This window comes from Fructobacillus cardui (assembly GCF_963580785.1).
Lineage (GTDB): Bacteria > Bacillota > Bacilli > Lactobacillales > Lactobacillaceae > Fructobacillus > Fructobacillus cardui.
Genome location: NZ_CAUZLS010000007.1, coordinates 1 through 57,443, shown reverse-complemented (window position 1 = coordinate 57,443; position 57,443 = coordinate 1). Strand labels below are relative to the sequence as shown.

The window sequence follows — 57,443 nt, the reverse complement described above, 5'->3', positions numbered from 1 at the left end:
TCTCGAACAAACGGTCAATCTTCGCTCCCGGAATTCCAAAAACGAGATCAACCCCGTGATTCACCAGGGAATCTGTGACGATGTCAGCACCATGTTTTTTCATTTTAAATTTTCCTTCTTTTTTATTAATATTACAATTTTTAGTCTATGCTTTAAAACAATAAAAGTCAATTTAGTTCAAAAATTATCAAATTTTTATTTAAATATTAAAAATAAACAGGTATCTGGGCCTTTTTTTACGAATATCTCGCTTATTTTCGCATCTCAATTCTAAAGAAAAATTATAATTTAGTATAAAAGCCCCAACGCAAGCTGCGCTGGGGCTGATTTTTAATTATTTTAGTGAAAGTAAGGCATTAAAAACGGCTTGCGGTAATTCAATATCAGACTGAGCCGCCTGACGCTTGTTCGCACTTTGACGGCGGAGCAGCGCCTGCTTCTTGGAGATACTTTTAGCCTGACCATTGACCGCAGCATTTTTACGCAGAGGTGGCACATCAACCCGGGCAACTACCCGCCCCTCCACCAACGCCTGAACCGGCATCGGATAAAGGCGCCTTGGAATCGTCATTTTCAATTCGTGGACCAATTGTTGCGTTTGTTCGGCCACCCGTGAGCGATGCGTCACAAAAGCCAATGCATCGACCTGGACATAGTTAACCTGCAAGTCGACCTTGACCAAATCAGCTTCCTGATAACCAATGGCTTCCGTACTAAACGAAGCGTAGCCGTGCGACAATGATTTTAATTGGTTAAAGAAATCGTAGGCAATTTCGGATAAAGGCATTTGATAGACCAAGCGGACATAATCACCCTGGTTGCCCATATCCATAAACACACCACGATAATCATCCGCTAATTTCATTAACTGGTTAACCGAATCACTTGGCGTCATGATGGTCGCCTTGACCACCAGCTCCTCGACCGCTAAAATTTGATCAAAATCAGGAAACTTGGTTGGATTGGTCACTGTCACCGTCTGAATGTCCTGGCCCTTTTGTGCCACTTGTACCCGGTAAGAAACGTTTGGGGCTGTCACCACAACCTGGATTCCAAACTCGGTTTCAAGGCGTTCTTTAATGATTTGCAGGTGAAAAATCCCCAAGAAACCTGCTCGAAAGCCTGGTCCCATCGCTTCGGATTGCTCATTCGTTAATACAAGGGAGGTATCATTCAAAGCTAATTTTTGCAATGCTTCCTGCAAAACATTGTAGTCGTCGACTGGGTAAATGCCGGCATAAACAACCGGCTGACTCTGCTGGTAACCAGGCAAAGCCGTTTCAGTTGGCTGGCTTTGGCTCGTCAACGTATCCCCAACTGTTACCTGCTTGGGATTTTTAATCCCGGTCACGACATAGCCGACTTCACCAACGGTCAATTCGTTGACAGGCACTCGGTTTGGTTGGTAAATACCAACTTCTTTGGCTAGCAGTTTTTGCCCATTAGCCATTAATTGAAGTGCGGTGCCCTTTTTTAGGGTGCCATCGATTACCCGAATTTGGGCAATCACCCCTTGAAAGGCATCATATTCAGAATCAAAGACGAGGGCCTTGAGAGGACTGCTTTCATCACCGACCGGGGCCGGCAATTCATGAACAATCGCCTCCAAAAGGTCCGCTATTCCCAAGCCAGTCTTGGCTGAAATGTGATAAATCTGACGATTAGCCAAGGTCGGGTCCAGTTGTCTAATTTGTTCTTCTCTCTCGTCAATCTGAGCACTCGCGGCATCAATTTTATTTAAGACCGGTAAAATCGGCAGCCCCAATTCATGGGCTAACCGCCAATTCGCAACCGTTTGTGCTTGCACACCCTGGGTCGCATCAACCAAAAGGATGACGCCATCGGTTGCTGAAAGGCTTTTCGTAACTTCATAGTTAAAGTCAACGTGACCCGGTGTATCAATCAGATTTAACTGATAGTCTTGGCCGTCATTTGCCCGATAAGTATTTTGCACCGTCCGTGACTTGACTGTCACGCCGTGTGCTTGCTCCACCCCCATGCTGTCTAACAACTGGGGTGTCATTTCCCGGTCAGAAACCGTCTTGGTTTCCTCCATGAGTCGGTCTGATAGTGTTGACTTACCATGATCAATGTGGGAAATAATTGCAAAATTACGAATTGATTTAAGGTTCATTGTTCAGTTTCTCCATTCGAATGCAGTGCGCGTTGAATGGGGCTGAAAAAGACTTCAATCCCATTCTGTTATCAGAATGAGAAGCCAACAAGTTGAATTGTCATAGTGCTTTTCTCCTTTTACTTTGATTAATAGCTATTCATTAGCCAAACGGTAATAAACATTCATATCGTGATATGTGCCCGCCCGATATGAGTAATCCGGATGAGATATCAGATAAGTAAAGCCAGCAGCACGAATCACACCGTTTGATCCAGGATTCTCAACGTCGGCCAAAACAATAATTTGGTGCAGACCCGCCACCCGAAAAGCATAGTCGCAAAGCGCTTTAGCTGCCGCCGTCATAATTCCCTGCTTTGTATAAGCCTTGGTCAGCCAATAGCCCATCTCAGCCCGCCGGTCCATTGCTGAATAGTGATGCAACTCAATCATTCCAATGATTTTACCATCTTTTTGAATAGTAAAAATCAGCTCCTTACCCGGTTCGCTGATTTTTAATTGTGACTCAAGATAGGTCAGCGTATCTTGGACAGCCTCCGTTTGATCAACAAAAGGTAAAAACTGGCCAATATGCTCGCGGTCTTGGTCCACAACCGTATAAATTTCTTCCGCCATCTCAACTCGAGCGGAAACCAATGTCACCCCAGGGTGTTTTTGCAGCTGAATCTCTGTCATGGTGCCCCCCCTTTCAGTTAAGTTAAGATAGAAGGCATTTTTTCTTATTGGTATTTTAACACAGTCACGCTGCCTTTGTCGGGATTGACTGGAGGAAAATCGTTGAAAGAACAAACAGGCCGCCAAGAACTTGAATAGCCGTCAAGCTCGTCCCCAAGAAAGCAACTGCTAAGAACGTCGCTGTCAGGGGCTCAAAGGAACTTAACATCCCGGTTGTGGCTGGCTGAAGGTCCTGAAGGCTATTAATATAGAACAAATAAGCCAACATAGTTCCAAAAATAACGATAAAAGTAATCTGCCCACCACCGACTAGCGAAATTGACTTCAACGAATGGCTGAACAAAATTGGAAAAAATGGAATCGAGCCGAGCGTCATCGCCCAGCCAACGACCAGACGACCATCAAAGTTTACTAAGAGTTCTTTGGGCAACAGTGTGTAAGAAGCCTGACTCAAGCCAGCTGCCAAACCCCAAAATAGGGCTAGAGGTGCCAGTGAAAGTTTAATCAGGTTACCACTCGTTACTAGTAAGAAGGTTCCAACCAAGGCAACGATGACCGAAATCAAATCCAACCGCCGTGGCAAGGCATGGCTACAAACCGTGAGATACAAAATAATAAAAATTGGCTCCAAAAATTGTAAGACTGTCGCCGTTGGTGCATTGCCATAATGAATAGCCATAAAATAAGACAATTGCGATGGCAACATTCCTAAGAAGGCAAAGAGCAAAAGAAAGGTCGCTGATCGCTGATTTTTCCAAATGGAAAACAAAGATTGCTTACTTGCCAAGCCATACCACGCTAGCAATAAAAGGCCAGCCAACAACAAACGAACACCTACTAACCATAATGGCGAAATTTGGCTGTTAGCAAAGAGGGCTTGTGCCGCCGTGCCGGACGCTCCCCAGAAAACACTACCGGTAACCGCATACAAAATTCCCCGTCCTGTTTTCTTCTCCGCCATGGCAAACCCTTCTCTTTCTAAATTAGTAAAATTAGTTTGATTATACATGAAAAAAGGTAAATCAAACAGATTTACCTTCTACCAAGATTAATTAAGCGTTTTTGTTAAGTGCACTTATAAGTGAACATTATTTGTAATTAATTGATAAAAATACTTTTATCTATCACCTTCTTTCTGATGACCAGCATCAATACTCACTCATCCAGGCACGGCCACCCCAGTTAATTTGATGAAAATTTGGGTGCCAAGCATGGATTGATTGCGAAAATAGATACTTTTTCCAGTTTTTCCAACCTCTGTTTTGGTTAAAATTGCCCCAGCCCATCTTTGGTCCAAAGCCATCCCAACAATGGTGGCTCATACCACCAGAAGAAAAATAAGGTGAATGGTGGCTCCGATAATGATTTCGTTGGTCTTGGAACCTGTGGCGGATAGAGGCCGGCCACGAAACTTTATTAATTAGCCTTGACGGTTGATGACTGGCAACCGCTATTTGTTCCTTTTGAGCTGGTGAAAACTCATGCACAGCCACTGTCACCACCTGCGACTGATTCCCATACGCATCGACCGTTTTGAACTGAACCGTTTTATTTTCTCGAATTGACAGATCACCCTGATATTTTTGCCATTGCTGACCTTGATTCAAAGAATACATAACCGTCAATTCGTTATCGCTCGGGTTGTCCGCCGGCAGATTCGCTTTTGCTGTTAGTAACAGTGGAAAGCGCTGAATAACGCCGCTACCATCTTTTGTAACGGTTGGTGCTGGCAAATTTGTTTGATAATAGCGGACATTTAATTTCTTTTTAGTCTGATTACCAACAGCATCACGAATAACTAAAATCGACCGATTATCCCCTTTAGTTAGGTAAAGAGGCACCGAAAACTTCGTCAACCCACCCGTAGTTTTTTGGTTAAAAATCAGACTAAACGGCTTAGTGGCAACCATATCGCCATTAATCGTTAGTTGATAACCATCATAGTTATCGCCTGCTTGCCCGCTAAGTTGGTAGGTCTCCTGATTGGTTTTAACCTGGTAAGTCCCATCATCTAGTCGCGCCAGCGTTCTTTCTTGAAATTTATTTACTCTAATTTCCACGTTTGATACCTCCGGGAAATGTTTGATATTATTTGCAAACATTATTATAATAAAAAATACAAAACATCGCAATAGTATTACACTGTTTTTTAGAATAGATTTTATTAATTTTCTAATTCTCATTATATGTTTATAACTTAGAAGATAATCGGATAATCCCCTTTAAATAGGTATCTTATACCAAAAATTTTCTAATTGCAGAACGTAAAGTATTCGTTATTCTAGACACCTCACAATGATATATCTAATATTTTTCTCAAACTATTCTAAAAAACAGCTCGTTCTGTAATATTAAGGTCACACTTATTTTCGTAACAATGTAATACTTTTTAGAATAAATAATCACGTAACATTTCATTTTTAAAACTGATTTTGCACTGGGGTCCATTGATCGACAAAAAAAGGAAGTAAAACTCGCAGCTAAGAATCCTGCGAAATTTTACTTCCTATATACGGTTAAGATTAATTTTTTAGTCAGTCAAACCAAGGCGCTTGAAGATCGTATCAACTTGGCTCAAGTGATAGTGATAATCGAAGGCGTCGTCGATTTCTGCCTGTGATAAGTGGGCAGTAATCGTCTTGTCCCCTTCAACCAAGTCCTTGAATGAACGACCTTCATCCCATGACTTGGCTGTCAAAGGTTGAACCAAGTCATAGGCCGTTTCACGAGCCATTCCCGTTTCAATCAACTTCAACAACACACGCTGGCTGTAAATCAGACCGTGCGTCAAGTTCATGTTTGACTTCATGCGTTCAGGGAAGACCGTCAGCGTGTCGATGATCTTCATGAAACGGTTTAACATGTAGTCCAACAATGACGTACTGTCTGGCAAAATCATCCGTTCGGCTGATGAATGTGAAATATCACGTTCGTGCCACAAAGGAATGTTTTCGTAAGCAGTCACCATTTGGCCACGAACCACGCGAGCCAAGCCACAGATGTTTTCTGAACCGATTGGGTTACGCTTGTGCGGCATTGCGGAAGAACCCTTTTGGCCCTTAGCAAACTTTTCTTCGACTTCGTGGATTTCAGAACGTTGCAATGAACGAATTTCCACAGCGAAACCTTCCATGCTTGAAGCAATCAAGGCCAAAGTAGCCATATAGTCGGCATGCAAGTCACGTGGCAAAACTTGTGATGAAATTTCCTGAGCGTGCAAACCTAAGCGTTCACAAACATACTGTTCAATTTCAGGTGGAATGTTGGCAAACGTACCCACGGCACCAGAAATCTTACCAGCTTCAACACCACGGGCGGCCTTCTTAAAGCGTTCCAAGTTGCGTTCCATTTCAGAATAGAAACGAGCAATCTTCAAACCAAAGGTCGTTGGTTCGGCTTGAACACCGTGTGTCCGGCCAATCATGACCGTATCCTTATACTCGATTGCCTTCTTCTTCAAAACGGCAATAAAGTTTTCCAAGTCTTCTTCCAAGATGGCGTTAGCTTGCTTCAAACGAACACCATATGAAGTATCGACAACATCTGTACTCGTGATTCCGAAGTGAACCCACTTCTTTTCTTCACCCAATGATTCTGAAACTGTCCGGGTAAAAGCAACAATATCATGGTGTGTGACCGCTTCAATTTCTTCGATGCGCGCAACATCAAAGGTGGCATTCTGACGAATCTTTTCAACATCCTCAGCTGGGATTTCGCCCAACTTTGACCAAGCTTCATCAATGGCAATTTCAACATCCAACCAAGTTTGGTACTGGTTTTGCAGTGACCAAATATCACGCATGGCTGGTCGACTATAACGGTCTAACATTATGACTCTCCTTTTTTATCAAACGTGCAAGAGTATTATAGCAAGAATTTGGGTATAAATACGAACTATTTATTAAATAAATCAGTTTTATGCAGAATCCGAACATTAAAACCGAACCAATCCCTGATTTTCCCTTGATTTTCTGAACGTTTCCCCGTATACTAACCTTTGGTCAAAAATGGCCAATAAATGATAAAAGAGGTAAACCATGTCTTCAATCGTGATTGCCGGCGCCCAATGGGGTGACGAAGGAAAAGGTAAAATTACAGACTTTCTGAGTCAGAAGGCCGACTTCGTTGTCCGCTATGCGGGGGGCGACAACGCTGGCCATACATTGGTCATCGATGGTAAGAAACTCCACGTGCAGCTGATTCCTTCTGGAATCTTCCTGCCACAGGTTACCAACGTGATTGGTACCGGTGTTGTGGTCAACCCAGAAACACTATTTAATGAAATTAACTATTTAAAGGAAAACGGTGTCACCGTTCATAACTTAAAGGTCTCTTCAAGAGCCCAAGTCATTATGCCTTATCATCCCCTTTTTGATGCCTTGCAAGAAGGTTTAAAGAAAGAAAAGATTGGAACGACCCACAAAGGAATTGGACCTGCCTACCAGGACAAGTTGGATCGAATTGGGATTCGCATTGCTGATTTGCTTGAACCAAAGGTTTTGGAAAAGCGTTTAAAGCAGGCCTTGAAAGTGAAGAACCTGTTCTTGACCAAGGTTTTTGACCGCGAACCCCTTGATTTTGATGAAATCTTCAACCAATACAAGGAATATGGCGAAAAGTTGCGTCCCTTTGTGGCCGACACTTCCTATTTAATTAACGAAGCTTTAGACAATGACAAGCGCGTTTTGTTCGAAGGTGCCCAGGGAATCATGTTGGACATCGACCATGGAACTTATCCATTCGTCACATCGTCTAACCCAATTGCCGGTGGCGCTGCCGTCGGTGCTGGAATCGGTCCAAATCGCATTGACCAAGTTGTCGGTGTGGCCAAGGTATATTGCTCCCGTGTCGGTGAAGGTCCTTTCCCAACCGAATTGTTCGATGAAGTTGGCAATACTATTCGCGACGTCGCCCACGAATACGGCGTTGTCACAGGTCGTCCCCGCCGAATCGGCTGGTTGGACACTGTCGCTTTGCGTCATGCCAAGCGCGTTTCCGGCTTAACACAGCTTTCCTTGAACTGCTTGGATGTCTTGTCTGGCTTTGAAACCGTTAAGGTTGCCACACACTACAAGTTGGATGGCCAGGTCATTGACCACTACCCTGCTTCCGAAGCTGATTTGGAACGCTGCGAACCAGTTTATGAGGAATTACCTGGTTGGTCAGAAGACATCACCAAGGCCAAGTCACTTGAGGCCTTGCCCGAAAACGCCCGCAACTACTTGAAGCGCGTGTGCGAAATCGTTGATTTGCCTTTGGCAACCTTTGCCGTTGGCCCTGACCGCGATGCCACAAACGTCTTAACTGATTTGTGGGAAAACAACTAAAGAACTACTCGGCGACAGTGTCCTGCCGGCCTGACCGGTATGGTCGGACTGCAAGCTCTGTCGCTCTTTTCTTTGCTGATATTGCTTTAATCTAGTCTTGCTAGACTAAAGTACCAGCAGAAACGGAGATTATGTTATGAAAACCTTTGATTACGATGCTATTCGCCTTTTACCTAAAAAATCAGTCTTGAAGTCTCGCCGCGAAGCCGACACTTCTGTGACTTTAGGAAAGCACACTTTCAAGTTGCCTGTTATGCCAGCCAACATGGCCACGGTTATCGATGAAAACTTGGCCGAATGGTTAGCTTCCAATGGCTACTTCTACGTGATGCACCGCTTCCAACCCGAAACACGCTTTGACTTCGTTCAAAACATCCAATCTAAGGGCTTGATTGCTTCCATTAGTCTTGGGATTACGGATGGCGAATACGCCTTGATTGATCATTTCAAGGAAGCACAACTCACACCAGACTACATCACAATTGATGTTGCCCACGGTCATTCCGACTATGTCATCAAGATGGTGACTTATATTAAGGAAAACTTGCCAGACACCTTCTTGATTGTCGGTAACTTGGGAACACCAGAAGCCATCGTTGAAATCGAGGCTGCTGGTGCCGATGCAACCAAGGTTGGAATCGGACCTGGTAAGGCCTGCATCACCAAGGACAAGACTGGCTTTGGAACTAATGGTTGGCAATTAGCCGCCATCGCCCAATGCGCCCAGGTAGCCACTAAGCCAATCATCGCCGATGGTGGTATTCGCCACAACGGCGACATCGCCAAGTCAATTCGCTTTGGCGCAACAATGGTCATGGTCGGTTCGATGTTTGCCGGTCACGACGAAACGCCTGGTGACTTGATTGAACAGGATGGCAAGACTTACAAGGCCTACTTTGGCTCTGCTTCAGCTTACCAAAAGGGTCACTCTCATAACGTGGAAGGTCGCAAGTTGTTGGTTCCTTACAAGGGCCCTATCCAAAACACTTTGACCGAAATGGAAGAAGACATCCAGTCAGCCATTTCTTATGCCGGTGGTCGGGACTTGAGCAGCCTTAAGACGGTCGACTACGTTGTCTTAACTGACTATTAATCTTTATTTTCCTCGCTCTCTCCCTCGCCTCGCTGGCGCTGAATGTGCCGGCGACCAAGCGACGACATCAAAAAAATGATTGCAGCCTTTATGGCTACAATCATTTTTATTTTGTCTGTTTTAATTTTGCAAGAACTTTAGGATATCTTGATCAACAGTCTGATTTTCATGAAGCTTCGAGTGTTGACCATCCGCCCCTTCAATCAGCGTTTCCTGATAAGTACTTGGCTGACGCACGAAGTACTTCAGGGCCTTGGACGAATTATTATAAACGGTCGTATCGGAAGCGGAACCACCGGTCGAATTACCGTAGATATTCAAGACCTGCGTCGAGTGGTTTTGATAGTAAGCCGTCAGACCCGCTAAGCGGTCAAAGATTTCAGTCTTCGTTTGCGGCTCACCATCAGCACTTAACGGTGAATTTGACTGCGGGTTAGCTAAAATCAGCCCGTTGTATGTCCCTGCAATTGAAATCTGGCGGCCGACCTTCGGTAAGTCGTGGCCATTATCGGCTGCATTCATCAGGTAAAAAGCAATCGCCATATTGCCCATCGAATGACCAATCAGATTAACCGACCGAATTCCCTGCTGACTCAACTTAGTCATGATGGTTGTAACCCACTTAGCAGTCTGGTTAAAGTCTTGGCTTTTATTATCATCAAACTGGACCAAGATAATCGGATTTTTGTCACCAGGGGCAATCGTCTTATCCATGGTGACCGTACCGTCTTTTTCAACTGTCACGTTAATCCGTCGATTGGAATAATCATGATCCACCAAATACTGACTCATTGACTTTTCGGCATTACGGCTGGAGCCGTAGCCGTGGAAGAAGACCGTGGCCTCCTTTGGACGCTGGCCATTTTGCTCGGACAAGGTTGGACTCATTTTTGACCCCACCAGATAAAAGACAATCCCAATCGCCATTAGCGCAACCAGAATCCCCCAAAACAACTTCTTTTTAAACACAGAAACTCCTTCCAAGATTCCTCATTTGATGTCTAAAATTATACCGCTATTATTACCGGAAAGTAAGCCTTTTAAATTAGAACCCCCTTTATTTCACAGCTGATTTTCTTTATAATGATGGGGTAGATTCAATTTTCAACCGAAAAACAAATTGGAGGTTTTTAAATGACAACAAGCGCGATCAAATGGTGGCAAAAGGCCGTCGTTTATCAAATTTACCCTCGTTCCTTTCAGGATTCGAATGGTGATGGGATTGGTGATTTGAAGGGTATTCAGGAACGTCTGAGTTACGTTTCCAAATTAGGAGCGGACGTGATTTGGCTCAACCCCATCTACCAATCACCCAACAAGGATAACGGCTACGATATTTCGGATTATCAAGCCATCAACCCAGAATTTGGGACGATGCAGGACTTCGATGATTTATTGGCTGCTGCACACGCCCGCGATATCAAAATCGTGATGGACTTGGTGGTCAACCATTCATCCGACCAGCACAAATGGTTTATCGAAAGTCGGTCTAACAAGGATAATGACAAGCGCGACTTTTACATTTGGCGCGACCCCGTTGATGGTCATGAACCAAACAACTGGTCCTCTTTCTTCTCGGGTTCAGCCTGGAAGTTTGACGAGAAAAGTGGTCAATACTACCTCCACCTCTTTGCTGAGGGCCAACCTGATTTAAACTGGAAAAATGATGAACTCCGCGACCAAGTTTATCAAATGATGAACTGGTGGATCGACAAGGGAATCGATGGCTTCCGGATGGACGTGATTTCGATGATTTCAAAGCCAGATGGATTGCCGGATGCACCATTGCCCGCCGGTAATACCTATGCTAATCCGGTTTCATTGACCACCAACGGTCCTCACGTGCACGAATACTTGCGGGAAATGCGACAAAAGGTGTTGAACAATGCTGATTTGATGACCGTTGGTGAAACTTCTGGCGTCGATATTGAGCATGCCCAAAAGTATGCTGGCATCGACGGCAGCGAGCTGAACATGGTCTTCCAGTTTGAACACATGGGTCTGGACGACAACCCCAACCCAGCACTTGGTAAATGGGATAACCAACCAGTTTCATTGCTCAAGCTCAAGGACAACTTGAGCAAGTGGCAAACGGAACTTGAGGGCAATAGCTGGAATTCCCTTTACTGGGATAATCACGACCAACCTCGTATCGTTAGCCGCTTTGGAAACGATTCTGCCGAATACCGGGAGGTTTCAGCCAAGATGCTCGCCACCCTCTTGCACTTTATGCAGGGAACACCTTACATCTACCAGGGCGAGGAGTTGGGGATGACTAATGCCTACAACCTGGGTTGGGATGATTTCGATGATATCGAAATCATCAACGGTCGGAAGTTCATTGTCGACAAGGAAAAATTAGTGGACAACGACACCATGCTCGATTACGTTCACTATAAGGGGCGTGATAACGCCCGGACACCAATGCAGTGGACGGCTGGAAAAAACGCCGGCTTCACCGACGGTACTCCTTGGCTGAAGTTGAATGACAACTTCGAGACCATCAATGCGACCGCCGCTTTGGCCGACGATAATTCCGTCTTTTACCACTATCAAAAGTTGATTAAGCTCCGCCATGACCTTGACCTAATTACCACTGGTCACTACGAATTGATTGACCCGGCCGATGACCATGTTTATACGTACAAGCGAATTGGGGATGACCAAGAACTCTTGATTATTAACAACTTCACTGACCAAAATCTGGAACGTGACTACCCCGTTCCCGCCGATGCCCAGTTGCTCATCAGCAATTACCAAGATGATTTGGGTCTAAAATTGCGACCATACGAAGCTAAGGCCTACTTGTATAACCGCTAAGGACTGATTTGTTTTAAATCAAAGAGCCCCCGCCTACATGAAACAAACAAAAAGAACCAAAGATACGACAAATTGTCGATCTTTGGTTCTTTTGCTGTAGTAATGATTTGCTAGTCAGTCGAGGAAAGCTCACCCCCCTAGCAAATCAGTTCCCTTATTTCATTGAGGCTTCCAAGAGGTTGCGAACGTCTGCCACAGTCATTTTCACAAAGGCATTGTGGTCCAAATGGTTAACTTGAACCGCGCTCTTGGCCATGGCCTCAAAATCCTGGTCCGTTTCAATGCCAACACCAGGCAATGTGGTTGGCACTTCAAGACTTGCCAACCATTCCCGGGTCTTGGCGATTGTCTGGGTGGCAACGGCATCGTCATCCCCCGCCAAATCCCAAACATTCCGTCCCAAGGAAACGAAATAAGGCTTGGTGTCTGCTGAATAGATAAAGTCCAGCCAGTGTGGCGTCAAAATACCAAGGCCAACACCGTGAGTAATATCATAATAGGCTGATAATTCGTGTTCGATTGGGTGCACCGACCATGAATTGACATTCCCTGTCCGTGGCAAGCCATTCAAGGCCATCGTTGACGCCCACATCAAATTAGCTCGGGCATCGTAGTTATCGGGTTCACGCAAGGCAACCGGCGCCCACTTAATCACGGTCCGCATAATCCCTTCAATCAAGCCATTGCGAACATCGTTTTCATAACCCTTTTGGTCAAAGTATTGTTCTGTCAAGTGACTAAAGATATCAATTGATCCAGCTGCCGTTTGCCACTTTGAAACCGAGAAGGTCAAGCTTGGGTCAAGGAAGGAAACGGATGGTGTATTCGGGCCACCGGTTCCCAACTTTTGTTTCGTCTCCGGATTAGAAATCACGGAACCGGTGTTCATCTCAGTTCCAGTAGCCGCTAACGTTAAAATGTCAACAACGGGCAACTGGTCAATGGCAAAGCGCTTCTTGGAATCCAAAACCAAGTCCCAAGGGTCGCCGTCATAGAACTTAGCAGAAGCAATCACCTTTGAAGCATCGATAACAGATCCACCACCAACGGCTAAAATGACATCGATGTCGTTGTCTTTCACTAATTTTTGCCCCGCTCGTACTGAGGCAATCTTTGGATTGGGCTCTATCCCAGACAATTCTGTCACATCCAAACCCGCCAACGCCTGAATCACGCGCTCGTACAGACCTGATTTTTTAATTGAACCACCACCGTAGGTTACGAGCACCTTTGGACCAAATTGAGCAATCGCAGCCTGCAATTCGGTCTCCAAGCGATCTTTCCCGAAACGAATATCGGTTGTGTTCTTAAATGTAAAATTTTCCATTTTTGACAGAACTCCTTTTTAAACATACAAGCAGACCATTTGTGATTTAAATGGCCTATTCGCTCGACTTAAACCCTCTGAAGGGTTTGTGCATCCATTTTAGAGGAACAAAACCCATCTGTCAATTTTCCATAGACCACTTTTGATCATCACGGCAGCTACGGGCAATTGATCAGTCGCTAACAATAGCTGATTGTAACAAAAAGGCCCGCTAACACTTAGTGCTAGCGAGCTAATTTTATTAAAGGTCACCGTTTAAGAAATGATTCTTTCCCTCACCAAATGACCAGTCTTCAGCATGGTTGCTGATAAAGGAGATAATGACATCTTCCTGACGAACGCCGGCCTTGTCAGCCAAGGCCGCCACCAATAACTTCGTGAATTCCTTCTTGGCCTTCACTGGACGTGGCGTTGACAATACCGTAAAGAACAAAACCTTGTCTGAACGGTCATAGCCAAGACCAACATCTTGAAAATTAATTTCATAGTCTTCATGTTGCGTCACGATTTGGAAACGGTCACGGTCTGGTAGTGACAACGTTTCCTTGGCAACGTCAAAAGACAGTTGCATGATATTCTTAATTTCTGCGGGTTCGTACTGACCCTTAATCAAGTCAATTTTCATTAATGGCATGCGCATTTCTCCTCGTGTAGCTTTGCTAATAGAGTAATCCTAGCATAAAAACCTGATAGGCACAATCACGAGTGTTATGAACACTGACAAAGCGCGCTGGGCACCCACAAGCAATTTCGAGTGAGCTATTGGCCCGGCGATATCACTTAACCTGGTGCAGATGGATTTGCCCTTGAAGCTTTGCATCCGTCAAGTTGCCCAACTGGTCGAGCATCTTGTTCAAGAAATCAGCAGGACCGGCAACACCTTCAGCCACCGCCAATTCGCCAGCAACTGGTAGAGCAGCGGTCGCATAGGCTAAATCAGCCAAATCCATACTTTGACTTGCAAAGGCGCCCAACAAACCATCCAGGGCGTCACCCATCCCAACATTGGTTGCCAATTGGCTAGCCGAGTTAGCAATCTGGTAGACCCTCTGGCCGTCTGAAACCAAGTCCTGAACACCAGTTGCGACCACAATGGCACCAAGCTTTTGAGCCGCCTTCTGGGCAATTTCAACTGGGTCAGCGGTGCCACTACCAGCATCGATTCCGTGGCTTTCCCATTCCACTTCAGCCAAAGTCGCTACCTCACCGAGGTTACCGCGGACGATGCTCACCTTGACTGATTTCAAGAGTTCCTTGGCCCGCTTTGACCGCAGTGGCGTTGCACCAACGGCAACGGGATCAAAGATAACAGGAAGGCCCAATTCGTTGGCCGTCTTCCCACTATTAATCATCACCTTTTGTGAATTTTCAGAAGTTGAACCCAAATTCAAGGTCACGGCATTGGCAATTTTCGTCAAATCAGCAGCATCTAGCGGATCTTCGAGCATAATTGGAGAAGCGCCGATATAGGCGATCGCATTTGCTACCAATTGGGGGGTAACGCTATTGGCCACGTTCAAGACGATGGGCTGGTTCTGGCGAACGGCAGTTAAGATTGTTTGACTCATTTTGTCACTCCTCGTAATTTCTGAACACTTCGTTGAATATCATCGCTGGCGGTAATGGCCGAAATCACGGCAACACCCTCAATCGGCAACTCTACCAATTCCTGGCAGTTTTCTTCATGGATGCCACCAATGGCCACAACCGGTAGTGAGCTCTTTGACGCAACCGCCAAGACGCCTTCCGTCCCAATAGCCTCCTTGACCTTTTCCTTACTGGTCGTTGCAAAGGCCGGACCAACGCCCAAGTAATCGACGACTGCCAAATCAGCTTCACTGGCAGCTAACTCTTTTAAATCATGGACGGATAAACCAAGTAACAAATCAGGGGCGACCTCATGAATTGCTCGCACCGGCGTATCGCCCTGGCCAACATGCAGACCATCCGCTTGAATGGCCAGTGCCAAAGGCAGGTCGTCATCGACATACAAAGGCACATGAACCGCTTTCGTAATGCTCCTGATTGTTTGGCCCAATTCCACCTTTTCCGCTTGGTTCAACTTCGAGTGGTCCTTTTCACGGTACTGTACAGCCGTTACGCCGGCGTCACAGGCCTCTTGAACCACGCGAATCACTTCGTTTGGGTCGTCATTGACGTTTTGGCTCCCCACAACGAGATAAACCGTTAATGATGCAGGATCAAAATTCATTATCTTTTCCCTCTTAATCTTCTGGATTCGACCATTGACCATGATTCAAAGGACCGTGACCATGACCGATAACTAGCGGATGCCCGATAATGGCATTCATATAGCGATGGCCCTTTTCGATTGCTTCTCGCAGAGAATCACCTTGGGCCAAAAAGGACGTAATCGCAGCCGAGAGGGTGTCCCCCGTCCCGTGCTTGCTTGACGTTTCAACCTTTTGTCCTTCAAGCCAGAATCCTTCTTCGTTCTCCAGCAAAACATAATCATAAATGATTGGGCCTTCACCATGGCCACCCTTGACGATAACGTTTGGAACCCCTAGGGCCTGAATTTTTTGACCGGCGGTAACCATGCCGTCACGGTTACTAATTTTCATATCGGCTAAGAGTTCGGCTTCGGGAAGGTTTGGTGTTACCAGCGTAGCAAGTGGCAGCAAATGGTTCTTCAAGGCCGCAATGCCAGCTTGGTCAAGCAAGGCCGCTCCGCCCTTGGCAACCATCACGGGATCGACCACGAAGTTCTTTTGTCGGTAGTGACGAATGTTTTTCGCCACCTGAAGAACACGGGCTTCATCGAAGAGTGCCCCTGTTTTTGCTGCACGAACATCAAAGTCAGCCATCACCGAGGCAAATTGTTGGTCAATCACGGCCAAATCAGTTGGATAAGCACCCTGCACACCCAGTGTGTTTTGTGCGGTTAACCCGGCCACTATGACCGTTGAGTAGGTCTTGCAGGCCTGCATGGTCTTGATATCGGCCTGCATACCCGCACCACCACCGGAATCAGAACCAGCAATGGTCAATGCTGTCGGATATTGGTTGGGATCAATCATTTTGTTGCCTCCATTCCCTGCAGGAAGAATTGATTTTCATACTTTGTTGATTGGATAAAAGCAGCTAAGGCTTCCTCTTGCACTTCAGGACTCACTTGTTCGGCCGTCTGATTGACTAAAGCCAACATTGGTCGCGTCAAACCCTTATCAATCCCCCGGTAGTACCCCACCCATGGCATAAATGGGTTGTCTGGCTTAATGAGACCATCCCGAATCAACAAATCAGCTAAGTAGGCATAGTCGTAAGGGCAGGCAGCCAAGGCAACCAAGCCGATAAACGAATCCTTTTGAACTGATTTAGCCATGTGGTTAACGTACTGGTCCGTAACCGTTGCATTTGGATACTTGCCTTCCTGGATGCTCTTATCATCGGTTTGAGCCAAATCCAGTAATATCTTGTGCGCGGCGTATTCCCGGTCATCATCGGCCACTTCGGCATCAATTGTTTGTCCGGTTAATGTCTGGCAAACCTGTTCATACAGTGGCAAATAGTGACCCAGGTAACGGTAATCTTGTTGTACGTAGTAGAGCAGCGCCTCAGGATTAACTTCCCCAGCAATCATTGCTTGGATAAAGGGATTGGCATAAAAATCAGCCTTGTGTTCCTCCATCACTTGCATAAAGCAGTCGGAAAACGGCAGCATCTTCGTCATTTTTTCTCCTCAATCATCAACTTTATTTTGGCAGACTATGGGGTTAGTCGCCATTTAGACAAAATAAAAAGCCCTCAGCCTGAGCTGAGGACTTATGGCCTACTGACGATTACCGAACATGGACAATGTCTTTAGGATTTAAATCCGCTTTTCGAAGTTTCCTGCGACCGTGCTAGCGGCATCAGGTTCAATGGGTATATTCTCAGCTCAGGGCACCCCAACTTTATTTATCACACAAGCAGTATAGCACGGAAATTAGAACCCGTGTGAAAAAACTTCTCAGTGAGCGCTTGCCACACGCTGTGAAATCAGTTATATTATAAGTATACTTACAGATTAATTCTAACACTAAGGAGGTTCCCATGAGCCCTGTCAAAACCGCTTCCCTTTCTCGCTACATGGATTCGACCAATCAGAAATTTTTCAACTTGTATACTGACTGGTTCCGCCAAATGAAATACCGTCTCCGCGAGCTTGACTTAACCCACCCCCAATTCCAAATTTTGGCCACTGTTCATGGCCTGAGTTTACAAAATACCGAGATTACTCAAATTATGGTGGCTAAGGCAGCGGATGTCGATGCCATGACGGCTTCGGCCATTATCACCAAACTGAGCCGTGAAGATCTTTTGGACCGCTATCCTGGCAAGAAGAATCCGCGCTCAAAAGCTCTCTCATTAACCCAAGCTGGTGAGGAAAAATTACAACAGGCCTTAGACATCGTCAATCAATTTGACCAAGACCTCTGGAGCCAATTTGATGCCTCCTTGCCAGAAAGTATTGACCAGGCTCAAGCAGTCGTCAAAACCCACCACTTCTAAGATTGCCGAAGCATCACATCACAAATTGAAAAGAGCCGAGCATACATAATTGTATCCTCGACTCTTTTTTCTTTGGCCCAAAAATCAGCGCTGCGTTTTCTTTTCACACAAGTAAATACCCGTAGCTCAGCCGCTTGCAAGCAAGTATGATGTTTCAAAGCACTTTTTATACACTGATTTCAGCAACGAATGTGCTTGTTAGCCAAGTAATTGGTACCAATCAAAGATGGCTTTGACCTCCTCCATTGGCAAGTAACGAGCAGTCAAAACCTTCGTACTGGCATCAGTTCGGACCACCACGGCAAGGTGGGCTCGCTGATTACGACGAGCTAGCCACCAACTCTGCTTAATGGACAACGATTGAATCTTATCCCAGGCAATATAGGTGGTGATGGTTTCGTAGTTCTTCGCCGTTTTTAAAACAAGAACCTGGCCGTTAACCACTTGGGCGGTTGTCGCCTTCCCCTTATACCAGCCAGCACCGACAACGAAGGACAACACAAGCAAAACCAGTAAAACAACGAGCGGCAACCGTTGGAAAACATAAATCAGGACGGCGGCGAGGGGTAAGGTCCAAAAAAGCCCGTTACGGATCATTGTCAAAATCTGGTAGGTTGAGCTACTGGTCTTTTTGATTGGCTTGCTTGGAAAATTAGGCAACCACTGTGACAAGTAGTGGTCAACAGCTCCTGATTTTACCATTGGAATCAAGGTGGGTACGTTTTTAGAAACCTTGTCTTCGCCATTTTCGTCGGTAATTAACCGCGTCTTGACGGTCGCCAAGCCCAGTGCCTGCCGAAAAATATTTTGGCGGACCTCAACCGTTTGCATCCGGTTAATCGACAGATGCATCGTTTGTCGTTTGAAAAGTCCCCGAGCAATCGTTAAATGACCGGCATCATGGTGAACTTCAAAGCCAAAATACAAGATCACCGTTCGCAAAACGTTAAAAGCAATCACGATTAAGACAAACAGAACCACCAGCAAGACAATCACCAGTGTGCCCAATCCCAGAACATGATTGGTAAATTCCTGCTCAAGCCAACGACTGACTACCTTTTGCTGGTCTAAGTGAACGAACCAACCCAAAAATATAAAAAATTGAAAGATGACTTCCGGCATCGTCACGGCGTAGATAATCAAAGACAGAGCAGAAGCCCGATAGGAATCAGCAGAAAGTCTGCTAGGACCATTGGACCGCAACGAGCTTGTTCGAGTGGCGGTTTTCGGGTCACTCTCAACATCAAACGGCTGCCCCTGCGGGTCTTTCTTGTCCACTAACTCATCTTGTTCCTGTGTCGCTGGTCCTTCATTTTGCGCCTGAACTTTTGCGCGTTCAATCAAGGTAGGCAGACTAGTCGTTTCATCCTGTCGCTTTTGCTCAAGAACAAGCGCAACCCAGGTTGGTACAACGGAGAGGGAAATCTGATTTTTCTTGGCTCCCTTCCCTCCAGAATCAACGGCAATCTCCTCCAAATGAAATGGTTGTAGGAAAAACCATTGCTTCCGGTGGATATTTTGAATTTTGTGGTAAGGCAAATGGCGAACTTGCCGTTCCAAAACGCCCGACCGATAAATCAGTGCACTTTCCGTGAGTTCATAGGTCTTCATCCAGAAACTTAAAACGGACCAAATCAACAGTGCTAAAAAAAGCAAGGCCCATTCCCACCAAGTAAAATGGAAAAAGAACAATATGGCCAAGCCGAAAGCCACCATATTTTTTAATTGTTCGTAAAAATTCAAAATAAAAGCAAGGGGATGTAAGTGCTTAGCATTCATCGCGAGCCTCCCTAGCCAACGTCATGACCTTGTTCTTAAATTGTTCAGCTTCGGCCTCCGTTAAGGCTTCAATTTCATGACCAGATCCACCCGTCAAAATATGCACCTGTTGTAATTTAAACAACCGTAGAATCGGTCCCTGGTCCAAATCGACGTTCTGCACCCGGGCAATTGGAATCGCAGTATGAGTCCGGAAGAAGAAGCCCTTTTTGATTTCAACATCCGTTTCGTTCACCATAAAGTGGTAAAAAGCATAACGGTAACGGACCAATAAAATTCCAATAATAAACCAGAGCACAATGGCCAAAAAGAGCCCCCAGAGTGCCCAAATAGGTAGATAAAACTTCAAAAAATATTGTAGCGCCCAGTTCCCAGCGAAGTAAATGGCTAAAATCACAATGGCACCAATGACTTCCATGATGTACCAGACCTTTTTAATCGTTGCTGGTAATGCTTGCATCGTTCTCTCCCTCTCTCATAAAAAAATGGGGCTAAGAAGTAGTTTGGCTTCTTGGTCCCAAGTTATCGTTCACTCATTTAAAAAGTCTGAACTTTTAATCTTAATCGCCGGCTGCTGCTAAGATAGCGGCATGCACTGCCCCACGGAAGCCGTGCTGGTCCAAGGTTAAGACGCCCTTAATCGTTGTACCCCCAGGTGATGTAATCTGGCCCTTCAAATCACCAGCGGACAAATCAGACTGTTGTGCCAATTGTGCCGTCCCGGCAACCACCGAGGCCACCATCTGGCCCGCTTGCTTTCGGTCCATGCCCTTGGCAACGGCCGCGTCTTCCATAGCATCCATCAACACGTCGATAAAGGCTGGTGAGCAACCACCGATGGTCCCGGCAATGGCTAATTGGTCTTCCTTCACAACCAAGACATCCCCCAATGATTCCAAGACATCATGGACCACCTGATCGTTTTGGCCAGCCACGGATTCATCGACTGCCAAGGCAATCGTCCCGGCCTGAACCGCAACCGGAATATTTGGAATAAAGGTCGTAACCGGGTTTTTGGGGGCTGCCGCCCGTAGATCAGCATTTTCCACGCTGGCAGCAGCAGAAAGGACAATAACCTTTTCAGAAAGACCAGCTGCAACAATCTTGGCTAACACTGTCGTTACCAGCTTGGCTGGCACCGTCAACATCATCACATCAAAATCTGTCTGCACCAGGTCCTCGTAAGTGGTCACTGCTGGAATTTGCAGCGCCTCTGCCTTTTTGGCATTTGATGAGTACCCCAAAACCGTGTGTCCACCTAATTTTAGTCCTTGAACAAGGGCTGTTCCCATGTGTCCAAGACCGACAACTGCAATTTTCATAAATCCTACTCCTTTAATCACGCTTGCCCCCATTTTATCACAGTTCTAACCCCGCCTTCTGACAAATCAATTGGCTCTAGCCAATCAAAAATGCCCCGTCCCTGTTGACACAAGGACGAGGCACAAACTGATTTTGAGGATTCAGCTTAATTCTTCTTAAATTTAAAAGAAGCAATCACGGTCAAGAGCACCATCCACAGCGCGGCTAACAGAGTTGTGACCGTCGTTGCTGGTGTGACCAACAGAATGACGAAAATCAAAGCCAAAAAGGAGATCGTCAAGTAGTTACTAAAGGGTGCCAGTGGCAATTGGAAGCCATGGCTCTTTTGCCCCTTCGTCGCCTTGCGGAAGCGCAAGTGCGTTACCATCAAGGCCATATAGATTAGTAAGAAAGCGGCTGAGGCCATTGATGAAATCAAGGTAAAGGCATCCGTTGGGAATAAGTAGTTGACCACCACGGCAAGACCAACAATCAACGTTGACAGGTTGATGGCGGATTGGGGGATGGCATTCTTATTTAACTTCTTAAAGCGAGACTTTTCGCCAACCAATGAATACAACATCCGGCCGGTCGTGAAGAAGGCCGAGTTAATAGCGGAAGCCGCTGCCGTCAAAACAACGAAATTAATCACGGCAGCTGCCGATTGAATCCCAATACCAGAGAACACCTGAACGAATGGGGATTCGCCAGCCTGATAATTGGTCCATGGTTGGATAATCATGATCGCCGATAAGGCACCAATATAAAAAATCAGAATTCGAATCACAATCGAATTAACGGCCCGCGGAATCGTTTCTAACGGATCCTTCGTTTCGGCTGCGGTAATGCCGACGAATTCAACACCCAAAAAAGCGAAGAAGGCCATCTGGAAGGTCGACAACAAGCCATTACCGTGGTTTGCCACTAATCCATGTGACCACAGCGTCGAAAATCGAGTCACACCCATCGACGTTTTGACATGGCCCAAAGCCAAAATCAGCCCGGTAATAATCATCGCCACAATGGCGACAATCTTAATCATGGCAAACCAGAACTCCGTTTCCCCGAAGATCTTAACCGCAATCGTATTAACAAAGTACAACACGATGAGAAAGGCTAATTCCCATGGCCATACCGGCCAATCAGGGAACCAATAGTGCATGTATGTTCCAATCGCCGTTAGTTCGGTCATGGCAATCACGACCCAACCAATCCAGTAGGTCCAGCCTAAGACGAAGCCGGCTCGTTCCCCCAAGTACTGGGTCATAAAATCAATAAACACTGGTTTTGAATCATCTGATACTAATAATTCACCCAAGGCACGCATCATCGCGAAGACAAACAACCCCGTGATAATGTAAACCAGCAAAATGGCTGGTCCGGCCTTATGAATCGAAGAACCGGCTCCCAAGAAAAGCCCGGTTCCAATCGTCCCACCCAGGGCAATCATGGCCACGTGGCGGTGAGACAGCGTGCGGGCGAAGCCCGTTTGGTCATTATTCATGAACAATACTCCTTTGCAATCTTACCCTAATAGTCTATACTTGGTGCTATAACAAGTAAAACTAAACTTTTTCAATTTAAGTTTAGAAAAATTCATCAAGGAAACCATCATGAAAACTTTTACTTACCAAATTTTTGCAACAGTCGCCGATCGCGGGTCCTTTCGCAAAGCTGCCGATGACTTAAACATCACCCCTTCGGCTGTTTCCCACGCCATTTCGCACCTCGAAGCGCAGTTGGGCATCCCCCTTTTAATTCGCAACCGGTCCGAGATGCAGGTTACCCGCAACGGCCAAATCCTCTTACCGATGGTAGAACGCCTACTCAACGAGGAACGGCAACTGCTTTCAGCCGCTGCGAAAATTCAAGGATTGCAAGGCGGGCAAATCAGAATTGGCGCCATTTCATCGGTCTGTATTGCCTGGCTGCCAACCATTATCCGGCGCTTTTCTAAAAAATATCCCCAGGTTGAAATCACATTGACCCAAGGCTCCTTCGCTGAAATCGAACAAGCCTTATCACTGGGAAAAATTGACCTTGGCTTCTCGGCTTTGCCAACCATTAGCCGTTTGGATGCGCTGCCTCTCATCGATGATGAAATCAAGTGCATTACCCCGGCTGATTTCACTCCGAAAAATGGTGTTTCAATCAGTCAAGATGACTTAGAAGACCGCCACTTTATCTTGCAACGGTCCGATTATGATTCCGATACCAAGGCTGCCCTAGACGAACTCCAAGTCAAACCCCAAGCCATCAACTATTCGATTGATGACCAGTCCATTCTGGCCATGGTCGAAGCCGGCTTGGGTTGGGGAATCCTCCCAGATTTGGCACTATCAAGACTCTCGGGTGAAATCGAGGCTTATCCTTTCGAACACCCCTATTACCGCCACCTGGGACTAGTGATTAACCCCTCCTCAGCTAAGGACCCTTTTGTGAAGGCCATGCAAAAAGAAATCCTTTCCTACTTGAAAAAAGGCTAAAAAAAACGGCAAATTCGTCAAGATAACGAATTTGTCGTTTTTTAATATCAGCTTGTTGCGTTTCTCGTTAGTAATGAGAAACGAACAAGATTACTTGCAGGGCAATCAAAATCAAAACAATTAATACCCCGCCTGATTTTGCCATTGGGTAGGCCCGGTAGGCCGACCGTGAGGCACCTTCTTGAAAACCATGCGAAGTCATCGCCATGGCTAGGTTCTTCGACCACTTAATAGCATGAACCAAAGCCTTGAAATACAGCGTTGGCTGCCACCACCGTAACACTTCACCACGCATCATCCCCGCCGCTTGAATCGACGAGAAAGCCTGTTTAAACCGGGGCATAAAGTTTAGTGCGCCCAAAATCCCATAGGTAAAGGTTGCCGACATCTTCAGATTTTGGCGTAGTGAGGCCAAGAGGACGTACGGCGTCATCCCCATCGTCAGCCAGGCACCAATAAAGATAAAGACAAGGACTCGACTTCCCATCACCAAACCAAAATGCAGGTTTTCTGCCGCTGTTCCCTCACCATACAGGTAAAAGGACCAGAACGAACCCAAAACCGGAATGATAGCGATGACCACGTAGAGACAGATTTTCTTGAGGGGCTGGCGCCGGATCAGCAATAGCAAAAAGGCAACCGAAAAGAGGACAACGTTCAGCGTTACTGATTTGGTCAAGGAAATTTCCAAAGAAATCGCCAAAGCCAAAACCATGCGTTGTGTGGCGTTCATCATACGAGTACCTCCTCTTGGTAGGCCATCGCCGTTTGTTCATAGCGCAAGTGGCGATCAACAATGTTGACCAGGTCCCTTGTTTGGTGAGAAACAACCAAAATGGTCAATCCAAGCGACTGTTGGCAGATTTGAATCAGGTTCAAAACGACTGCTACTGACTGCTCATCCAAGCCCGCCAGCGGTTCATCTAAGAACAGCACTTGTGGTGCCATAATCAGCATCAACAGCAGTTGCAATTTCTTCTGCTGGCCACCCGAGAGCGTGTAGACCGACCGGTCACCCAAACCTGTTAGATGCATGTCAGACAACCACTGGTCCAAAACCTCTTTCGTCCAAAAATCAGCATGGTGGCTCTTGGCCATCACCTGGTCCAGCTCTTCGTCAACCGTGATGTTTAAGAACTGGTCGGAGGCTGACTGGAACAGCAGACCAACCTGGCCAAAGTAGAGACGTGGTTTCCAGGCATGAACTTCTTGGTCCTGATAGGTCAAAGAACCCTCATAACGGTGCAATCGTGCCAGCGTTTTCAGAACGGAAGACTTACCGACCCCATTTGGACCGGTCAGTAAGGTAATCCCTGCGGCAAAGATTTGCAGGATATCCTGGTCTAAGACCAACCGCTCCCCGTTTTGGATCCGCAGGTTATCAAAACGATAGGCAGTATCTTGTGCTTGGTCGCTTTCCGCGACTGGTTTTAACACCACCGTCTGCTTTTGATAATCATATTGACCCCAGTCATTTTCAGGAACCGATACCAAGGACTTCTCTTTCAACTGATAAAACTGGCTGATTTTGTCGAAGTACCCAGCCGGATCATGATCTGAAACAAAAATGCCGTAGCCCTCCTGACTCAGCTGTTGGAGCAACACCTGGAGGTCTTTTCGCGATTGGCTATCAACGGCAGCAAACGGTTCATCCAACAATAGGTAGTCGGCCCCCAGGGCCAACACTTCCGCCAAAGCAACCTTTTGCATTTCCCCACCGGACAAAGTCACAAAGGACCGGTCGATAAAATCAGTCAGACCAACCTTTTCCAATGCCCAAGCCGTCTTTTGATCAATTTCATCCTTGCCCAATTCAAGGTTTTCCAGTGCAAAAATAAATTCTTCTCGCACCGTCGGCATGGCAAACTGATCATCGGGATTTTGAAAGAGCAAAGCCACTCGCTTGGCCCTTTCATTCGCCTTTAGTGTAGCAATCGCCGCTTGGTCAATTTCGATTTCACCACTGACCTGACCGCCATATTGGGGGTAAAGACCCGCTAAGGCCTTTAACAGAGTTGATTTTCCTGACCCGGAAGGCCCCATTAACAGGGTTAGGGTCTTTTTTTCAAGCGTTAAATTTAAATCATCAATAATGGCTTGATCACGATAAGCCACCGTGAGGTTTCTGGCAGTTATTGCCATTTTTTGTCCTCCTTATTCGTGGGACAACAACTTTGATCGATCCAACAACTTGGCAATCAAGTGTACCAAGACACCTGAGAAGAAGAAGATTGATAGGTAACGAACGATGAACAAAGCAACTAACAAGCTCAGCTTGTAGTGGATGTAACCTGATTTAAAGAGGTCCCAACCAAAGGTGACGACTGTTCCAGTCAAGGTTGACAACCAAAGACCAGCAAACCAGTTCTTATAACCGGTCAAGGCGAAACCAAGCTCAGAACCAATTCCTTGGATAAAGCCAGACAAGAGTGTTCCAACACCATAAGAACCACCTAAGAACATTTCACCGGCAGCCCCGAGCATTTCCCCGATAAAACCTGCACCGACCTTCTTTAAAATGTAAGAAGCCAATGGTCCGGCCATCATCCATACACCAAGCGTGATTTCATTCGTAAAGGCTTGCAATCCAATCACGGCCAAGCCACTGTTAACGATTTGGTAAACCGGATCCATGATCCAGTAAATGACCGAGAAGATAATCCCAATCAAAGCCAGCAAAATCACGTTTTGTAGCGTCCACTTTTGTTTCATTATTCTCTCCTTTGCGTCCAGAGGAACATAAAGGCATTAAAAAAACCACTCGCCTGGGCAGAGTCCAACACGGGTGGTCATAAAAAAACTTGTGTGGATCTTCCTTCGTCGGTCTTAGCCTAACAGGTTCAATGGGTTTAATTCTCAACCAAAATGGTACCCCAGATCGCTATATTCAAATTTACTACTTTATTAGCTTACACTGTCTCTGACCTTTATGCAAGAGCCTTCAAATAAAAAAGTACTCGAACGTCATGTCCGAGTACTTAAATAAAGCTGATTTTTACTTGTTTGCCTTAGCAACGGCAGCCATCGCAACTGATGAAACATAGTTGACTGGTTGACCGAAGTTGGGCTGGAAGAAGAAGTCCGTCATTGACAATTGATCAATTGTCATGCCGTTTTCGATTGCCAATGAAACCACGTTGGCAGCTTGTGAAATGTCATGCTTTGACAAGAAGGCAGCACCAACAATGCGGCGAGTACCCTTTTCCCAAGTCAATGAAGCCTTAACAGGCGTTGTTGACAACATGAAATCAGGACGATAGTCTTCTGAAATTGTCACAGAATCTGCTTCAACACCCTTACGAGCTGCTGATTGAACAGTCAAACCAGTTGCAGCGTAAGCCATTTCGTATAATTCAACAGCTGATGTTGCTTGTGTACCTTGGTAAGCCATCGTTGGTTCTGCAATGTTCTTACCAACCAAGATTCCTTGACGAACAGCATTGGTTGCCAATGGAATATAGTCATCCTTTTGTGTTGGGTTGTAGAAAACGGTTGCTGAATCACCGGCAGCAAAGACATCCGTAACAGAAGTTTCCATGAACTTGTTAACCTTGATGGCGCCGTTTGGCAACATATCAACTTGGTCACGGAACATCGCAGTGTTTGGCAAGAAACCGATACCCAAGATGGCAATGTCAGCTTCGTAAGTACCCTTATCAGTAGTAACCTTGATACCATCAGCAGTGTCTTCAAATCCTGAAACCATCTGACCAAGCGCTAACTTAACGCCATGGTCTTCATAGGCCTTTTGAAAAACAGATGAGAATTCAGGCGCTGTGTTGTTGGCCAACACGCGGTCCAAACCATCAATCAAAGTCACTTCCTTATCGTTGACTGACAATTGTTCTGCCAATTCGGCACCGATATAACCAGCACCAATAACGATTACGCGCTTAACCTTTTCAGTTACTTCTTTCAAGGCGTTGGCGTTGTCCCAAGTCTTTGAGTCAAAGACCTTGTCAGAATCGATACCGGGGATGCGAGGCTTAATGGCACGTGAACCAGTAGTAATGACAATCTTATCGAAAGTTTCTTCTGATTGGGCACCAGAAACCAAGTCCTTGATGTTCAAAGTCTTTGCTTCCAAGTCTGCAGCTTCAACAAGCGTTTGCATGTGCATTGAAATGCCCTGCTTTGCCATTGAATCTGGTGTTTCGTAAAACATCTTGTCAGTTGATGAAACATTGTCACCAATCCAAAGGGCGATTCCACATGACAAAAAAGAAACTGTTTGATTCTTTTCAAACACGTGTACCTCAGCGTCTGGGTGGTCTGCCTTGATCTGCTTAGCGGCAAACACGCCGGCGTGCGTTGAACCAATTACTGCAACTTTCATTAAAAGTGCCTCCTAATATATAGCTATGTGAAAATTGTAATTAAATTTTACCAATAAAACAGTGTTCTGTCAATTACTTATCCAACAGTTTTCAAGAAAGTATCAAATAAAACAAAGGGACAGATAAAGTCGTTCTAATTTATATAAAATTCGGATTTTAGCCCCAAATTAGCCATCTTTACCAGTTATCAAACAATTTCAGCGTTCTATTCTAAACGATTCTCTACCTGGCGCATGTGGCTTTCGTAATGATCAATTTTATACAGTAAATGATCGTGGGCGGCTCGGATTTGATTAATTCGTTCCCGCATCTCTTCTGCTTGCTCTAGCAATAAAGCTTTACGCGCAGGAATTGTCCGGTCATCATCCTCCAGCACCATGCCAATATATTCACGCAATCGTTCGATGGAAACGCCCGCGTGGCGCATCGTTTTGGCAAATCTCAATTGATTAATGTTGCGCTCGGTGAAATCGCGCAACTGATTTTCCTTGCGTGGCACCGGCATGATGACCCCAATTCGTTCATAATAGCGAATCGTATCATTTGACAATCCTGTCGCCTTCGCAGCTTCTTTAATATTCATTTTTGCACCTTTCGTACAACAAAAACGGCCACAACCACAAAAGCCATTCCCGTAAAGAAAGCCATTGTTGCTACTTGGCCATGGTAGTTCCCCGCCGTTGCCACAATCAAAGAAAGACCGATTGGACCACCAATTTGATGGGCCGTATTCGTCAAACCAGAGGCAATACCAGCCAGTTCGTCAGGCGCTTTATACAGACCGGCTGATGTCACTGGCGCCAGGACCAGGCCCTGCCCAATGCCAACCACCACCATTGGCAAGGCAAAAGCCAACAAATAGCCCAAAGAAACCGCCGACACGGCCGTCCACAGCAAGCCAAAGAATAGTAATCCCTCCCCGACTAGCAAGATCAACTGATTGCCAAAATGAGCAATCAGCCTTCCTAGAGACAACGATACCACACATTGGACTAATGTTAAGGGGAGAAAGGCTAGCCCGGATTGTAACGCCGTTAAATGGTAACTCGCCTGCCAGACCTGGGGCAAAAAGAACCAATACGGGAGCATCGCCATCATAAAGAGCATGCGGGCCACGTAGGCACCTGCACGAACTCGGTTATGAAACAAAGCCAAAAGCAACATTGGTTGTTTTTGCCGGCTTTCAAAGCCGATAAAACAGGCTAAAACAATAACGGCCAATAAAATCAGTAGCCACCGGTTACTCGTTAAGCCATCGATTAAGGCTGCTAACCCAATGACCGACAGAATAGCACCAATATAATCGATGTTTGTCTTTAATCCCGCTTTATGCGGAACAAAACGAATTGTCAAATAGAACAACAACGCCGTTAATGGCACGTTAATCAAAAAACCAGCTTCCCAAGAAAATAATGTTGTGAGGCCACCGCCAATTAACAGCCCCAGGCTGGCACCAAGCCCGGCTGTAACACCATAGTAAGCGATTGCTCGTTCGCGCATTTGCCCTTGGTAATTATCCATCATCAAGGCCAAGGTGGTCGGCGCAATAATCGAAGAACCAAGCCCCTGGATTGCCCGCAGTGCAATCACGACGGCAACGTTGCTCGACAAACCAATCAATAATGAACTGAGTCCAAAAATTGTGAGTCCAATTAAGAAAATCCGTTTACGCCCGAGCAAATCCGAAAGCCTGCTCGATAATAGTAAAAAACCACCAAAGGTTAATGTATAGGCATTGGAAACCCACGACAAGGTGGAAGAAGAAAGGTTTAAGCTTTGGCCAATCTCAGTTGCACTGGTAAAAATAATGGAATTATCCATCAAAATTAAAAAGTAAGCGAGTAAGGTGATCGGCAAGACCATCCCAAATCGTTGTTTTGTCATTTTTGTCTCCTTTAGCTTGATTTCTTTTCAAAACCAAACATTGTATTTTGTAATCAATGACCATTAAACACCTTGGAGTGAACTTCAAGTCAAGAAAAAGAACAAGAAAAAAACAGCCTTTTTAAAAGACTGTTTTTTCGCATCAACTGTGCTGCTATTCCGTTAAGAACTGCTTGAGGACCTTGTTGACATCCTGATTTTCATGCAGCTTTGAATGTTGCGCATTTTTACCAGTAAATAACTTCTCCTGATAGGTACTTGGCTTACGGACAAAGTACTTCAGTGACTTCGACGCGTTATTCGTGATGGTCGAGTCTGACTCCTCCTTACCCATGCTATTGCCATAGATATTCAACACTTTGGTCTGATTATTCTCGTAATATTGCTCCAAACCAGCTAATGCGACCTTTTTAAAATCAGTTTCAGACTGGCTGGCAGGATCTGCTAAGTTCAAATTTGATTTTGGCCTTGGACTATCCTTCAAAAAGTTAAAGGGACCAGCAATCGCAATCTGTCGCTTCACAACTGGCAATTGATCGCTTTGCTGCACATGATTTTTCAAGTAAAAAGCGATGGCCAAATTTCCCATTGAATGGCCAATCAGGTTCACAGACTGAATCCCCTGATTATGCAAATCTTCCATAATCTTCGTGACCCACTGATTTGTCTTAGTAAAGTTAGTATTTCGATTATCGTTAAATTGCACCAGAATCAGTGGGTTCTGGTCCCCCTTCTTCACGGTACCACTAAAACTAACCTGGCCGCTTTTGCCAACCGTCGCATTAATTCTGCGGTTTGAATACCCTTGCTGGATTAAATACCGACTCATCGTCTGCTCGGCATTCCGGGAAGAGCCATAACCATGGAAGAAAACCGTTGCTTCGGTTGGCTTCGTATTGGAAATCGGCTTGGCTGGTTGGGTTAGCCAAACGGTTAGCCCAACTGCTAGTAGCACAAGAATGGCCGTTGAGGCACCCGCAATCGCTATCATTTTTTTATTCTTTTTCATCTTACTCCTTTACGGCTAACCGATTGGCCAGGGGCTTTATGTCGGCGATTTAAAATCTAAAAAACAATCAGAGACTTAATCGCTTCGCGCTGATCCATGGCTTCATAAGCCTGTTGAATATCTTTCAGCGCAAATTGCTTGGTAAAAACCTGACCAGGATTGATTTTGCCATCAAGGACCGCCTGCAATAACAATTCACGGTCATAGGTGGTAACCGCGGCAATTCCTCCGCGCAAGCCGATATTCTTCCAGAATAGGTTATTCGTATTCATCATTGGGTCTTGAGGAATCCCCACACGGCCAACGACGGCACCTGGACGGCCAAGTTGAACCGCAGTTGCCACAGCCTGCTCTGAACCAACACATTCAAGAATAGCATCCGCACCGGCACCCGTTAGCGCCATCACCTGGTCAATCCCAGCTTGGTCACGATCGGCCACAATATCGGTAGCACCAAACGCCTTACCCAGCTCTTGTCGGTCTTCGTGGCGCGACATCAAAATAATCCGCTTGGCACCACGCAGCTTGGCTGCAATCACCCCTGAGAGGCCCACAGCGCCATCGCCCATGACAACCGCCGTATCCCCCTCTTTGACTTCAGCAGTAGCCGCAGCGTGGTAACCGGTTGCCATCACATCCGACAAGGTCATCAAGGATTTCAACTGGTCATCGCTGTAGTTTGCTGGCTGACTTGGAATCTTAACCAGCGCCCAATCGGCATTCTTAAAGCCGATGTATTCCGCCTGATAACCGGTTGAGCCACCTTTATCAGGATCGAGGCAATCACCATCAAACCCTGCTAAGCAGGCCTGACAGTGACCACAACCATGAGTAAACGGTGCAATAACAAAATCACCCGGCTGAACGTTGGAAACTTCACTACCGACCTCTTCAACGATTCCGATGGCTTCATGGCCAACCTGGCTGCCACCATCACGCTTGGAAATACCCCGGTAGAACCAAAGGTCAGAACCACAAACTGATGCCCGAACTGTCTTGATGACGGCATCCTTCGGTCCCTGAATTGTTGGCTTATCAACCTCTTGCATCTCAACTTGCCCTGGTTTTACAAAAATCGCTGCTTTCATGTTTTAATACTCCTTTTTGCTGATTATGAACTTGTCTGTTTTAAAAGTAAAATTAGACGTAGTATGGATAAATTCATTTTGACAAAACAATGGATGCTGTAATCATTGTTCATCATCCCTTGATGCATTTATCTGTCACTAACAACACTATCTTATGCCCTGGAGTCGACTCTAAGTCAAGAACGCTTTTCTATTTTATAGCAATAAAAAGTAAAATTGTCTACCCTGCGATGGCAAACGTGTCAAATTTTGATTTTTTCAACTACCCAGTCCTCATTCCTGCCACAGCCAACCATCAAGCGCAAACAAAAAAGCACACTCAGCTGAGTGTGCTTAAATATGAAAAGGTTCGCTTACTTAACGGCGTCCTTCAATGCCTTACCAGGCTTGAATGCAGGAACCTTTGATGCAGGAATTTGGATTTCTTCCTTAGTTTGTGGGTTACGACCCTTACGAGCTGCACGTTCACGAACTTCAAAGTTACCAAAACCAATCAATTGAACCTTTTCGCCCTTCTTCAAAGCGTCTTCAATTGATGACAAGACAGCGGCAACTGCCTTGTCTGCGTCCTTCTTTGTTAAGCCAGTCTTCATTGCGACTGAATCGATCAATTCTTGCTTGTTTGCCATTCCTTTTCTCCTCGCTAATAATTAATTTAGAATATCCGCTAACGTGACAATCGTTAGCAGCTTGGGAACGCTACCGTGGCAACTTCCATAAAGATAGGATAGCACATGTAAATTAAAATGTGTAGGCATAAAGCCCAATTTCATGCGGTAATTGCGGTTTTCCGCACATTTGCAAGTGAATCCTGACAGTACTGAAACTTTCAACGATAAAATGTTACTTTCGCTGACGAATAATCAGCTTGATCGGCGTTCCAGAGAAGTCAAACGCGGCTCGAATTTGGTTCTCTAGGAAACGCTGGTATGAAAAATGCATCAGTTCAACGTCGTTGACAAAGACAACAATCGTTGGTGGTTCGATTGCCACTTGAGTGGCGTAATAAACACGCAAACGGCGACCGTTATCAGATGGTGCCGGATTAGTAGCCAAAGCATCCATCAAGACATCATTCAATGTTGATGATGAAACCCGCTTCTGATGGTTGTCATTTACGGCCAAAATTAAATCAGGCAGGCGGTCTAAGCGCTGACCAGTCTTCGCTGAAACAAAGACAATTGGTGCATAGTCCAAAAACTTAAATTCGTCGCGAATCAAGTTTTCAAAATCAGTCATGGTATGCGTGTCTTTTTCGATGGCATCCCACTTATTGACAACAATCACCAAGGCCTTCCCGGCCTCATGCGCATACCCCGCAACGTGCTTATCTTGCTCACGAATACCGGTTTCAGCATCCAAAACCATCAAGACCACTTGTGATTCATCAATGGCCTTCATGGCCCGCATGACCGAATAACGTTCCGTATTTTCGTAAACCTTACCACGCTTACGAATTCCGGCCGTATCAACCATCACAAATTCATCACCCTCAGAGGTAATAAAACGCGTGTCAATCGCATCACGGGTCGTGCCTTCAATATTTGAGACAATCATCCGATCTTCGCCCAGGATGGCGTTAACGATTGATGATTTTCCGACGTTTGGGCGCCCAATAATCGAGAACCGAACGGCGTCATCGTCTTGTTCTGCGGCTTCATCTGGGAAATGCTTGACGATTTCATCCAAAACATTACCCAAACCAATTCCGTGTGATCCAGATACGGGATAAGGGTCGCCCATTCCTAATGAATAGAAGTCATAAATATCTGCCCGCATTTCAGGATTATCGACCTTATTGACCGCCAAAACAACTGGCTTATCAGTACCATAAAGCAAATTAGCCACGGCTTGGTCATCGGCTGTCAGGCCTTCTCGACCAGAAACAACCATCAAAATGACGTCAGCTTCATCAATGGCTAATTCAACCTGGGCACGAATTTCCGTTAAAAATGGGGCATTTCCCATTTCCAACCCTCCGGTATCAATCATCCGGAAGTCATAATTTAGCCATTCTGCCCGTGCGTACAAACGGTCACGAGTAACCCCTGGCATATCCTCGACAATGGCGATTCGATCGCCAACAATGCGGTTAAATAGCGTGGACTTTCCAACATTTGGACGACCCACTACGGCTACAATCGGTGCTGCCATATTCCCGCTCCTTTCCAATAAAAAAAGACTGGATAACCAGCCTTTCCATTTTTAAATCTTACAACTTGTCGCCGAAGATGTCGCCCAAAGTAGCGGCACCTTCATCGTCTTGTTGGAAGGCTGCCATGTCAGCACGTGAAGCGCCACGATTGTCATCGCGGTCTTCACGTTGGTTGGCTGGCTTTTCTTCCAAAGCCTTCATTGACAATGAGATACGTTCTTCGGCTGGCTTAACATCCAACACTTGAACCTTTACCTTGTCACCAGACTTCAAAACGTCGGCTGGGTTTTCAACACGCTTGTGTGAAATTTGTGAAACGTGAACCAATCCTTCAATACCAGGGAAGATTTCAACGAATGCACCAAAGTCCTTTACGCGCTTAACTGTTCCTTCCAGAACAGTACCAGCTGGGGCCTTTTCTGCAACTTCATCCCAAGGACCTGGCTGGGTTGCCTTGATTGAAAGTGAGATACGTCCACGATCAGTGTCCAAGGCCAAAATCTTAACGTTAACCTTTTCACCCTTTGACAAAACATCTGATGGGTTCTTAACACGGTCATGTGAGATTTCAGAAACGTGAACCAATCCGTCCACGCCGCCCAAGTCAACGAAAGCACCGAAGTCAGTCAAACGAGCAACAGTTCCTTCAACAACTTCGCCAACAGTCAAACGGCTGAATGCTTCAGCCAACTTTTCGGCACGTTCTTGGGCTGCAACAGCCTTACGTGACAAAATCAAACGAGCCTTAGCTGGGTCGATTTCGATTACTTCTGCCTTGATGTCTTGTCCCTTGAATTGGTTCAAGTCTGAAACAAAGCGTTCTGCAACCATTGATGCAGGTACGAAACCACGGATACCAGCAACATCAACAATCAAACCACCACGAACGGCGTTGATAACCTTCGCATCAACAACATCACCTTCGTTAAATGACAATGATTCCCAAGCCTTACGGGCTTCCAATCGCTTCTTTGACAACAAGTAGGCAACGCCTTCCTTGTCACTCGTTACGTTCGAAACAACAACAGTTTCGATGGTGTCACCGACCTTCAAATCGTCGGCCAAGTTGACGCTACGATCGTCAGAGTACTCACGCGCTGGCACAACTCCTTCTTCTCCGGTGTGAAGACCGATAACTGCTTGGTTATCGTTGTCGATTGCTAGCACTTCGCCAGTTACGACGTCCCCTACCTTAATTTGGTCAGCACTTTCCAGAGCTGCTAATAATTCGCTGTTAGTATCACTCATGACGTCAAACGTCCTCCTACAATTTACACTTATAAGGGTATTTTATCAGAGAGTAGCTGATTTTCCTAGTCTAATTTTAAAAAAATTAGGACTAGACCAACTACTTCGTCTAAATGTTTCGTAAAAACACGAACCGTTTTCCCTATTGCTTTCTATTTTAACAGATTTTTCTAAAATAAAAAGACCACCTTACTGGTGATCTTTGATAATTTGCTTGATTGTGGCCACGACCTGGTCAATACTTTGGCCAGTAGTGTCGACCGTTAGCGCATCTTCGGCCTTTGTCAGCGGTGAAATGGAACGATGGGAATCCTTATAATCCCGCTCCTCAATTTCCTTTTTCAGGGTTTCAAAATCAGGGTTCATCCCTTTGGCCTGATTTTCCTTGAAACGACGCTCAGCGCGTTCATCGACTGAAGCCACCAAGAAAATTTTCACTTGAGCATCTGGCAAAACGGTTGTGCCAATATCACGGCCATCCATGATTACTGGTTGCTGATCAGTCAAAGCGCGCTGACGGTCAACTAAATTAGCTCGAACCGCCTGATAGGAAGAAACCAAAGAAACGTTGTTCGTAATTTCAGTTGAACGAATTTCTTCCGTTACTTCTTGCCCATTCAACAAAACATGTTGCAGTGGTTCGCCCGGTAAAAAAGCAATTTCAATTTTTGGTAGCAAGGCAACAATCCCCGCCTCATCTTCGTATGCAAGTCCCGCCTGTTTGGCCGCCAAGGTAATGGCGCGATACATCGCACCAGTGTCAACGTAAACATACTTTAAATCGGTCGCTAAAATTTTAGCAATCGTTGATTTTCCAGCTGATGCTGGTCCATCAATTGCAACTTGAAAATGAGCAGGTTGAGTCATAGGGATTAAAATTTCCTCTTACTTAATTCTCAAAGCTTGTCCAGCAAACTTTGAATAGTTTTGAGCAGTAACACCAGGATTCAAAGCATAAATCTGGTCAGTGGTTGTACCATGAGTTACCGCAAAGTTATAGAGCGTTTGGTTAGCACCCAAGGTCGCTGTATTGGCAGCCGCCGCAGAAGCTGCTGCTTGGTCATCACTTGACTGGGCTGCCTGGCTTTGACTTGACTGCGCAGCAGACTCCGATTGACTAGCTGATGTAGCTGATTGACTAGTTGAAGACTGAGCAGCGCTGGTTGCATCAGACGATTGTGAACTAGCAGAAGACGTTGCCGACTGGCTAGTTTTTTTGGAACTATTAGAACTAGATGTTGTCTTCACCATTTTTGGTGAATTTTTCACCAATCCATAAACAGGCGCCGACGCTAATAAGACTAACGACAGCAAAACCAAAAGCACGACGAGTCCGCCGTGGCTTTTTGGCCGTGGTTCTTTTTTAGGATGCTCCTGATTTTCATGCTGGCGATCAAAACGTTGCCGGCGCGATAATGTTGGTGCTGTTTGGTCGTTCATTTTCAAGACCTCCTATGAGTTCGTTCTTAAGTCAAGTCTAACACGGAAGGTTGCTTAAAAATGATAACCTTTTCTTAAGAACGAAAGCTTTTCTTAAAGGGTGCCAAGATTGCAACAACCATCACAGAAACGATAAACCAAATCAAACCTTCCAAAAGATTGAATGGGACAACCATCCCCCACAAGTAAACTTTGATGCCAATAAACTTAGCAATATCGAAGTTTGCAAAGCGGGCATAGAGTGGAATGGCCCAAACAATGTTGACAAGGTACGCCATCACGGTCATGGCAACAGCGGCAACAATCGCACTAACAGACTGCCATAACCACTTTGGCCAGCGAACTTCAACTTTGACCATGACTGCCAAAACCAACAAGAATGTCAAAGCAATCACAAAGTTAACCGGCATTCCAATATAGGTATTGGCGCCTTCGTTAAACAAAATCAGTTTCAACAGCGTCCGAATAACTAGCACCCAAACGGCTGAACCTAACCCTAACCAGGAAAAGGCTAGGAAAGCGGGCACAATTGAAAAATCAATTTTCAAAAATGATGCGCCAGGAATGATCGCAATTTGTGGAAAAATCATCAATGCAAAGGAAATTGCACTGAAAACGGCAACCAGGGTGAGTTTCTTAGTAGTGTTTCTTGTCATTTTCTACTCCTTTGGGCCTAAAAAAGGCCCTACTTCACCCGGGGTAAAATAAAGGCCAGCAAAAAATAGACTGTACTTTAAACTTCTTTATACCCGACTGTACGGTCGGCTCTGGATTTAAACCAGATCAGCTGCCTTTCGGCAGGTCGCGGGCTTGTCAGCTATTGCTGCTTCACCGCCGGTTGGGACTTTCACCCGACCCCGAAGTTTTATTTATATTTGAAACAAGAGTAGTATAGCACAACGCAGAAAACTTGCCAAGAAAAAAGACATTTTTACCGTCATAAAAAGCCCTTAACATGGGCTAAGAGCTTGATATTATCAATACAAATCGGTGTCTGTCGAAAACTTCAAAAAACGAATTTTATTTTCAGGGGTTACGCCATAACTAATTTTTCAGCAAATTTTTCTTACTTGCGGCGCAAGAACCGGTAATCACCAGCCTTCAAGCGCTTGACTTCATCATGTTTTAAGTCACGGAATTCGCCTGGCTGTAAACCAATCAAGTCCAAGAAAGCGTAGCGGTCACGGCGCAACTTTTCAACCGGCAGGCCAACGGCGGCCAACATATCCTTGACTTGGTGGTTACGACCTTCGTGAATTGTAATCGTGACGAAGGAAACCTTCTTATCCTTATCAGCCTTTTCAATGGCAACCTTGGCAGGAGCCGTCTTCTTGCCTTTCAGGACAATTCCTCGCTTTAACGGTGCCAATTGTTCCATGGTTGCCAATCCCTTGACCTTGGCCGTGTAGACCTTATCAACCCGACCCTTAGGATGCATCAACTGGTTGGCCAAATCACCATCATTGGTAAGCAAGAGCGCACCGGTCGTATCGTAATCCAACCGACCAACCGGATAAACCCGGGCAGTCACATCATCTAAAATATCTAAGACCGTTTGCCGGCCCTTATCGTCATGGCTAGTAGTCACAACGCCACGGGGCTTATTTAGCAAGTAATAAACATGCTTCTCCTGTCCATCAATTGGCACACCATCGACCTTCACTTCATCTTGGCGGGTCACTTTCGTACCCAATTGGCTCACGATTTGACCATTAACCTCCACTCGGCCTTCTAAAATCATGGTTTCGGCGGCCCGTCGGGAAGCAATTCCCGCCTGAGCAATCACCTTTTGTAGTCGTTGACTTTCTTCAGGCATTTTCGCCCTCCTTTTTTGCTGCAACCGCCTGTTCATCAGTTGGTGTATCCATTGTCGTATCGTGTTCTTCTTGCGTGGCTGTTCTGCCTTCTGCCATCAGCGACAATTGGCCCTCATCAGTTGGGCTTTCAAGAATAGTATCCCCCTGATCATCAATTTGGTCAAAGAGCGCCACCTCAGCCTGCCCTTCTTCATCAAGGGTGACATCATTAATATCTGGTAATTCCGGCAAATCAGCTAGTGATTCCAAACCGAAGTAGTCCAGAAAATCAGCAGTCGTGCCGTACAAAATCGGCCGACCAATTTCTTCTTTCCGGCCAACCGATTCGATTAACTGGTGCAACAGCAGCTTTTGAATTGTTCCAGCCGAACGAACACCACGAATCTGATCAATTTCAACACGGGTAATTGGCTGCTGGTAGGCAACAATCACCAAGGTTTCAAGTTGCGCCTGGGTCAACTTGGTATTAACTGGTAAGTCGAAATAGGCAGAAACTAATTTACCAAATTCAGGACGAGTAACCATGACATAGCGCCCATCAGAGGTCCGCAGCATCAATGGTGAATCGATTTGGATCAGATGGGTTGCCAGTTCATCAAGCAAAGTGGGTAACGCTCCCTTATCAAAGCCTGTTACCTTCGCTAATTCCGGGACTGATAAACCATCCTCACCAGCAACAAACAATAACGCTTCAATTTGACTAATTTTCTGATCCATGATCCACCGCTTTAATTAAAATTTCATCTGTCAAGGCTGCCTGCCACAGCGTCACTTCGCCAGCCTTAGTGATTTCAAGCAACCCCAAAAAGGTCATTACTAACCGGTCAGGTGCAAAAACATCATCAAAAAGGGCCGTAAAAGGCAAAGATTTTTCTTTCGGCAAGGCTTGTAATTTCTGACGAATGGAAACAATGCCATCCCCAATCGTATACGAATCCGATTCAACTTGGCGCACCTTTGGGGCCAAGTCTCGTTGCCGAGCAATCACGCTATCAAAAGCCAACTGCAAATCAACCATTGTCAGACCGGGCGCAAGTGTTACCGGCTGATCAATTTTTGCCTTTTCATCTTCAATCGCCGGACGAACAAAGGAATGCATGCCGGCCTCTTGCCGTTCATCAAAGAAGCTGGTTGCCTGTTGAAAACGTTGGTAAACCAACAACCGGGCAATCAGCTCCTCTTTTGGATCAAGTTCTTCAAAGTTATCTTCAAAATCATCCTCAATCGGTGGTTTGGGTAACAAATCCGTCGATTTGAGATGAATTAACTTGGCAGCCATCACTAAGTACTCCGCCGCCACGTCCAATTGCATCGCCTGTTGGTCATGAATGAAATTCAAATATTGTTTCGTCACTTCAGCAATCGGCAATTGAAAAATATCCATCTCGTGCTTTCGAATCAGATGCAAAAGCAAATCGAGCGGGCCCTCGAAGTCAGTAATCTTAATTGTGAGACTTGGGTTTTGAATAATGCTTTCTCCACTTATCAATATAAGTTTGGGTGCTTAAGGTGCCCATCACCGTATAATCAGGATTCAGTTCCTGCAAATCCGTCAGCATTTGCGCATGAGTGGCCTTCTTCGGGGCACCCGGTGTCAAAATCAGGTGACGAACAACTAGGACATTGTCCTTATAACGCTCAAAACCAAGCAAACCGTTGATTGAATCTTGCTGATCGGGTTGCCAAAAGAAGAGTTCCATCTCGGGTTGCTGGTATAAATTTAAGACCAACTTCATATGGTCTAAGTTCTTATATTCTGGCAAAAGAGAAAAGAGGCCCATGACCGTCTTTTCATCGTCTGGTCTTGTCGAAATTAACATGGCTGACTCCTTTACAAAATACTCAGGCACGCGGATGAAATTGGTCATATACCTGGCTCAACCGCTTTTTTGAAATATGCGTATAGATTTGCGTGGTTGAAATATCGGCGTGACCCAATAACTCCTGGACAATCCGCAGGTCTGCCCCATTTTCCAGAATGTGGGTGGCAAAAGAGTGGCGAAGCGTATGCGGCGAGACATCTTTTTTAATGCCAGCCTGAGCCACTAATTTTTTGATCAATTGCCAAACACCTTGTCGGGATAACGACCGGCCGTGATCATTAACAAAGAGCGTCACTGTCCTCTGCCCTTTCACCAAGGCTGGACGAGCGCTTTGTAAATACCGGTTAATCCAGTCAACCGCCACTTCGCCAATCGGCACAATTCGTTCCTTGTCACCTTTTCCCAGGGTTTGAATCAGCCCTAAGTCCAAATGTAGGTCATCAAGCTTGAGATTAATCAATTCCGAAACACGCAAGCCCGTGGCATACAGCACTTCAAGTAATGCCCGTGTTCTCAGACCCAAAGGGGTAGAGACATCAGGTGTTTCTAACAACAAATCAACCTCTACCACCGACAAAACGGCCGGCAAGTGTTCCGCCTTCTTAGGGGGCTTAATATTCAGCATCGGGTCGTGTTCAATCAAGCCCTCATTTTTCAAGTAAGAAAAGCATTTGCGCAATGAGGTAACCATTCGTGCCACCGAGGTGTTCGCTCTCTTTTCTAAGCGCAACTGATTTAAAAACGCCAGGACAACTTGGTGATCAACCTGGCGCCAAGTCTTCTGATTTTTCTTTAAAAAAGCACAGAAGTTGGTTAAATCCTGACGATAAGCGGTAATCGTGTTTTTTGAGAGCCCACGGTCGACCTGAACGTAATTCAAATAATCTTCCATCACGTCCGGTAACATTTACTAATCCTTTTGGCCGGCCTCAGTCAACTGAATGCCGCCGTCGACTTGGGTAATCAACCGTTCCTTGTACAAGCGCCCCAAAGCCCGCTTAAACTGTGATTTTGAAAAGCCGAACTGGGCCTTAATGGCTTCCGGATTGGACTTATCGTTAAATGGTAGGAAGTGATTGGCCTTACGTTGCAGCTGAATCAACAAGAATGAAGCATCGTCATCCATCAGCTTATAGGCCAGTGGCTTCAGCGATAGGTTGACGATTCCCCGATCGTTAACACCCAAGACACGGGCCTTCACCACCTCCCCCAAGCGTGGTTCTTGTTCACGCTGTGAAGGATGAATGAAGCCAAGTTGGTAATCAGCAGTCAAAACCAGGGTTCCAACCAGCTTATTGCGGTAAACCGTGGCTTCCACCTGGTCACCCTTTTTAATGCCAGCACCCAACTTGGCTTGACGAGAAACCGCTTGAATTATGTCCTGTTGAGCTAATTTACCCCACAAACGACCCTTATTGTCTTCCTTGATAGCCAGCCAAAGACGGTCCCCCGTCTTTGGCCAAAGGTCCTTGATGGTTGGCAAATCATCTAATGAAACGACCAAATCCTTATTGGGCAAGCCGATGTTCACGAACACCCCTAAATCATGACGGGCATTCACAACCGTGCCCCATGCATACTGGTCCTTTTGAACAGTAGGAATTGTCTTAGTAATCTGGAATCGGTGGCTCTCATTTTGATAGGCAAAACCGGTTACAAAACCGCCAACCTTCAAAGGCTTCTCCAATTCACTCTTATCAATTTCATAGGTCATCCCATCGACTTGAGCAAAAAAGTATTGACTGTTTTCATCGGTCACTGATGCCTTAATGACTTGTCCTAGCGTTGTATCCATTCTTTATCCTTTTCATGCAAGTAACCAAACAAATCGGCTACCAGTAGTAAATTTATGTATGCAACCCGCTTGACCATTAATGATAATCCACGGAGTTGCTTTGCTCTTGGCATTATCGATTGATTACACGAACCAATCTTACTCTGCCAAAGCGGCCTTTACCTGATCAGCGACAAACTTGCCGTCTGCACGACCCTTAGTTTGACCTGAAACCATGCCCATGACCTTCCCCATATCGGCTGGTCCTGTTGCACCAGTCTTTTGGATGGCTTTTTGAACGATTTGCTTGATTTCATCTTCTGACAATTGCGCTGGCAAATACTTGGCCAAAACATCCAATTCGCCTTGGGTAGCTTCCGCTAAGTCATTACGATTACCAGCCTGAAATTCAGCAATGGAATCTTTGCGTTGCTTTACTTCGCGTGCCAAGACAGCCAATTCTTCTTCTTCCGTCAAGTCGTGACCCAAGTTAATCTGTTCGTTCATAACCGCTGACTTGATTTGGCGAACAACGGCAAGGGTTTGCTTGTCCTTGGCCTTCATTGCCTCTTTCATATCCGCTTGAACCTGTTCTAATAAGCTCATCGATCTTCTCCTTAGTGTGAGATTACTACTTATCTAATAGTCTACCACGAGACCAAATAAAAAACGCCACCAAAGCGACGTTTTTTTGGCCGAATTAACGGTTCTTCTTCTTCTTGTTGCGCTTACGTGCAGCTTCAGACTTCAACTTGCGTTCAACTGAAGGCTTTACATAGAATTCGCGCTTGCGGTATTCTTGGAGAGTACCGTCCTTTGAAACACCACGCTTGAAGCGGCGCAATGCGTCATCCAAAGATTCGTTCTTGCGTACAATAACCTTTGCCATGTCGATTCCCCTCCTTCCTCGCATTTTACTTCGTATTTTCAACGATATGCACTAAAGACCTATATATTATCTCAATTCTAAGCAAGAAAGTCAACCACTTTTTATTAAAAATCAGAATTGTCCGCTATGACAACAAGCATACTCTCGGCCACCGCATCGCTTTGACAACTCTTAGACGCTTTTTCATACGCGATTCTTTTGCAACCACCACATTAGCAGGGCCGTTAAAAGCAACAAAGCAAACATTAACTCACCATACAGACGGATACCCCCATCCAAAGCTGACTTTGGTCCAATGACATTCAAGGCAGATACGATAGCTGGCGCCAAAGCAGTTCCAGCGTTACAGCCGACCAACAAAATCGAATTCGCTAAACCCGCCATCCTTTTCGGAACCCGGTTGGCAATAGTATCAAATAAGTAAGTGCCAGCCATGGGATATGATAACCCGACCACAATGACGGACAAAGTCAGCGTCGTTAAACCACGCGCAAAATAGAAAAAGACCGCGCCAACACCCATGAAGAAAAGACCGAATAAAAAAATATAGCGATGCATAAAGTGAAAAAAGGTACCAAAAAGAAAACCCATCACCATTGAAGTCAGCGTATAAACCGTAATAATCACTGAAGACGTCATGCTCCCACCAAGATGGTGCGTCAAAACCAGATACGGTGTGTAGACATTAATGATTGACATGCCAACCATTAACAAACCGCAATAGACAGCGGAACCAATTATCGGTAATAGGTATTTGGGATGTTCATGCTGGGTGACCCGGTCTAAATCAGCGTGAGCTGATTTTTGCCGCGGCTGATATTCAGGCACAACTTGAATAAAGCCCCACCAAACAATGAATAGGAAGGCATAAGCTAAGAAGGAAACCCGCCAAGAGACGGCTAACAAAGCACCAACGCTCAAGTTAACTATAGTGAGGCCAATTGGTTCAAAAGCAGACCGGTTACCCAACATCTGAGCCTGATTGTCACCCTCGTAAACGAAATCAATCAAGGTGATTGCCAATGAATTGACCAAGCCGATACCAACTCCGAAAAGCAGTCGAGTCGCAAAAATCAGCCAAAAGTTTGTCAACACACTTGGCAAAACACCCGTCACAGCCATTAATAGAATCCCTGTGCTGATGACCTTTTTAATACCAAAACGATTGGCTAGCTGACCCGAGAACAACAACACGATTAACGCCGGTATTTGCGGAATAGTCGCTAATAAATTAATCATTGTTGCCGGGTAATCAGAAAAAGCTTTTTGTAAGGCTGGCAAGGCGGGGGCAATCCCCTCACCAGTCGCAATACTTAATGACACCGCTAGAATCCAAAACCGATGATGACGGGTATTTGGATCCCAGCGACTTTGCGTATTTGGCATTGGATTTCCTCCTTCTCTTTTATTTTCTTAATTTCATTGTACCGCCTTTCGTGAAAAGTGGCACAGAATTCATTAGCGTTAAAAAGAAACTGATGTTGTGTCTGATCAGCCTGACTTTTTTAATACAAAAACCGTGAGAGTCCTGCTTATAGTGGTGAATTTAACCGCAAAAAAGGAAAGACCCGTTTGTTAAAAAAAGCAATTAGCGACCCATTGCAGGCCAAGGAAAAAAGTGTTCCGACCTGGACACCAACAACTGCATGCAAGTGAAATGTTGTCGCTGTAATCAAGATCACTGGTGGCACAAATGCCACCAGTTGCGCCCAAGCAAAGTGATGATGAAAAAAGCGCCTTGTCAGTAGCGTCGTGAGTGAATCAGTCGGATACATCCACAAGTTTGCTCGTTGATAAAAAGAAGTGCCCAGGCAAACAATGGTAATGCCGACAATCGCCAAGAAAATCCGTAGCCATAAGTCCACCGGTACCGTGAAATTTTTTGATAGTGCCGTGACAAAAAAATGAATTAACTGGCTAAAAAGCAAAACAAACAATAATTCACCGCTGACCGTCACCCAGGAAAAGCGCCCCGACAAAAGCAAATTAATACCAATGACAATCAAGGCAATCATCATTAAGATGAACGAAATGCTCACCCCACTCCATTGCGCCATCCCCAAGGCCGCTGCGGTCCACAAACCGTTCCCGGCAGTTGAAATAATGGACAGTGCATTACCAAAGGCCACCAGCACCAAGCCCAGTAAAAAGAACATGAGCCGCGTTCGAATATGATTATTTTCCAAAAGAATCTCCTTTTTCATTCTTACAGTTGCATTTGCAACTGCATCTGTTAAAATAAAGCACAGCTTAACTGTGCAAAATTTTGTTAAGTATTTTGTTCAAATCTGTTAACTCCGTTGCTGACAAGGTTGCAAGACGTCCTTTAATGTACTGACGCTCCAGTTTCGCTAAGACCTCGTAGCGGTCGCGCGCCTTTTGTGTCGGGTAAAGTTGCTTATAATTTTTATTTTGAGCATCCGTTACCTTATCGATATAACCTCGGTCATTTAATTTTTTTAGGGATCGGCTCAGCGTTGTCTTATCGACTTGGATTAATTCTGCCAAATCAGACTGGGTCAGGCCCTCGTGTTCCACAATCCGAATCAAATACAAAAACAGATTATTTTCTAATTGGTACTGACTGGCGGCCAGGTTCATCTCTTTGGTTGCCCGTCGTGAAACCGACCCCATTTGACGAAACACTTCTAATTCAATCACAGACAAGCTCCCCCTCACGTGCAACAGTTGCATATGCAACATTATTATACAGGAAAAAAGAAAGAAGACGAGACCAATGTGGCAAAAAAAGACTATGAACAACCTGACTGCCGATGAATTCTATCAAACGCTCAAACTTCGCATCGACACGTTTGTCGTCGAGCAAAATCGCATTTACCATGAGCTAGACGAAAACGATCTAAAAGCCATTCATGTTTTTTACCAGGAAAGTGAAAAGCATCCCGTTCTCTCCTATGCCCGCGTTTTTGAAAATGGTAACCACATCACCTTTGGCCGCGTCGTAACCGCTTCAGTGGCCCGCGGTACTGGCCTCGGCAATCAGTTAATGACTCAAATTTTGGCTGTGTGCCAGGAAAATTGGCCCGATCAAATGATTGAAATTGAATCACAAAAACAGGTTGTTGGTTTTTATGAAAAATTTGGCTTTACGGCTATCGGCCAGCCCTTTATCTTTGAAGGGACACCCCACGTCACGATGCGCCGTTCAGCAAAATAAAAAGATTTTCCCTGGTGCTGATTTTTAATTCATCAAATTCCTTCAACCACTTCAAAAGTTCAAAAAAACGTCTCGATTTTTTACCAATCGAGGCGCTTTTACGTTGTTTAAATAGTTTATGGTTCCGGTTCATAGAAGCGGCCACCCGTATGCTCAACCTTTGACTCAGAGTAAAAGGCGTTCGGATCAACCTCCTTGATAGCGTGCCGCAATTCCGGCAACTCGTGTTGGGTTATCACTGTTAACAAGATTGACCGGTCACGACCAGTGTAGCCACCGTGAGCGGAATCGATAATCGTGACACCACGACGCATCTTGTTTTGAATCGTGTCCGTCATCTCTTCCGGTTTATTCGTCACAATCATTTCTTGGATTTGTTGCTGGTGAGTATAGAACAAATCGATAAAGTGGGCCGAAACAACCACACCAATGATGGAATAAAGGGCGTATTGCCAACCGTACGTCAAACCAGCCCCAACCATAATCAAGGCATTAAAGGCCAAGTTAACTGAACCAACCTTCATCCGGAATTGATGCTTCAATTCCATTCCAATAATATCCAATCCGCCGGTACCAACACCACAACGCAAGGCGGTTCCAACAGCCATTCCGTTGATGCCACCACCAAAGATAGCGTTAATCAAAGGATCTGGCGTCAAAACAGTCTTTGTCGCAAACAGCGGCACAAAGGCCGCCGAGAGCAAAACGGCCATGGCCGTAAAGATGGCAAAGCGTTTTGACAAAGTAAACCATGCCAAAAGCAAAAGTGGCATATTCACCAAAGCAATCGCCCAAGCAACATTAATCTTTCCACCGGTTAACGTATCAACCAATTGGGCTAACCCGGTAAAGCCAGACGAATAGACATGCCCAGGCAGCCAAAAGTAATTCAACGCCAGTGATAACATAATGGCATAAAAAAGCGCTCCAACAACTTGATGGAGATAGTAGTGATCGAGATTTTTTCCTATTTTCTGTATCATTGTGTTCTGCTAGGTCAACTAAGAACGGTCCGCCCAATCCTTAATCCCTAACCCTTTTGACCAACTTAAAAGCCTGGTCCTTAGCCTAACGACGCAAATCCGCCGTTCGATACATATATTTTAACAAGATTAGAAAATATTTGAAGGGTAATTTTATAAAAAACAGATAATTTTAATCAAAAAATCAGTAAAAAGCGGTATCAAATCAAGTCTGATACCGCATTGTTAGATTTTTACTTATTTTCGGCAGAAGTTGGAACTTCCAAACCAAGTTCAAGCAACTGCGCACCAGCTACTGGCGTTGGCGCTTCCGTCATCGGCTCCGTTGCTTTTGAGTTTTTTGGGAAGGCAATCACTTCACGAATGTTGTCTTGGCCAGCCAAGAGCATTGCCAAACGGTCCAATCCAAGAGCAATTCCACCCATTGGTGGGAAACCATATTCCATTCCTTCAAGCAAGAAACCAAAGGCCTCATTGGCTGCTTCCTTGGTAAAGCCAAGGGCCTTGAGCATCTTTTCTTGGATATCCGTCCGGTGAATACGGATTGAGCCAGAGCCCAATTCGTAACCGTTCAAGACCAAGTCATAAGACTGGGCATGGGCCTTGTGTGGGTCTTCGCCTTCATCCAAGTAGTGCAGGTCTTCTTCGTTTGGCATCGTAAATGGATGATGGGCCGCAATCCAACGGTCAAAGTCTTCTGAGTATTCAAACAATGGCCAGTCGACAATCCAAGCAAAGCGCCACGGATTTTCTTGGTCAACCAGGTCCAAATCAGTAGCCGTCTGGCGACGCAAGTAGTCCAATGAAGCGGCAACAACATCAGCTCGACCAGCACCAAAGAGCAAAAGGTCTCCTGATTTGGCACCACTTGCGGCCAAAATGGCTTCGCCAGCTTCCTCCGCAAAGAACTTAGCAATTGGGCCGTTCAAACCATCGTCCGTCACCTTCATCCAGGCCAAGCCCTTGGCACCGAAGCGTTCGATGTACTGCCCCAACTTGTCGATGTCCTTACGAGAATAGTGGTCCGCCCCACCAGGAACGGCAATGGCCTTAACAACCCCACCGGCCTTGACAGCGTTGGCAAAGACGCCAAAGTCAGAATCCTTGACCGTTTCTGACAAATCTTGGATTTCATAGGCGATTCGCAAGTCTGGCTTATCAGTACCAAAGCGGTCCATTGATTCTTGCCAAGTCAACCGTGTAATATCCTCAAGCTTTAAGTCGAAATTCACAACGTCCTTCATGATTTGCTGAACCCAACGACCAACTAATTCCTGAATTTCGGCTGCTGACATAAAGGAAGTTTCCATATCCAGCTGCGTAAATTCAGGTTGACGGTCACCACGCAAATCCTCATCTCGGAAACAACGGGCAATTTGGAAGTAGCGATCGAAACCGGCGCCCATCAAGAGTTGCTTGAAGAGCTGGGGTGACTGTGGCAAGGCATAGAATGAACCAGGATAAACTCGGGAAGGAACCAGGTAATCGCGGGCTCCTTCGGGCGTTGACTTTGCCAAGTATGGTGTTTCAATATTGATAAAGTCGTTTTGATCCATAAAATGCGTGGCAGAAGCCATAATTTTTGACCGAACACGCAAGTTCTTTTGCATTTCTGGACGGCGCAAGTCCAAGTAACGGTACTGGAGCTTCAATTCTTCCCCAGCATTCACGCCATCTTCGATATCAAAGACCGGTGTCTTGGCCTCTGCAAGAATCTCAGCCTTCGTTACCTTAACTTCAATGCCACCAGACTTAATCTTCTTGTTTTCCTGGCCTTCTGCTCGAGCAACCACTTCACCCTCGATAGCCAAAACATATTCATTACGAGCACCCTGGGCTACATCAAGGGCTGCCTGGTTAGCAGCAGAAAAAGTTAACTGAACAATTCCCTCGCGGTCACGCAAATCAATAAAGACCAGGTCCCCAAAGTTACGACGCTTTTGTACCCAACCAGCCAACGTCACCGTTTGACCGATATATTGTTCATCAACTAAACCAGCATAAGTCGTTCGTTTCATTTTTTATTTCTCCTCTGCTTCCAGTGCCTTCACAATCCCTGCCAAATCATTTTGAACCTTGGCCAAGTCCAAATCAGCTTGGTGGCCGGTCGCCATATCCTTGATCTGAACCTGATTTGTCTTCACCTCCTCTTCACCTAGGGTAATCACAAAGCGAGCATCACGACGGTTAGCCGTCTTAAACTGTGCTTTCACTGACCGACCCGTAAAGTCCAAGTCAGCGGAATAGCCCAGGTCACGCAAGGCAGTTGCCAATTCAAGCGTCTTGGCTTGTGTATCCTCACCAATGTGCACAAGGTAGAAGTCAAGGCCTGCCGGCTTCATCTCTGCTTGTCCCTGAGCTTGCAAGAGTGAAATCAATCGTTCCACACCCAAACCAAAGCCGATTCCTGGTGTTTCTGGGCCACCAAATTCTTCCACCAAGCCAGAGTAGCGACCACCACCAGCGATGGTTGCAGCCCCCTTCAAGTTTGGATCTGTCGTCATAACCTCAAAAATCGTGTCATTATAGTAATCCAGGCCACGAACCATGGTTTGATCAATTTCATAATCAATTCCCAAGTCATCCAAGTAGCCCTTAACCGCTGCAAAATGAGCTTTTGATTCTTCTGACAAGTAATCAAAAATCGTTGGCGCATCCGCAACAATCTTTTGATCATTTTCATCCTTAGAATCTAAGATTCGCAAAGGATTCTTTTCCAACCGAGTCTGTGAATCCTTTGACAATTCAGCTGCGTGTGGTTGCAAGTAAGCAACCAGTGCATCTCGGTAAGCCTGGCGTGAGCCTTGGTCACCCAAAGTATTCAAGGCAACCTTCAAATCCTTTAATCCTAATGAGGCCAAGAACTTAACCACCATCGTAATCACTTCGGCATCCAGGCTTGGTTCCTTTGAGCCAAACGCCTCAACCCCGATTTGGTGGAATTGACGGAAGCGACCAGCTTGTGGACGTTCATAACGGAACATTGGGCCCATATAAAAAATCTTGTATGGGCTTTCGTGTTCTGGCCCGAAGAGCTTATTTTCAACATAAGCACGAACGACACCGGCCGTTCCTTCAGGACGCAAGGCCATGTGACGGTCACCCTTGTCGTTAAAGTCGTACATTTCCTTGGTCACGACATCGGAAGTATCACCGGCCGAACGAGCGTAGACGTCAAAGGCTTCAAACATCGGCGTTCTGATTTCCCCATAACCATAACGGGCAAAAATCTTCCGCGCTTGTTGTTCAATTCGCTGCCATTCGCGCACGTTTTCTTCAAATAAGTCCGCGGTCCCCTTGGGCCGTTGAAAATTAGCTTTTCCCATCTCATCTATTCGACGCCAATGCGTCGCCTCCATTATCATCATTAAAATAGTCAGAAACGATTAGTAATAAAAAACGCCCCTAACAGCCTTGCCAAATCGGCAAAGTTGTTAAGGGCGCTTTCGAGCACGGTACCACCTTAGTTTCGTGTATCAACACGCTTTCATCCATAACGCGGATAAACGGCTGGGTTAACAGCAACCTTCCAGGTGTCTTCTAATGAAACTATTGTCTGACTTACACCAACCGTCAGATCGCTTTTTGTCCAAGTTTCATCTTCTCCTGCTCATCGGCTAATCTATTTCTAAGTTTAGCAGTTTTTTAATAACTGTCAATACTTGAAACAAGTCGATTCGCCTTATTTTTTATCATCACGTTGACGACGGCGCTTACCAGCCAAGAGAGCCAGCATGCCAATCATTGCCAATGGCAAGAACTTCGTATCCGTGTGATACTTCTGCAAACGACTAGTCATTGGTAAGACAGGCGCTTGCTTTGGAGTAGGTTCTGGTTGCGGCGCAGGCTCAGCAGCCTTGGCAACTGGCTTCTGCCGGTCACTTTCAGTTTGAGCATTAGCGACCACGCCATCAATCTTTTCCTTATTCGTCTGAACAGAAGCTTTCACTTCATTTTCAGCTGCGGCTTGATCAATCGCCTTCTTACCCTGTGCGACAATTTCATCAATTTCGCGATCAGCTTGGGCGATTTCTTCAGGTGTTAGGTTTGGCAAATGAGCAATCTTATCCTTGGCCGCTTGGGCATAACCAGCTAACTGGTTATCAGCATCCGCCTTGGTATTGTCCAAAATCGAGTTTTCAACATCCTTTTGGATTGTTGCCAAGCCATCATCCAAAGCCTGCTTGATTCCCTGCGTTGTCGTGGCCTGATCAATCTTAGCCTTCGCAGCAGCTGCATCCTGATCGACCTTGGCCTTATCAGCACCCTTCTGGGCATCCACAAGAGCTGTCAAACCATCAATCGTTGTCTTGGCCTGGCCGCCGGCATTGTCGATAGCTGTCTTAGCTTGGGTCTTTGCTTTAGCAACCGCTTGACCGCTTGCACTTGCTGCATCAGCTGCAATCTTATCGATAGCGGTCTTGCCATTCTGCAAAGCGGTTGCAACGCTGTTGGCATCCGTTGCTGCATCAATTTGACCTTGGCCAGCCTTCACAGCCGCATCAATCTGGGCATTCGCCTGGTTAATTTGGTCAGGGGTCAAATCAGGTAATTTGGCGATGGCGGTTTTTGCTGCTTGACCGTAAGTGGCCAGTGCAGCATCGGCAGCCTCCTTAGTCGACTTCAACTGAGCGTCAGCCGTATCAGTATTCAGCGTATCGGTTCCGGCCTTTTGAGCTGTATCAATATCCGCTTTGTTCGTTGCCTTGGCAATCGCTGCCTTGGCATTCTGAGCATCCGTATCGATTTGCGCTTCACGAGCAGCCTTATCTGACAATGGTGTCAAACCATCAATGGCAGCCTTCGCCTTAGCGGCGGCATCGTCAATCACGGTGTTAGCAGCGTTCTTTTCCTTAGTAACCGTTGTATCACTATTCGTCTGAGCGGTCTCTTGAACCTTATCGACGTTCGCCTTACCATCTGCCAAAGCCTTCGCAACACCATTGGCATCCGTTGCACTATCAATCTGACCTTGACCAGCCTTCACAGCCGCATCAATATCAGCGTTAGCCTGCTTAATCTGATCAGGAGTCAAATCAGGCATGGCCGCAATCTTATCCTTAGCGTCTTGACCATACTTAGCCAAGGCAGCATCGGCAACTGCCTTCGTTGACTTCAACTGGGCGTTAGCCGTGTCGGTGTCCAACGCATCGGTTCCGGCCTTTTGGCCCTTCGTGATATCAGCCTGATTTGTTGCATTGTTGATTGCTGCCTTAGCAGCCGCAGCATCTTTTTCAACTTGAGCTTCACGGGCTGCCTTGTCTGACAATGGTGTCAAACCATCAATGGCAGCCTTCGCCTTCGCAGCAGCATCGTCAATGACACTATTAGCTGCAGCCTTTTCCTTTTCAACCGTTGTATCGCTATTCGTCTGGGCAGTTGCCTTAACAGCATCCACTGCAGATTCACCGTTCTTCAAGGCAGTCGCAACACCATTGGCATCGGTAGCTGCGTCAATCTTAGACTGTCCGTCCTTCACAGCTGCATCAATATCGCTATCAGCCTACTTAATCTGGTCAGGAGTCAAATCAGGCATGGCCGCGATCTTATCCTTGGCATCTTGACCGTACTTCGTCAATTCAGCATCGGCAGCTTCCTTCGTTGACTTCAATTGAGCAGAAGCCGTATCGGTATTCAACGTATCGGTTCCAGCCTTTTGAGCTGTATCAATATCAGTTGCGTTTGTTGCCTTGGCAATCGCTGCCTTAGCAGCCGCAGCATCCTTATCAACTTGGGCTTCACGGTCTGCCTTATCCGATAGAGGATTCAAGGCATCAATAGCAGCCTTCGCCTTCGCAGCGGCATCGTCAATCACGCTGTTAGCAGCGTTCTTTTCCTTTGTCACTGTTTGTTGACTCTGACCTTGAGCGATTAAGCTCGTATTGTTAATATCTTTTTCACCATTGGCCAATGCCGTTTGAACATCAGCTATGCTTTGTGCCTGGTTAATATTGTTCGTCCAAGTCTTAACCTTCGCATCGATATCAGCATTTGCCTGATCAATTTGGTCTTTGGTCAAATCAGGAAGGGCAGCAATCGTCTGCTTTGCCTGATTTGCATAGCCCAAAAGTCGAGCAGCAGCATCACGCTGAGCATTTTCAATCTGTGAATTCAAAACATCTTGGTTGATGTTGTTAATACCAGCTTGCTTTGCCTGCGTAATCGCATCGGTATCCGTTGCATTATCGATATTTTGTGTAGCATCCTTAGCATCTTAATAAACCTGATCTTCCTTTGCCTGCTTTTCTGCTGCAGACAGAGGTGACAAGTTTTCAATCGTTGCCTTAGGCTTAGCGGCAGCATCCTCGATAGCATTCTTAGCATCCTGCTTAGCACCAGAAACGACTTGATTACTCTGACCTTGAGCCGTTGTGGAAACAGCATCAATTGCTTTTTCGGCAGCAGTCAAAGCTGATTTTGCATCATCGACCGTTTGCGTAGCAGTAATTGCTTTGTTACCAGCGTCAACTTCCGCTTCAATCTTCGCTTTAGCATCCGCCAAATCAGTTGCTGGCAAATCAGGCAACTTGGCGATAGCAGCTTCGGCATTATCGGCGTATGCCCGCAAGCGAGCTACTGCATCCTCTTGCGCACTCTTAACTTGAGCGGCAGCTACATCGTTATTAATCGCGTTTAAACCACTATGCTGATCAGTAGTAACCTGTTCAGTCGTCGTATCTTGCGCAATCTTTTGCTTAGCAGCAGCAGCATCATTATCAACCTGAGCTTCACGGTCCGCCTTATCTGACAGCGGATTCAAAGCATCGATAGTAGCCTTGGCTTTAGTAGGCGCAGCATCAATAGCCGAGTTAGCTGCGTCCTTAGCAGTCTTAACAATCGCATCACTACTGTTTTGTGACTGGGCTTGGACAGCATCGACTGTTGCTTTACCATTCTTCAAAGCAGTCGCAACACCAGCTGCATCAGCTGCACTATCAATTTGACCTTGACCAGCCTTCACGGCCGCATCAATCTAGGCATTTGCTTGATCGATTTGGTCCTTGGTCAAATCAGGCATAGCCGCAATCTTGTTCTTTGCATCCTGACCATACTTGGTCAATTCAGCATCAGCAGCTTCCTTCGTCGACTTCAACTGGGCGGCAGCCGTGTCGGCATTCAACGTATCGGTTCCGTTGTTCTGGGCCACCGTGATGTCGGCTTGGTTCGTTGCCTTGGCAATCGCTGCCTTGGCAGCAGCTGCATCCTTTTCAACTTGGGCTTCACGATCCGCCTTATCTGACAGTGGGTCCATGCCTTCAATAGCAGCCTTGGCCTTGGCGGCGGCAGCATCAATCGCATCACTAGCCGTCTTCTGTTCATTGGCAACTGTTGTCTCACTGGTGGTCTGGGCAGTCGCCTTAACAGCATCCACCGCATCTTCACCATTCTTCAAAGCAGTCGCAACACCAGCTGCACTATCAATTTGACCTTGACCAGCCTTCACGGCCGCATCAATCTGGGCATTTGCCTGATCAATTTGGTCTTTAGTCAAATCAGGCATCTCCTACCGACGGCCGCCCTCCTGCTAATTGGCCTGGTGACATTGCCGCTAGGACTCCTCGGTCTAAAACGAGAACCGTTGCCCCAGCAAGAGCATCCTACCCTACCAATCAAAAAAGGAACCCTGACCTGGTTAGTCCTTGGTTCCCTAGCCGTCTTATCCAGCCTGTTAGGCCTGATTCCCGCTTTTTTCGGTTTAATCATAGCCCTGATTTTAGCCATTACAATTAACCGCCAATCACTGACAACAGTTGATTATGGTGTCGTATGGCTGATTGCCAACTTCTTTCTGATTGTCGGTGCCCTCATCCGATTACCACAGCTCGCCACATTTTTAAAATGGGCTGGCCAATCATTTTGGCAAACCTTCATCACGGGTGCCCTCGTCAGCCAAGGTCTCTCTAATGTCCCAACAGCAGCCCTACTTGCGCCGTTTACTTCCTATAAAGTGGCACTCTTTTTGGGCGTTTCAGTCGGTGGGTTCGGTACATTAGTAGCCTCATTAGCAAATTTATTGGCCTACCGCCAGGTTCGCAAGCATCTCACACGCCAGGATGCCCGCTACTTCTTTATCGTCTTTACCAGTTGGAACCTACTCTTCTTGCTTGGCAGCATCGCCCTCGTCTGGATTTTTAGGCAAATTTAAAAAGGCTAGGAACACATTCCTAGCCTTTTGTTATGACACTATTTAAAAAATCAGTCCTTGGTCGAAGTCGCAAGCAGCTAAAAAGCACCTGGACCTGCAAATTTGGTACTCTCAGCCCAAAGTCGCAAGCAGCAAAGTTCATCGAATCCGGCCCCGCCACTCCGATGCATTCAGTCCTTGGCCGAAAGCAGCTGCGCCACCCGTTTCTGCAAGTCCGGTACAATCTCTTCCTCAAACCAAGGATTCTTTTTCAACCAAATGTTATTCCGTGGGGATGGATGAACAATTGGCAAATACTTAGGCCAGAAACGATCAAAGTCCTTAACCGTTGCCGTTAAGGTTGCTGATTTTGGCAAATCTAAGTAATATTTTTGAGCATACGAACCAACTAAAATCGTCAGCTGAATATCTGGCATTGCCGCCAGCAGGCGTGGATGCCACTTCTCGGCAATTCCCTTCCGCGGTGGCTTATCACCCGACTTCGCCTTGCCCGGATAATAGAAATCCATCGGAATCACGGCAATTTTCCCCGACTCATAAAAGGTTTGCTTGGACACACCGAGCCAATCTCGCAACCGGTCACCAGAGGCATCGTTCCACATGATGCCAGTTTCTTGCACCTTCAGTCCTGGTGCTTGGCCAATAATTAAAATCTTGGCCGTGGCCGGCGCACTGTAAATCGGATCCCAGCCCGCCTTGGTATAGGCCGCATTAGCGGGATCCGCCTTAATCTCATCAAAAATAGTCATCACCTGGCCTCCTCCAAATCAGTTTTGTGGGTCATCGGCTTGTTGGGCCGCTGCTACCGCACTTTCCTTAAAGTAAATGCGGTCAGCCGTCCCATAATAAACATCGGCCAACTCATCCTCAGTGAACAGGCCACTCTCTTCCAACCAGCCCGCTAAATGTTCATATGAATTAAAGGTGGCAGACCATGGCGAGTCGGTCCCCCAAATAAGGCGCTTGCTGCCCAAAATTTCTTTGGCCAATGCCACCGCCCGCCGACTTTTTTCAAATGGCAACGCCGTTTCGCCCAAGATATCCTGAATGGCTGACAAATCAGCCACAATATTTGAATGCGGTGCAAAGAGTTGCAACGTATTTTCCAAAAAATTCAAATGCTGGTCATCTGGAAACGATAGGTGGCATACCACAAAGTCCAACTGTGGGTACCGAGCCGCCAAGATGGCAATTGCTTCTGGTTGGTGACTAATTTGCTCGGCACTGCCGTAATCGACTGTCACCGTAAAGCCAGGGTAGTTGGCCAAATAATGAAAAATTTGCCCCATTCTCGTATCTGTATCCAAGCGAAACGGTGTTGTTTGGTGGTAACCGTGAAGGCCGCCACCCTGGCTAATTTCTAATTTGATGGCCCGAAAGCCCAAGTCCTCAACATGACAGCGAACAATGGACAAGGCATTTTCAGCAAAAGGGTCCACCGCAAAGGCGCCAATAAAACGGTCAGGATAACGTTGCACAGTTTGGTAAGTATAATAATTTTGGTAGCCGTTCAAGCTTCCCTGCAGCAAAACCGCCTTTTCGATGCCATGAGCATCCATGACCTTTAAAAAGGACTCCGCAGTCAAATTAGTCTCACCCCAGCCATCGGGAATCAGCTTAATCTTGGTTCCATCGTCCCAGATGGCCTCACCATTTCCCAAAGCGTTTAAGCGCCCCTTCCCATTTAGCCCGGCAATTTCTTGGACTAAGTGCACATGTCCATCGATTTTCTTCATCAGCGGTTGTTCCGTCCCTTCAAGTTACTTTAAATCCAGTATAACGCAATTTACCAGCAAACAAATAAGAGCAAACGGAAAAACCGTTTGCTCTTATATCTATCTGATTTGAATGAATAGAAAAATCTTATATTTGTCAATCTGAATGATAATCGATATCTCCTGTTAAGGCTAATCATTTAATCATGCCATAAGCCAAGAGCTACACATACAAAAATCAAATAGTCTTACTTTTGATATGAAATATTGATACCTATTGAATACCACTCCTAGAGACTGCTAAATAATATACTCTAACTTTTAAACTTCAAATCAAAAATAATAAATGCTTCAAGATAATAATTTCCTACAACAGATTAAAATAAATGTGGCAGATTACAAGTTTAATTCGAACGCATCCGTAAAAACTTCCAATGGTGTTTGATAATGATGTAATTTCATGGGCCGCTTGTTAATGAGTTCAACCGCCTCATATAAT

58 protein-coding genes, 1 pseudogene and 3 riboswitches (1 of these 62 running past the window's edge) are annotated in these 57,443 nt (G+C 45.9%); of the genes and pseudogenes, 7 read left to right on the top strand and 52 right to left on the bottom strand.

Annotation, left to right across the window (positions count from 1 at the left end; all coding sequences use genetic code 11):
- The 6 genes from alsS to purB all read right to left on the bottom strand — a co-directional run.
- On the bottom strand, positions 1–103 hold the 5' portion of the coding sequence (alsS, locus tag AABI20_RS06640; protein ID WP_338345460.1) for an acetolactate synthase AlsS. The gene continues 1,577 nt to the left of window position 1, outside the view; the window shows 103 of its 1,680 coding nt (coding positions 1–103); its start codon is at positions 101–103; its stop codon lies off the left edge, out of view.
- 231 nt (positions 104–334) lie between these two features.
- Entirely contained in the window at positions 335–2,134 is a 1,800-nt protein-coding gene (lepA, locus tag AABI20_RS06635) for a translation elongation factor 4 (RefSeq protein WP_338347188.1), read from the bottom strand.
- A 135-nt stretch (positions 2,135–2,269) separates the two neighbouring features.
- Complete coding sequence (locus AABI20_RS06630; protein WP_053068908.1) at positions 2,270–2,809, bottom strand: GNAT family N-acetyltransferase; 540 nt, start codon at positions 2,807–2,809, stop codon at positions 2,270–2,272.
- Positions 2,810–2,873: 64 nt separating this feature from the next.
- Positions 2,874–3,770 carry a DMT family transporter gene (locus tag AABI20_RS06625; protein ID WP_338347186.1) on the bottom strand — a complete coding sequence of 299 codons (897 nt, stop codon included), beginning with the start codon at positions 3,768–3,770 and terminating at the stop codon, positions 2,874–2,876.
- A gap of 187 nt (positions 3,771–3,957) precedes the next feature.
- Positions 3,958–4,869 carry a hypothetical protein gene (locus AABI20_RS06620; RefSeq protein WP_338347185.1) on the bottom strand — a complete coding sequence of 304 codons (912 nt, stop codon included), beginning with the start codon at positions 4,867–4,869 and terminating at the stop codon, positions 3,958–3,960.
- A 470-nt stretch (positions 4,870–5,339) separates the two neighbouring features.
- A complete protein-coding gene (gene purB / locus AABI20_RS06615) occupies positions 5,340–6,638 on the bottom strand; it encodes an adenylosuccinate lyase (RefSeq protein WP_047974499.1) in 1,299 nt (432 codons plus the stop codon).
- Between the two features lie 208 nt (positions 6,639–6,846).
- Between purB and AABI20_RS06610 the strand changes: the two genes are divergently transcribed.
- Positions 6,847–8,136 carry an adenylosuccinate synthase gene (locus tag AABI20_RS06610; protein ID WP_047974500.1) on the top strand — a complete coding sequence of 430 codons (1,290 nt, stop codon included), beginning with the start codon at positions 6,847–6,849 and terminating at the stop codon, positions 8,134–8,136.
- A gap of 136 nt (positions 8,137–8,272) precedes the next feature.
- The gene (locus tag AABI20_RS06605) at positions 8,273–9,229 is read left to right on the top strand and encodes a GMP reductase (RefSeq protein WP_338347183.1); all 957 of its coding nucleotides are present in this window, start codon (positions 8,273–8,275) and stop codon (positions 9,227–9,229) included.
- 120 nt (positions 9,230–9,349) lie between these two features.
- On the opposite strand, the gene AABI20_RS06600 is transcribed toward AABI20_RS06605, so the two are convergent.
- On the bottom strand, positions 9,350–10,198 hold the full coding sequence (locus AABI20_RS06600) for an alpha/beta hydrolase (protein WP_047974502.1): 849 nt from the start codon (positions 10,196–10,198) through the stop codon (positions 9,350–9,352).
- A gap of 165 nt (positions 10,199–10,363) precedes the next feature.
- Between AABI20_RS06600 and AABI20_RS06595 the strand changes: the two genes are divergently transcribed.
- Positions 10,364–12,049 carry a glycoside hydrolase family 13 protein gene (locus tag AABI20_RS06595; RefSeq protein WP_047974503.1) on the top strand — a complete coding sequence of 562 codons (1,686 nt, stop codon included), beginning with the start codon at positions 10,364–10,366 and terminating at the stop codon, positions 12,047–12,049.
- Positions 12,050–12,203: 154 nt separating this feature from the next.
- Here AABI20_RS06595 and AABI20_RS06590 read toward each other — a convergent pair whose 3' ends face one another.
- The 6 genes from AABI20_RS06590 to AABI20_RS06565 form a co-directional block, all read right to left on the bottom strand.
- Entirely contained in the window at positions 12,204–13,376 is a 1,173-nt protein-coding gene (locus tag AABI20_RS06590) for an iron-containing alcohol dehydrogenase (protein ID WP_288846250.1), read from the bottom strand.
- Between the two features lie 241 nt (positions 13,377–13,617).
- Positions 13,618–14,010, bottom strand: a complete 393-nt coding sequence (locus AABI20_RS06585) for a tautomerase family protein (protein WP_338347180.1) — start codon at positions 14,008–14,010, stop codon at positions 13,618–13,620.
- Between the two features lie 142 nt (positions 14,011–14,152).
- Entirely contained in the window at positions 14,153–14,944 is a 792-nt protein-coding gene (gene thiM / locus AABI20_RS06580) for a hydroxyethylthiazole kinase (RefSeq protein WP_338347178.1), read from the bottom strand.
- Complete coding sequence (thiE, locus tag AABI20_RS06575) at positions 14,941–15,588, bottom strand: thiamine phosphate synthase (RefSeq protein WP_338347176.1); 648 nt, start codon at positions 15,586–15,588, stop codon at positions 14,941–14,943. The genes thiM and thiE overlap by 4 nt, the downstream gene beginning before the upstream one ends.
- A gap of 13 nt (positions 15,589–15,601) precedes the next feature.
- Positions 15,602–16,417, bottom strand: coding sequence for a bifunctional hydroxymethylpyrimidine kinase/phosphomethylpyrimidine kinase (gene thiD, locus AABI20_RS06570; RefSeq protein ID WP_288846252.1), 816 nt, complete (start codon positions 16,415–16,417; stop codon positions 15,602–15,604).
- Positions 16,414–17,070, bottom strand: a complete 657-nt coding sequence (locus tag AABI20_RS06565; protein WP_288846253.1) for a TenA family protein — start codon at positions 17,068–17,070, stop codon at positions 16,414–16,416. Before AABI20_RS06565 ends, thiD begins: the two co-directional genes overlap by 4 nt.
- A gap of 141 nt (positions 17,071–17,211) precedes the next feature.
- Positions 17,212–17,300: riboswitch (TPP riboswitch) on the bottom strand.
- Positions 17,301–17,432: 132 nt separating this feature from the next.
- Here AABI20_RS06565 and AABI20_RS06560 point away from each other — a divergent pair.
- Positions 17,433–17,891 (top strand): MarR family winged helix-turn-helix transcriptional regulator, encoded by a 459-nt coding sequence (locus tag AABI20_RS06560; RefSeq protein ID WP_053068909.1) that lies wholly within the window; start codon positions 17,433–17,435, stop codon positions 17,889–17,891.
- 198 nt (positions 17,892–18,089) lie between these two features.
- Here the strand turns inward: AABI20_RS06560 and AABI20_RS06555 are convergent, their stop codons facing one another.
- From AABI20_RS06555 to AABI20_RS06540, 4 genes are all read right to left on the bottom strand, one after another.
- The gene (locus tag AABI20_RS06555) at positions 18,090–19,670 is read right to left on the bottom strand and encodes a PH domain-containing protein (RefSeq protein WP_338345450.1); all 1,581 of its coding nucleotides are present in this window, start codon (positions 19,668–19,670) and stop codon (positions 18,090–18,092) included.
- Positions 19,660–20,130: a PH domain-containing protein gene (locus AABI20_RS06550; protein ID WP_338345449.1), complete on the bottom strand. Its 471-nt coding sequence runs from the start codon at positions 20,128–20,130 to the stop codon at positions 19,660–19,662. The genes AABI20_RS06555 and AABI20_RS06550 overlap by 11 nt, the downstream gene beginning before the upstream one ends.
- A 100-nt stretch (positions 20,131–20,230) precedes the next feature.
- Positions 20,231–20,992, bottom strand: a complete 762-nt coding sequence (locus tag AABI20_RS06545; RefSeq protein ID WP_288846257.1) for a pyrroline-5-carboxylate reductase family protein — start codon at positions 20,990–20,992, stop codon at positions 20,231–20,233.
- Positions 20,993–21,138: 146 nt separating this feature from the next.
- Entirely contained in the window at positions 21,139–22,476 is a 1,338-nt protein-coding gene (locus tag AABI20_RS06540; RefSeq protein WP_288846258.1) for an amino acid permease, read from the bottom strand.
- Between the two features lie 109 nt (positions 22,477–22,585).
- Between AABI20_RS06540 and AABI20_RS06535 the strand changes: the two genes are divergently transcribed.
- Complete coding sequence (locus AABI20_RS06535; protein ID WP_338345448.1) at positions 22,586–23,458, top strand: LysR family transcriptional regulator; 873 nt, start codon at positions 22,586–22,588, stop codon at positions 23,456–23,458.
- A 67-nt stretch (positions 23,459–23,525) separates the two neighbouring features.
- On the opposite strand, the gene AABI20_RS06530 is transcribed toward AABI20_RS06535, so the two are convergent.
- From AABI20_RS06530 to AABI20_RS06410, 25 genes are all read right to left on the bottom strand, one after another.
- On the bottom strand, positions 23,526–24,194 hold the full coding sequence (locus tag AABI20_RS06530) for an energy-coupling factor transporter transmembrane component T family protein (RefSeq protein ID WP_338347174.1): 669 nt from the start codon (positions 24,192–24,194) through the stop codon (positions 23,526–23,528).
- A complete protein-coding gene (locus AABI20_RS06525) occupies positions 24,191–25,600 on the bottom strand; it encodes an ATP-binding cassette domain-containing protein (RefSeq protein ID WP_338347171.1) in 1,410 nt (469 codons plus the stop codon). Before AABI20_RS06525 ends, AABI20_RS06530 begins: the two co-directional genes overlap by 4 nt.
- A 12-nt stretch (positions 25,601–25,612) precedes the next feature.
- Positions 25,613–26,170, bottom strand: a complete 558-nt coding sequence (locus AABI20_RS06520; RefSeq protein ID WP_288846262.1) for an ECF transporter S component — start codon at positions 26,168–26,170, stop codon at positions 25,613–25,615.
- An 83-nt stretch (positions 26,171–26,253) separates the two neighbouring features.
- Positions 26,254–26,344: riboswitch (TPP riboswitch) on the bottom strand.
- 109 nt (positions 26,345–26,453) lie between these two features.
- Positions 26,454–27,794 (bottom strand): FAD-dependent oxidoreductase, encoded by a 1,341-nt coding sequence (locus AABI20_RS06515; RefSeq protein ID WP_288846264.1) that lies wholly within the window; start codon positions 27,792–27,794, stop codon positions 26,454–26,456.
- Positions 27,795–28,000: 206 nt separating this feature from the next.
- A complete protein-coding gene (locus tag AABI20_RS06510) occupies positions 28,001–28,378 on the bottom strand; it encodes a MerR family transcriptional regulator (protein WP_288846265.1) in 378 nt (125 codons plus the stop codon).
- Positions 28,375–29,679, bottom strand: a complete 1,305-nt coding sequence (locus tag AABI20_RS06505) for an MFS transporter (RefSeq protein WP_338347169.1) — start codon at positions 29,677–29,679, stop codon at positions 28,375–28,377. The genes AABI20_RS06510 and AABI20_RS06505 overlap by 4 nt, the downstream gene beginning before the upstream one ends.
- Before the next feature lie 154 nt (positions 29,680–29,833).
- Positions 29,834–30,688, bottom strand: a complete 855-nt coding sequence (locus tag AABI20_RS06500) for an alpha/beta hydrolase (RefSeq protein ID WP_338345445.1) — start codon at positions 30,686–30,688, stop codon at positions 29,834–29,836.
- 56 nt (positions 30,689–30,744) lie between these two features.
- Entirely contained in the window at positions 30,745–31,776 is a 1,032-nt protein-coding gene (locus tag AABI20_RS06495) for an alcohol dehydrogenase catalytic domain-containing protein (protein ID WP_288846269.1), read from the bottom strand.
- A gap of 353 nt (positions 31,777–32,129) precedes the next feature.
- The gene (locus tag AABI20_RS06490) at positions 32,130–32,405 is read right to left on the bottom strand and encodes an HU family DNA-binding protein (protein WP_047974521.1); all 276 of its coding nucleotides are present in this window, start codon (positions 32,403–32,405) and stop codon (positions 32,130–32,132) included.
- A gap of 214 nt (positions 32,406–32,619) precedes the next feature.
- The gene (gene der, locus AABI20_RS06485) at positions 32,620–33,930 is read right to left on the bottom strand and encodes a ribosome biogenesis GTPase Der (protein ID WP_288846271.1); all 1,311 of its coding nucleotides are present in this window, start codon (positions 33,928–33,930) and stop codon (positions 32,620–32,622) included.
- A gap of 58 nt (positions 33,931–33,988) precedes the next feature.
- Positions 33,989–35,179: a 30S ribosomal protein S1 gene (gene rpsA, locus AABI20_RS06480; RefSeq protein WP_047974523.1), complete on the bottom strand. Its 1,191-nt coding sequence runs from the start codon at positions 35,177–35,179 to the stop codon at positions 33,989–33,991.
- Between the two features lie 189 nt (positions 35,180–35,368).
- Complete coding sequence (cmk, locus tag AABI20_RS06475) at positions 35,369–36,046, bottom strand: (d)CMP kinase (RefSeq protein WP_047974524.1); 678 nt, start codon at positions 36,044–36,046, stop codon at positions 35,369–35,371.
- Between the two features lie 18 nt (positions 36,047–36,064).
- Positions 36,065–36,619 carry a LysM peptidoglycan-binding domain-containing protein gene (locus AABI20_RS06470; protein ID WP_047974525.1) on the bottom strand — a complete coding sequence of 185 codons (555 nt, stop codon included), beginning with the start codon at positions 36,617–36,619 and terminating at the stop codon, positions 36,065–36,067.
- Between the two features lie 74 nt (positions 36,620–36,693).
- Positions 36,694–37,275, bottom strand: a complete 582-nt coding sequence (locus AABI20_RS06465) for an ECF transporter S component (protein ID WP_047974526.1) — start codon at positions 37,273–37,275, stop codon at positions 36,694–36,696.
- 76 nt (positions 37,276–37,351) lie between these two features.
- A riboswitch (FMN riboswitch) is annotated at positions 37,352–37,488 on the bottom strand.
- A gap of 197 nt (positions 37,489–37,685) precedes the next feature.
- Entirely contained in the window at positions 37,686–38,435 is a 750-nt protein-coding gene (locus tag AABI20_RS06460) for a pseudouridine synthase (protein WP_047974527.1), read from the bottom strand.
- Complete coding sequence (gene scpB, locus AABI20_RS06455; RefSeq protein WP_288846273.1) at positions 38,428–39,153, bottom strand: SMC-Scp complex subunit ScpB; 726 nt, start codon at positions 39,151–39,153, stop codon at positions 38,428–38,430. Before scpB ends, AABI20_RS06460 begins: the two co-directional genes overlap by 8 nt.
- The gene (locus AABI20_RS06450; RefSeq protein WP_338347167.1) at positions 39,137–39,925 is read right to left on the bottom strand and encodes a segregation and condensation protein A; all 789 of its coding nucleotides are present in this window, start codon (positions 39,923–39,925) and stop codon (positions 39,137–39,139) included. Before AABI20_RS06450 ends, scpB begins: the two co-directional genes overlap by 17 nt.
- Positions 39,879–40,256, bottom strand: a complete 378-nt coding sequence (locus AABI20_RS06445; RefSeq protein ID WP_047974528.1) for a hypothetical protein — start codon at positions 40,254–40,256, stop codon at positions 39,879–39,881. The genes AABI20_RS06450 and AABI20_RS06445 overlap by 47 nt, the downstream gene beginning before the upstream one ends.
- A gap of 22 nt (positions 40,257–40,278) precedes the next feature.
- Complete coding sequence (gene xerD, locus AABI20_RS06440) at positions 40,279–41,166, bottom strand: site-specific tyrosine recombinase XerD (RefSeq protein ID WP_338347166.1); 888 nt, start codon at positions 41,164–41,166, stop codon at positions 40,279–40,281.
- Positions 41,167–41,169: 3 nt separating this feature from the next.
- The gene (locus AABI20_RS06435) at positions 41,170–42,054 is read right to left on the bottom strand and encodes a CvfB family protein (protein ID WP_338347164.1); all 885 of its coding nucleotides are present in this window, start codon (positions 42,052–42,054) and stop codon (positions 41,170–41,172) included.
- A 138-nt stretch (positions 42,055–42,192) separates the two neighbouring features.
- The gene (locus tag AABI20_RS06430; RefSeq protein WP_338345441.1) at positions 42,193–42,639 is read right to left on the bottom strand and encodes a GatB/YqeY domain-containing protein; all 447 of its coding nucleotides are present in this window, start codon (positions 42,637–42,639) and stop codon (positions 42,193–42,195) included.
- 94 nt (positions 42,640–42,733) lie between these two features.
- Positions 42,734–42,922, bottom strand: coding sequence for a 30S ribosomal protein S21 (rpsU, locus tag AABI20_RS06425; RefSeq protein WP_047974532.1), 189 nt, complete (start codon positions 42,920–42,922; stop codon positions 42,734–42,736).
- Between the two features lie 183 nt (positions 42,923–43,105).
- Complete coding sequence (locus tag AABI20_RS06420; protein WP_338345440.1) at positions 43,106–44,308, bottom strand: MFS transporter; 1,203 nt, start codon at positions 44,306–44,308, stop codon at positions 43,106–43,108.
- A gap of 146 nt (positions 44,309–44,454) precedes the next feature.
- Positions 44,455–45,108 carry a DUF6198 family protein gene (locus AABI20_RS06415; RefSeq protein ID WP_338345439.1) on the bottom strand — a complete coding sequence of 218 codons (654 nt, stop codon included), beginning with the start codon at positions 45,106–45,108 and terminating at the stop codon, positions 44,455–44,457.
- Positions 45,109–45,172: 64 nt separating this feature from the next.
- Positions 45,173–45,556: a MarR family winged helix-turn-helix transcriptional regulator gene (locus tag AABI20_RS06410; protein ID WP_338345488.1), complete on the bottom strand. Its 384-nt coding sequence runs from the start codon at positions 45,554–45,556 to the stop codon at positions 45,173–45,175.
- Positions 45,557–45,659: 103 nt separating this feature from the next.
- Here AABI20_RS06410 and AABI20_RS06405 point away from each other — a divergent pair, with 103 nt between their 5' ends.
- The gene (locus AABI20_RS06405) at positions 45,660–46,100 is read left to right on the top strand and encodes a GNAT family N-acetyltransferase (protein WP_338347161.1); all 441 of its coding nucleotides are present in this window, start codon (positions 45,660–45,662) and stop codon (positions 46,098–46,100) included.
- Positions 46,101–46,216: 116 nt separating this feature from the next.
- On the opposite strand, the gene AABI20_RS06400 is transcribed toward AABI20_RS06405, so the two are convergent.
- From AABI20_RS06400 to AABI20_RS06370, 7 genes are all read right to left on the bottom strand, one after another.
- Entirely contained in the window at positions 46,217–47,080 is an 864-nt protein-coding gene (locus AABI20_RS06400) for a YitT family protein (RefSeq protein WP_421823418.1), read from the bottom strand.
- 236 nt (positions 47,081–47,316) lie between these two features.
- Positions 47,317–49,101, bottom strand: coding sequence for an aspartate--tRNA ligase (gene aspS / locus AABI20_RS06395; RefSeq protein ID WP_288846283.1), 1,785 nt, complete (start codon positions 49,099–49,101; stop codon positions 47,317–47,319).
- 3 nt (positions 49,102–49,104) lie between these two features.
- Positions 49,105–50,409 carry a histidine--tRNA ligase gene (hisS, locus tag AABI20_RS06390; protein ID WP_338347159.1) on the bottom strand — a complete coding sequence of 435 codons (1,305 nt, stop codon included), beginning with the start codon at positions 50,407–50,409 and terminating at the stop codon, positions 49,105–49,107.
- A 356-nt stretch (positions 50,410–50,765) separates the two neighbouring features.
- Entirely contained in the window at positions 50,766–52,562 is a 1,797-nt protein-coding gene (locus tag AABI20_RS06385; RefSeq protein WP_338347158.1) for a DUF1542 domain-containing protein, read from the bottom strand.
- A 24-nt stretch (positions 52,563–52,586) separates the two neighbouring features.
- Positions 52,587–53,198 carry a DUF1542 domain-containing protein gene (locus AABI20_RS06380; RefSeq protein WP_338347157.1) on the bottom strand — a complete coding sequence of 204 codons (612 nt, stop codon included), beginning with the start codon at positions 53,196–53,198 and terminating at the stop codon, positions 52,587–52,589.
- Positions 53,199–53,297: 99 nt separating this feature from the next.
- On the bottom strand, positions 53,298–54,044 hold the full coding sequence (locus AABI20_RS06375; RefSeq protein WP_338347156.1) for a DUF1542 domain-containing protein: 747 nt from the start codon (positions 54,042–54,044) through the stop codon (positions 53,298–53,300).
- A 12-nt stretch (positions 54,045–54,056) separates the two neighbouring features.
- Entirely contained in the window at positions 54,057–54,575 is a 519-nt protein-coding gene (locus AABI20_RS06370) for a hypothetical protein (protein WP_338347155.1), read from the bottom strand.
- A gap of 87 nt (positions 54,576–54,662) precedes the next feature.
- Here AABI20_RS06370 and AABI20_RS06365 point away from each other — a divergent pair, with 87 nt between their 5' ends.
- Positions 54,663–55,229 carry a transporter permease gene (locus tag AABI20_RS06365; protein WP_338347153.1) on the top strand — a complete coding sequence of 189 codons (567 nt, stop codon included), beginning with the start codon at positions 54,663–54,665 and terminating at the stop codon, positions 55,227–55,229.
- Positions 55,230–55,399: 170 nt separating this feature from the next.
- Here AABI20_RS06365 and AABI20_RS06360 read toward each other — a convergent pair whose 3' ends face one another.
- The 3 genes and pseudogenes from AABI20_RS06360 to AABI20_RS07615 all read right to left on the bottom strand — a co-directional run.
- Positions 55,400–55,978: a uracil-DNA glycosylase family protein gene (locus tag AABI20_RS06360; protein ID WP_338347151.1), complete on the bottom strand. Its 579-nt coding sequence runs from the start codon at positions 55,976–55,978 to the stop codon at positions 55,400–55,402.
- Positions 55,979–55,996: 18 nt separating this feature from the next.
- On the bottom strand, positions 55,997–56,965 hold the full coding sequence (locus tag AABI20_RS06355) for an amidohydrolase family protein (protein WP_338347149.1): 969 nt from the start codon (positions 56,963–56,965) through the stop codon (positions 55,997–55,999).
- A gap of 375 nt (positions 56,966–57,340) precedes the next feature.
- Positions 57,341–57,443 (bottom strand): annotated as a pseudogene (locus AABI20_RS07615) (IS30 family transposase); the annotation flags it as partial.

What these genes read in the sequence shown, in the direction of transcription:
- lepA (WP_338347188.1), bottom strand. Translation starts at nt 2,134, where the DNA reads ATGAACCTTAAATCAATTCGTAATTTTGCAATTATTTCCCACATTGAT.
- AABI20_RS06630 (WP_053068908.1), bottom strand. Translation starts at nt 2,809, where the DNA reads ATGACAGAGATTCAGCTGCAAAAACACCCTGGGGTGACATTGGTTTCC.
- AABI20_RS06625 (WP_338347186.1), bottom strand. Translation starts at nt 3,770, where the DNA reads ATGGCGGAGAAGAAAACAGGACGGGGAATTTTGTATGCGGTTACCGGT.
- purB (WP_047974499.1), bottom strand. Translation starts at nt 6,638, where the DNA reads ATGTTAGACCGTTATAGTCGACCAGCCATGCGTGATATTTGGTCACTG.
- AABI20_RS06610 (WP_047974500.1), top strand. Translation starts at nt 6,847, where the DNA reads ATGTCTTCAATCGTGATTGCCGGCGCCCAATGGGGTGACGAAGGAAAA.
- AABI20_RS06605 (WP_338347183.1), top strand. Translation starts at nt 8,273, where the DNA reads ATGAAAACCTTTGATTACGATGCTATTCGCCTTTTACCTAAAAAATCA.
- AABI20_RS06595 (WP_047974503.1), top strand. Translation starts at nt 10,364, where the DNA reads ATGACAACAAGCGCGATCAAATGGTGGCAAAAGGCCGTCGTTTATCAA.
- AABI20_RS06590 (WP_288846250.1), bottom strand. Translation starts at nt 13,376, where the DNA reads ATGGAAAATTTTACATTTAAGAACACAACCGATATTCGTTTCGGGAAA.
- AABI20_RS06585 (WP_338347180.1), bottom strand. Translation starts at nt 14,010, where the DNA reads ATGCCATTAATGAAAATTGACTTGATTAAGGGTCAGTACGAACCCGCA.
- thiM (WP_338347178.1), bottom strand. Translation starts at nt 14,944, where the DNA reads ATGAGTCAAACAATCTTAACTGCCGTTCGCCAGAACCAGCCCATCGTC.
- thiE (WP_338347176.1), bottom strand. Translation starts at nt 15,588, where the DNA reads ATGAATTTTGATCCTGCATCATTAACGGTTTATCTCGTTGTGGGGAGC.
- thiD (WP_288846252.1), bottom strand. Translation starts at nt 16,417, where the DNA reads ATGATTGATCCCAACCAATATCCGACAGCATTGACCATTGCTGGTTCT.
- AABI20_RS06565 (WP_288846253.1), bottom strand. Translation starts at nt 17,070, where the DNA reads ATGACGAAGATGCTGCCGTTTTCCGACTGCTTTATGCAAGTGATGGAG.
- AABI20_RS06560 (WP_053068909.1), top strand. Translation starts at nt 17,433, where the DNA reads ATGAGCCCTGTCAAAACCGCTTCCCTTTCTCGCTACATGGATTCGACC.
- AABI20_RS06555 (WP_338345450.1), bottom strand. Translation starts at nt 19,670, where the DNA reads ATGAATGCTAAGCACTTACATCCCCTTGCTTTTATTTTGAATTTTTAC.
- AABI20_RS06550 (WP_338345449.1), bottom strand. Translation starts at nt 20,130, where the DNA reads ATGCAAGCATTACCAGCAACGATTAAAAAGGTCTGGTACATCATGGAA.
- AABI20_RS06545 (WP_288846257.1), bottom strand. Translation starts at nt 20,992, where the DNA reads ATGAAAATTGCAGTTGTCGGTCTTGGACACATGGGAACAGCCCTTGTT.
- AABI20_RS06540 (WP_288846258.1), bottom strand. Translation starts at nt 22,476, where the DNA reads ATGAATAATGACCAAACGGGCTTCGCCCGCACGCTGTCTCACCGCCAC.
- AABI20_RS06535 (WP_338345448.1), top strand. Translation starts at nt 22,586, where the DNA reads ATGAAAACTTTTACTTACCAAATTTTTGCAACAGTCGCCGATCGCGGG.
- AABI20_RS06530 (WP_338347174.1), bottom strand. Translation starts at nt 24,194, where the DNA reads ATGATGAACGCCACACAACGCATGGTTTTGGCTTTGGCGATTTCTTTG.
- AABI20_RS06525 (WP_338347171.1), bottom strand. Translation starts at nt 25,600, where the DNA reads ATGGCAATAACTGCCAGAAACCTCACGGTGGCTTATCGTGATCAAGCC.
- AABI20_RS06520 (WP_288846262.1), bottom strand. Translation starts at nt 26,170, where the DNA reads ATGAAACAAAAGTGGACGCTACAAAACGTGATTTTGCTGGCTTTGATT.
- AABI20_RS06515 (WP_288846264.1), bottom strand. Translation starts at nt 27,794, where the DNA reads ATGAAAGTTGCAGTAATTGGTTCAACGCACGCCGGCGTGTTTGCCGCT.
- AABI20_RS06510 (WP_288846265.1), bottom strand. Translation starts at nt 28,378, where the DNA reads ATGAATATTAAAGAAGCTGCGAAGGCGACAGGATTGTCAAATGATACG.
- AABI20_RS06505 (WP_338347169.1), bottom strand. Translation starts at nt 29,679, where the DNA reads ATGACAAAACAACGATTTGGGATGGTCTTGCCGATCACCTTACTCGCT.
- AABI20_RS06500 (WP_338345445.1), bottom strand. Translation starts at nt 30,688, where the DNA reads ATGAAAAAGAATAAAAAAATGATAGCGATTGCGGGTGCCTCAACGGCC.
- AABI20_RS06495 (WP_288846269.1), bottom strand. Translation starts at nt 31,776, where the DNA reads ATGAAAGCAGCGATTTTTGTAAAACCAGGGCAAGTTGAGATGCAAGAG.
- AABI20_RS06490 (WP_047974521.1), bottom strand. Translation starts at nt 32,405, where the DNA reads ATGGCAAACAAGCAAGAATTGATCGATTCAGTCGCAATGAAGACTGGC.
- der (WP_288846271.1), bottom strand. Translation starts at nt 33,930, where the DNA reads ATGGCAGCACCGATTGTAGCCGTAGTGGGTCGTCCAAATGTTGGAAAG.
- rpsA (WP_047974523.1), bottom strand. Translation starts at nt 35,179, where the DNA reads ATGAGTGATACTAACAGCGAATTATTAGCAGCTCTGGAAAGTGCTGAC.
- cmk (WP_047974524.1), bottom strand. Translation starts at nt 36,046, where the DNA reads ATGACTCAACCTGCTCATTTTCAAGTTGCAATTGATGGACCAGCATCA.
- AABI20_RS06470 (WP_047974525.1), bottom strand. Translation starts at nt 36,619, where the DNA reads ATGAACGACCAAACAGCACCAACATTATCGCGCCGGCAACGTTTTGAT.
- AABI20_RS06465 (WP_047974526.1), bottom strand. Translation starts at nt 37,275, where the DNA reads ATGACAAGAAACACTACTAAGAAACTCACCCTGGTTGCCGTTTTCAGT.
- AABI20_RS06460 (WP_047974527.1), bottom strand. Translation starts at nt 38,435, where the DNA reads ATGCCTGAAGAAAGTCAACGACTACAAAAGGTGATTGCTCAGGCGGGA.
- scpB (WP_288846273.1), bottom strand. Translation starts at nt 39,153, where the DNA reads ATGGATCAGAAAATTAGTCAAATTGAAGCGTTATTGTTTGTTGCTGGT.
- AABI20_RS06445 (WP_047974528.1), bottom strand. Translation starts at nt 40,256, where the DNA reads ATGTTAATTTCGACAAGACCAGACGATGAAAAGACGGTCATGGGCCTC.
- xerD (WP_338347166.1), bottom strand. Translation starts at nt 41,166, where the DNA reads ATGTTACCGGACGTGATGGAAGATTATTTGAATTACGTTCAGGTCGAC.
- AABI20_RS06435 (WP_338347164.1), bottom strand. Translation starts at nt 42,054, where the DNA reads ATGGATACAACGCTAGGACAAGTCATTAAGGCATCAGTGACCGATGAA.
- AABI20_RS06430 (WP_338345441.1), bottom strand. Translation starts at nt 42,639, where the DNA reads ATGAGCTTATTAGAACAGGTTCAAGCGGATATGAAAGAGGCAATGAAG.
- rpsU (WP_047974532.1), bottom strand. Translation starts at nt 42,922, where the DNA reads ATGGCAAAGGTTATTGTACGCAAGAACGAATCTTTGGATGACGCATTG.
- AABI20_RS06420 (WP_338345440.1), bottom strand. Translation starts at nt 44,308, where the DNA reads ATGCCAAATACGCAAAGTCGCTGGGATCCAAATACCCGTCATCATCGG.
- AABI20_RS06410 (WP_338345488.1), bottom strand. Translation starts at nt 45,556, where the DNA reads ATGGGGTCGGTTTCACGACGGGCAACCAAAGAGATGAACCTGGCCGCC.
- AABI20_RS06405 (WP_338347161.1), top strand. Translation starts at nt 45,660, where the DNA reads ATGTGGCAAAAAAAGACTATGAACAACCTGACTGCCGATGAATTCTAT.
- aspS (WP_288846283.1), bottom strand. Translation starts at nt 49,101, where the DNA reads ATGAAACGAACGACTTATGCTGGTTTAGTTGATGAACAATATATCGGT.
- hisS (WP_338347159.1), bottom strand. Translation starts at nt 50,409, where the DNA reads ATGGGAAAAGCTAATTTTCAACGGCCCAAGGGGACCGCGGACTTATTT.
- AABI20_RS06360 (WP_338347151.1), bottom strand. Translation starts at nt 55,978, where the DNA reads ATGACTATTTTTGATGAGATTAAGGCGGATCCCGCTAATGCGGCCTAT.
- AABI20_RS06355 (WP_338347149.1), bottom strand. Translation starts at nt 56,965, where the DNA reads ATGAAGAAAATCGATGGACATGTGCACTTAGTCCAAGAAATTGCCGGG.